Annotated in this window: 61 protein-coding genes, 1 tRNA gene, 1 pseudogene and 1 riboswitch (1 of these 64 cut by a window edge); of the genes and pseudogenes, 43 read left to right on the top strand and 20 right to left on the bottom strand. The window is 69.1% G+C overall.

All coding sequences use genetic code 11. The features are described 5' to 3' along the window. Together ABI385_RS10390 and mshD are read right to left on the bottom strand one after the other, a co-directional pair. Nucleotides 1-825: the 5' portion of an RNA degradosome polyphosphate kinase gene (locus ABI385_RS10390; protein ID WP_348103677.1), read on the bottom strand. Its footprint begins 1,482 nt before the window's first position; only the first 825 of its 2,307 coding nucleotides appear in the window; the start codon lies at nucleotides 823-825; the stop codon falls past the left edge of the window. After that, the gene (mshD, locus tag ABI385_RS10385; protein ID WP_348103676.1) at nucleotides 822-1,760 is read right to left on the bottom strand and encodes a mycothiol synthase; all 939 of its coding nucleotides are present in this window, start codon (nucleotides 1,758-1,760) and stop codon (nucleotides 822-824) included. The genes ABI385_RS10390 and mshD overlap by 4 nt, the downstream gene beginning before the upstream one ends. A 103-nt stretch (nucleotides 1,761-1,863) precedes the next feature. Between mshD and ABI385_RS10380 the strand changes: the two genes are divergently transcribed. After that, nucleotides 1,864-3,717 (top strand): bifunctional metallophosphatase/5'-nucleotidase, encoded by a 1,854-nt coding sequence (locus ABI385_RS10380; protein ID WP_348103675.1) that lies wholly within the window; start codon nucleotides 1,864-1,866, stop codon nucleotides 3,715-3,717. A 74-nt stretch (nucleotides 3,718-3,791) separates the two neighbouring features. Here ABI385_RS10380 and ABI385_RS10375 read toward each other — a convergent pair whose 3' ends face one another. After that, nucleotides 3,792-4,493 (bottom strand): response regulator transcription factor, encoded by a 702-nt coding sequence (locus ABI385_RS10375; RefSeq protein WP_348103674.1) that lies wholly within the window; start codon nucleotides 4,491-4,493, stop codon nucleotides 3,792-3,794. A 140-nt stretch (nucleotides 4,494-4,633) separates the two neighbouring features. On the opposite strand from ABI385_RS10375, the gene ABI385_RS10370 reads away from it, so the two are divergent. Both ABI385_RS10370 and ABI385_RS10365 read left to right on the top strand, forming a co-directional pair. Then, entirely contained in the window at nucleotides 4,634-4,894 is a 261-nt protein-coding gene (locus tag ABI385_RS10370) for a MoaD/ThiS family protein (protein WP_348103673.1), read from the top strand. A 16-nt stretch (nucleotides 4,895-4,910) separates the two neighbouring features. Next, the gene (locus ABI385_RS10365) at nucleotides 4,911-5,861 is read left to right on the top strand and encodes a hypothetical protein (RefSeq protein ID WP_348103672.1); all 951 of its coding nucleotides are present in this window, start codon (nucleotides 4,911-4,913) and stop codon (nucleotides 5,859-5,861) included. Between the two features lie 4 nt (nucleotides 5,862-5,865). Here ABI385_RS10365 and ABI385_RS10360 read toward each other — a convergent pair whose 3' ends face one another. Next, nucleotides 5,866-6,246, bottom strand: a complete 381-nt coding sequence (locus ABI385_RS10360; protein WP_348103703.1) for a DsrE family protein — start codon at nucleotides 6,244-6,246, stop codon at nucleotides 5,866-5,868. A gap of 86 nt (nucleotides 6,247-6,332) precedes the next feature. Between ABI385_RS10360 and ABI385_RS10355 the strand changes: the two genes are divergently transcribed. The 10 genes from ABI385_RS10355 to ABI385_RS10310 all read left to right on the top strand — a co-directional run bounded on the left by ABI385_RS10355 (nucleotide 6,333) and on the right by ABI385_RS10310 (nucleotide 12,955). After that, complete coding sequence (locus tag ABI385_RS10355; protein ID WP_348103671.1) at nucleotides 6,333-6,836, top strand: FABP family protein; 504 nt, start codon at nucleotides 6,333-6,335, stop codon at nucleotides 6,834-6,836. Then, nucleotides 6,833-7,288, top strand: a complete 456-nt coding sequence (locus ABI385_RS10350; protein WP_348103670.1) for a Fur family transcriptional regulator — start codon at nucleotides 6,833-6,835, stop codon at nucleotides 7,286-7,288. Before ABI385_RS10355 ends, ABI385_RS10350 begins: the two co-directional genes overlap by 4 nt. Then, nucleotides 7,267-8,307 carry a YgfZ/GcvT domain-containing protein gene (locus ABI385_RS10345; protein WP_407068256.1) on the top strand — a complete coding sequence of 347 codons (1,041 nt, stop codon included), beginning with the start codon at nucleotides 7,267-7,269 and terminating at the stop codon, nucleotides 8,305-8,307. Before ABI385_RS10350 ends, ABI385_RS10345 begins: the two co-directional genes overlap by 22 nt. 12 nt (nucleotides 8,308-8,319) lie before the next feature. After that, nucleotides 8,320-9,159, top strand: a complete 840-nt coding sequence (locus ABI385_RS10340; RefSeq protein WP_348103668.1) for a 3-keto-5-aminohexanoate cleavage protein — start codon at nucleotides 8,320-8,322, stop codon at nucleotides 9,157-9,159. A gap of 91 nt (nucleotides 9,160-9,250) precedes the next feature. Next, entirely contained in the window at nucleotides 9,251-9,673 is a 423-nt protein-coding gene (locus tag ABI385_RS10335; protein WP_348103667.1) for a helix-turn-helix transcriptional regulator, read from the top strand. Nucleotide 9,674: 1 nt separating this feature from the next. After that, on the top strand, nucleotides 9,675-10,370 hold the full coding sequence (locus tag ABI385_RS10330; RefSeq protein WP_348103666.1) for a hypothetical protein: 696 nt from the start codon (nucleotides 9,675-9,677) through the stop codon (nucleotides 10,368-10,370). A gap of 302 nt (nucleotides 10,371-10,672) precedes the next feature. Continuing rightward, nucleotides 10,673-11,686, top strand: coding sequence for an asparaginase (locus ABI385_RS10325; protein ID WP_348103665.1), 1,014 nt, complete (start codon nucleotides 10,673-10,675; stop codon nucleotides 11,684-11,686). Nucleotides 11,687-11,722: 36 nt separating this feature from the next. Then, entirely contained in the window at nucleotides 11,723-12,160 is a 438-nt protein-coding gene (gene dtd / locus ABI385_RS10320) for a D-aminoacyl-tRNA deacylase (RefSeq protein WP_348103664.1), read from the top strand. Between the two features lie 2 nt (nucleotides 12,161-12,162). After that, nucleotides 12,163-12,486 (top strand): DUF2516 family protein, encoded by a 324-nt coding sequence (locus tag ABI385_RS10315; RefSeq protein WP_348103663.1) that lies wholly within the window; start codon nucleotides 12,163-12,165, stop codon nucleotides 12,484-12,486. Nucleotides 12,487-12,526: 40 nt separating this feature from the next. After that, a complete protein-coding gene (locus ABI385_RS10310) occupies nucleotides 12,527-12,955 on the top strand; it encodes a phosphomannose isomerase type II C-terminal cupin domain (RefSeq protein ID WP_348103662.1) in 429 nt (142 codons plus the stop codon). A gap of 54 nt (nucleotides 12,956-13,009) precedes the next feature. Here ABI385_RS10310 and ABI385_RS10305 read toward each other — a convergent pair whose 3' ends face one another. Next, nucleotides 13,010-13,828, bottom strand: a complete 819-nt coding sequence (locus ABI385_RS10305) for a class I SAM-dependent methyltransferase (protein ID WP_348103661.1) — start codon at nucleotides 13,826-13,828, stop codon at nucleotides 13,010-13,012. Nucleotides 13,829-13,949: 121 nt separating this feature from the next. Here ABI385_RS10305 and mshA point away from each other — a divergent pair, with 121 nt between their 5' ends. Genes mshA through ABI385_RS10290 form a run of 3 tightly spaced genes read left to right on the top strand, consistent with a single transcriptional unit; the run spans nucleotide 13,950 to nucleotide 16,514 of the window. Next, entirely contained in the window at nucleotides 13,950-15,233 is a 1,284-nt protein-coding gene (mshA, locus tag ABI385_RS10300) for a D-inositol-3-phosphate glycosyltransferase (protein WP_348103702.1), read from the top strand. A 38-nt stretch (nucleotides 15,234-15,271) separates the two neighbouring features. Beyond that, nucleotides 15,272-15,760, top strand: a complete 489-nt coding sequence (locus tag ABI385_RS10295) for a YbjN domain-containing protein (protein WP_407068257.1) — start codon at nucleotides 15,272-15,274, stop codon at nucleotides 15,758-15,760. 10 nt (nucleotides 15,761-15,770) lie between these two features. Next, nucleotides 15,771-16,514 carry a phosphoglyceromutase gene (locus ABI385_RS10290; RefSeq protein WP_348103660.1) on the top strand — a complete coding sequence of 248 codons (744 nt, stop codon included), beginning with the start codon at nucleotides 15,771-15,773 and terminating at the stop codon, nucleotides 16,512-16,514. Nucleotides 16,515-16,546: 32 nt separating this feature from the next. Here the strand turns inward: ABI385_RS10290 and phoU are convergent, their stop codons facing one another. Next, the gene (gene phoU, locus ABI385_RS10285; protein ID WP_348103659.1) at nucleotides 16,547-17,266 is read right to left on the bottom strand and encodes a phosphate signaling complex protein PhoU; all 720 of its coding nucleotides are present in this window, start codon (nucleotides 17,264-17,266) and stop codon (nucleotides 16,547-16,549) included. A 197-nt stretch (nucleotides 17,267-17,463) separates the two neighbouring features. Here phoU and ABI385_RS10280 point away from each other — a divergent pair, with 197 nt between their 5' ends. Together ABI385_RS10280 and ABI385_RS10275 are read left to right on the top strand one after the other, a co-directional pair. Then, nucleotides 17,464-18,741, top strand: coding sequence for an ATP-binding protein (locus ABI385_RS10280; RefSeq protein ID WP_348103658.1), 1,278 nt, complete (start codon nucleotides 17,464-17,466; stop codon nucleotides 18,739-18,741). Between the two features lie 73 nt (nucleotides 18,742-18,814). After that, the gene (locus ABI385_RS10275; RefSeq protein ID WP_348103657.1) at nucleotides 18,815-19,498 is read left to right on the top strand and encodes a response regulator transcription factor; all 684 of its coding nucleotides are present in this window, start codon (nucleotides 18,815-18,817) and stop codon (nucleotides 19,496-19,498) included. Nucleotides 19,499-19,526: 28 nt separating this feature from the next. Here ABI385_RS10275 and ABI385_RS10270 read toward each other — a convergent pair whose 3' ends face one another. Continuing rightward, a complete protein-coding gene (locus ABI385_RS10270; RefSeq protein ID WP_348103656.1) occupies nucleotides 19,527-20,105 on the bottom strand; it encodes a hypothetical protein in 579 nt (192 codons plus the stop codon). Between the two features lie 219 nt (nucleotides 20,106-20,324). Between ABI385_RS10270 and ABI385_RS10265 the strand changes: the two genes are divergently transcribed. The 4 genes from ABI385_RS10265 to ispF are packed head-to-tail and all read left to right on the top strand — an operon-like array spanning nucleotide 20,325 to nucleotide 22,935. Beyond that, nucleotides 20,325-20,807, top strand: coding sequence for a CarD family transcriptional regulator (locus tag ABI385_RS10265; RefSeq protein WP_348103655.1), 483 nt, complete (start codon nucleotides 20,325-20,327; stop codon nucleotides 20,805-20,807). 5 nt (nucleotides 20,808-20,812) lie between these two features. Further along, nucleotides 20,813-21,595 (top strand): 2-C-methyl-D-erythritol 4-phosphate cytidylyltransferase, encoded by a 783-nt coding sequence (gene ispD, locus ABI385_RS10260; RefSeq protein WP_348103654.1) that lies wholly within the window; start codon nucleotides 20,813-20,815, stop codon nucleotides 21,593-21,595. Next, nucleotides 21,585-22,427 carry an SDR family NAD(P)-dependent oxidoreductase gene (locus ABI385_RS10255; RefSeq protein ID WP_348103653.1) on the top strand — a complete coding sequence of 281 codons (843 nt, stop codon included), beginning with the start codon at nucleotides 21,585-21,587 and terminating at the stop codon, nucleotides 22,425-22,427. Before ispD ends, ABI385_RS10255 begins: the two co-directional genes overlap by 11 nt. Then, the gene (gene ispF, locus ABI385_RS10250; protein ID WP_348103652.1) at nucleotides 22,420-22,935 is read left to right on the top strand and encodes a 2-C-methyl-D-erythritol 2,4-cyclodiphosphate synthase; all 516 of its coding nucleotides are present in this window, start codon (nucleotides 22,420-22,422) and stop codon (nucleotides 22,933-22,935) included. The genes ABI385_RS10255 and ispF overlap by 8 nt, the downstream gene beginning before the upstream one ends. Nucleotides 22,936-23,009: 74 nt before the next feature. Here ispF and ABI385_RS10245 read toward each other — a convergent pair whose 3' ends face one another. Continuing rightward, nucleotides 23,010-23,726: a type 1 glutamine amidotransferase gene (locus tag ABI385_RS10245; protein WP_348103651.1), complete on the bottom strand. Its 717-nt coding sequence runs from the start codon at nucleotides 23,724-23,726 to the stop codon at nucleotides 23,010-23,012. 44 nt (nucleotides 23,727-23,770) lie between these two features. On the opposite strand from ABI385_RS10245, the gene ABI385_RS10240 reads away from it, so the two are divergent. Next, the gene (locus ABI385_RS10240; RefSeq protein ID WP_348103650.1) at nucleotides 23,771-24,856 is read left to right on the top strand and encodes an S-(hydroxymethyl)mycothiol dehydrogenase; all 1,086 of its coding nucleotides are present in this window, start codon (nucleotides 23,771-23,773) and stop codon (nucleotides 24,854-24,856) included. Further along, entirely contained in the window at nucleotides 24,853-25,527 is a 675-nt protein-coding gene (locus tag ABI385_RS10235; protein ID WP_348103649.1) for an MBL fold metallo-hydrolase, read from the top strand. The genes ABI385_RS10240 and ABI385_RS10235 overlap by 4 nt, the downstream gene beginning before the upstream one ends. Nucleotides 25,528-25,611: 84 nt before the next feature. On the opposite strand, the gene ABI385_RS10230 is transcribed toward ABI385_RS10235, so the two are convergent. The 3 genes from ABI385_RS10230 to ABI385_RS10220 form a co-directional block, all read right to left on the bottom strand. Next, nucleotides 25,612-26,055, bottom strand: a complete 444-nt coding sequence (locus ABI385_RS10230; protein ID WP_348103648.1) for a hypothetical protein — start codon at nucleotides 26,053-26,055, stop codon at nucleotides 25,612-25,614. A 105-nt stretch (nucleotides 26,056-26,160) separates the two neighbouring features. Continuing rightward, the gene (locus tag ABI385_RS10225) at nucleotides 26,161-27,540 is read right to left on the bottom strand and encodes a DUF4331 domain-containing protein (RefSeq protein ID WP_348103647.1); all 1,380 of its coding nucleotides are present in this window, start codon (nucleotides 27,538-27,540) and stop codon (nucleotides 26,161-26,163) included. Nucleotides 27,541-27,691: 151 nt separating this feature from the next. Beyond that, nucleotides 27,692-27,958: a hypothetical protein gene (locus ABI385_RS10220; protein ID WP_348103646.1), complete on the bottom strand. Its 267-nt coding sequence runs from the start codon at nucleotides 27,956-27,958 to the stop codon at nucleotides 27,692-27,694. Nucleotides 27,959-28,076: 118 nt separating this feature from the next. Between ABI385_RS10220 and cysS the strand changes: the two genes are divergently transcribed. The 4 genes from cysS to ABI385_RS10200 all read left to right on the top strand — a co-directional run bounded on the left by cysS (nucleotide 28,077) and on the right by ABI385_RS10200 (nucleotide 31,994). Then, on the top strand, nucleotides 28,077-29,507 hold the full coding sequence (gene cysS / locus ABI385_RS10215; protein ID WP_348103645.1) for a cysteine--tRNA ligase: 1,431 nt from the start codon (nucleotides 28,077-28,079) through the stop codon (nucleotides 29,505-29,507). 10 nt (nucleotides 29,508-29,517) lie between these two features. Further along, a complete protein-coding gene (rlmB, locus tag ABI385_RS10210; protein ID WP_348103644.1) occupies nucleotides 29,518-30,549 on the top strand; it encodes a 23S rRNA (guanosine(2251)-2'-O)-methyltransferase RlmB in 1,032 nt (343 codons plus the stop codon). A gap of 129 nt (nucleotides 30,550-30,678) precedes the next feature. After that, nucleotides 30,679-31,491: a DUF929 family protein gene (locus tag ABI385_RS10205; protein WP_348103643.1), complete on the top strand. Its 813-nt coding sequence runs from the start codon at nucleotides 30,679-30,681 to the stop codon at nucleotides 31,489-31,491. Beyond that, a complete protein-coding gene (locus ABI385_RS10200; RefSeq protein ID WP_348103642.1) occupies nucleotides 31,488-31,994 on the top strand; it encodes a vitamin K epoxide reductase family protein in 507 nt (168 codons plus the stop codon). Before ABI385_RS10205 ends, ABI385_RS10200 begins: the two co-directional genes overlap by 4 nt. A gap of 17 nt (nucleotides 31,995-32,011) precedes the next feature. On the opposite strand, the gene ABI385_RS10195 is transcribed toward ABI385_RS10200, so the two are convergent. The 4 genes from ABI385_RS10195 to ABI385_RS10180 form a co-directional block, all read right to left on the bottom strand. Further along, nucleotides 32,012-33,259, bottom strand: a complete 1,248-nt coding sequence (locus tag ABI385_RS10195; RefSeq protein ID WP_348103641.1) for a DUF4032 domain-containing protein — start codon at nucleotides 33,257-33,259, stop codon at nucleotides 32,012-32,014. Between the two features lie 110 nt (nucleotides 33,260-33,369). Next, a complete protein-coding gene (locus tag ABI385_RS10190) occupies nucleotides 33,370-34,476 on the bottom strand; it encodes a sn-glycerol-3-phosphate ABC transporter ATP-binding protein UgpC (protein WP_348103640.1) in 1,107 nt (368 codons plus the stop codon). Between the two features lie 173 nt (nucleotides 34,477-34,649). After that, entirely contained in the window at nucleotides 34,650-35,480 is an 831-nt protein-coding gene (gene otsB / locus ABI385_RS10185) for a trehalose-phosphatase (protein WP_348103639.1), read from the bottom strand. Beyond that, on the bottom strand, nucleotides 35,477-36,952 hold the full coding sequence (locus tag ABI385_RS10180; protein WP_348103638.1) for a trehalose-6-phosphate synthase: 1,476 nt from the start codon (nucleotides 36,950-36,952) through the stop codon (nucleotides 35,477-35,479). The genes otsB and ABI385_RS10180 overlap by 4 nt, the downstream gene beginning before the upstream one ends. A gap of 119 nt (nucleotides 36,953-37,071) precedes the next feature. Between ABI385_RS10180 and ABI385_RS10175 the strand changes: the two genes are divergently transcribed. From ABI385_RS10175 to ABI385_RS10135, 10 genes and pseudogenes are all read left to right on the top strand, one after another. Continuing rightward, nucleotides 37,072-37,500, top strand: coding sequence for a CBS domain-containing protein (locus ABI385_RS10175; protein ID WP_348103637.1), 429 nt, complete (start codon nucleotides 37,072-37,074; stop codon nucleotides 37,498-37,500). A 41-nt stretch (nucleotides 37,501-37,541) separates the two neighbouring features. Continuing rightward, nucleotides 37,542-39,281, top strand: coding sequence for a serine/threonine-protein kinase (locus tag ABI385_RS10170; RefSeq protein WP_348103636.1), 1,740 nt, complete (start codon nucleotides 37,542-37,544; stop codon nucleotides 39,279-39,281). A gap of 236 nt (nucleotides 39,282-39,517) precedes the next feature. Further along, nucleotides 39,518-39,697, top strand: a riboswitch (cyclic di-AMP (ydaO/yuaA leader). Nucleotides 39,698-39,705: 8 nt separating this feature from the next. After that, nucleotides 39,706-40,371: a transglycosylase family protein gene (locus ABI385_RS10165; RefSeq protein ID WP_348103635.1), complete on the top strand. Its 666-nt coding sequence runs from the start codon at nucleotides 39,706-39,708 to the stop codon at nucleotides 40,369-40,371. 145 nt (nucleotides 40,372-40,516) lie between these two features. Beyond that, a tRNA-Thr gene (locus ABI385_RS10160) sits at nucleotides 40,517-40,592 on the top strand. A gap of 512 nt (nucleotides 40,593-41,104) precedes the next feature. Further along, on the top strand, nucleotides 41,105-41,473 hold the full coding sequence (locus ABI385_RS10155; protein WP_348103634.1) for a hypothetical protein: 369 nt from the start codon (nucleotides 41,105-41,107) through the stop codon (nucleotides 41,471-41,473). Nucleotides 41,474-41,479: 6 nt separating this feature from the next. After that, nucleotides 41,480-41,728: pseudogene (locus ABI385_RS18515) on the top strand (RES domain-containing protein); the annotation flags it as partial. Between the two features lie 25 nt (nucleotides 41,729-41,753). Further along, the gene (locus tag ABI385_RS10150) at nucleotides 41,754-42,158 is read left to right on the top strand and encodes a hypothetical protein (RefSeq protein WP_348103633.1); all 405 of its coding nucleotides are present in this window, start codon (nucleotides 41,754-41,756) and stop codon (nucleotides 42,156-42,158) included. A gap of 521 nt (nucleotides 42,159-42,679) precedes the next feature. Beyond that, a complete protein-coding gene (locus tag ABI385_RS10145) occupies nucleotides 42,680-43,222 on the top strand; it encodes a GNAT family N-acetyltransferase (RefSeq protein ID WP_348103632.1) in 543 nt (180 codons plus the stop codon). A 244-nt stretch (nucleotides 43,223-43,466) separates the two neighbouring features. Next, nucleotides 43,467-44,519, top strand: a complete 1,053-nt coding sequence (locus ABI385_RS10140; RefSeq protein ID WP_348103631.1) for an alpha/beta fold hydrolase — start codon at nucleotides 43,467-43,469, stop codon at nucleotides 44,517-44,519. 89 nt (nucleotides 44,520-44,608) lie between these two features. After that, on the top strand, nucleotides 44,609-45,277 hold the full coding sequence (locus ABI385_RS10135) for a class I SAM-dependent methyltransferase (protein WP_348103630.1): 669 nt from the start codon (nucleotides 44,609-44,611) through the stop codon (nucleotides 45,275-45,277). Nucleotides 45,278-45,559: 282 nt separating this feature from the next. On the opposite strand, the gene ABI385_RS10130 is transcribed toward ABI385_RS10135, so the two are convergent. Beyond that, a complete protein-coding gene (locus ABI385_RS10130) occupies nucleotides 45,560-46,186 on the bottom strand; it encodes a TetR/AcrR family transcriptional regulator (RefSeq protein ID WP_348103629.1) in 627 nt (208 codons plus the stop codon). 79 nt (nucleotides 46,187-46,265) lie between these two features. Between ABI385_RS10130 and ABI385_RS10125 the strand changes: the two genes are divergently transcribed. Both ABI385_RS10125 and ABI385_RS10120 read left to right on the top strand, forming a co-directional pair. After that, the gene (locus tag ABI385_RS10125; protein ID WP_348103628.1) at nucleotides 46,266-46,769 is read left to right on the top strand and encodes an SRPBCC family protein; all 504 of its coding nucleotides are present in this window, start codon (nucleotides 46,266-46,268) and stop codon (nucleotides 46,767-46,769) included. Between the two features lie 5 nt (nucleotides 46,770-46,774). Further along, nucleotides 46,775-47,512 (top strand): hypothetical protein, encoded by a 738-nt coding sequence (locus ABI385_RS10120; protein WP_348103627.1) that lies wholly within the window; start codon nucleotides 46,775-46,777, stop codon nucleotides 47,510-47,512. 466 nt (nucleotides 47,513-47,978) lie between these two features. Here the strand turns inward: ABI385_RS10120 and ABI385_RS10115 are convergent, their stop codons facing one another. Beyond that, nucleotides 47,979-49,112 (bottom strand): phosphotransferase, encoded by a 1,134-nt coding sequence (locus tag ABI385_RS10115; protein ID WP_348103626.1) that lies wholly within the window; start codon nucleotides 49,110-49,112, stop codon nucleotides 47,979-47,981. Between the two features lie 44 nt (nucleotides 49,113-49,156). On the opposite strand from ABI385_RS10115, the gene ABI385_RS10110 reads away from it, so the two are divergent. Both ABI385_RS10110 and ABI385_RS10105 read left to right on the top strand, forming a co-directional pair. Beyond that, nucleotides 49,157-49,576, top strand: coding sequence for a helix-turn-helix domain-containing protein (locus tag ABI385_RS10110; RefSeq protein WP_348103625.1), 420 nt, complete (start codon nucleotides 49,157-49,159; stop codon nucleotides 49,574-49,576). A gap of 191 nt (nucleotides 49,577-49,767) precedes the next feature. Then, entirely contained in the window at nucleotides 49,768-50,397 is a 630-nt protein-coding gene (locus ABI385_RS10105) for a class I SAM-dependent methyltransferase (protein WP_348103624.1), read from the top strand. A 415-nt stretch (nucleotides 50,398-50,812) separates the two neighbouring features. Here ABI385_RS10105 and ABI385_RS10100 read toward each other — a convergent pair whose 3' ends face one another. After that, nucleotides 50,813-51,754, bottom strand: coding sequence for a tripartite tricarboxylate transporter substrate-binding protein (locus ABI385_RS10100; RefSeq protein ID WP_348103623.1), 942 nt, complete (start codon nucleotides 51,752-51,754; stop codon nucleotides 50,813-50,815). 352 nt (nucleotides 51,755-52,106) lie between these two features. On the opposite strand from ABI385_RS10100, the gene ABI385_RS10095 reads away from it, so the two are divergent. Then, nucleotides 52,107-53,174, top strand: coding sequence for a trypsin-like peptidase domain-containing protein (locus tag ABI385_RS10095; protein ID WP_348103622.1), 1,068 nt, complete (start codon nucleotides 52,107-52,109; stop codon nucleotides 53,172-53,174). Nucleotides 53,175-53,387: 213 nt separating this feature from the next. Here ABI385_RS10095 and ABI385_RS10090 read toward each other — a convergent pair whose 3' ends face one another. Both ABI385_RS10090 and ABI385_RS10085 read right to left on the bottom strand, forming a co-directional pair. Beyond that, complete coding sequence (locus tag ABI385_RS10090; RefSeq protein ID WP_348103621.1) at nucleotides 53,388-53,882, bottom strand: DinB family protein; 495 nt, start codon at nucleotides 53,880-53,882, stop codon at nucleotides 53,388-53,390. A gap of 180 nt (nucleotides 53,883-54,062) precedes the next feature. Beyond that, a partial coding sequence (locus tag ABI385_RS10085) for a nuclear transport factor 2 family protein (RefSeq protein WP_348103620.1) occupies nucleotides 54,063-54,376 on the bottom strand: 314 nt, incomplete at its 5' end.

The following is a 54,376-nucleotide window of genomic DNA, read 5'->3' as shown; positions in this document are numbered from 1 at the left end:
CTCGAGCGGGACGAACCGGACCGCGTACTCTCCGTCGTGGGTCTCGGCCCCGACGCGCAGCAGCCGGGGGAGGAGCGGGGGCACCTTGACGCGAGCGAAATGCTCGTTGCCGGTCTTGGGGTTGACCAGCGTGACCGCGAGGTTGAGCGACAGCCCGGAGATGTAGGGGAACGGGTGCGCCGGGTCGACCGACAGCGGCGTGAGGACGGGGAAGATCTGCTCGGTGAACAGCTCGGACAGCGGGGCGCGCTCGGCCTCGGTCAGCTCTCCCCAATGGGTGAGCGTGATGCCCTCGGCGGCCAGCGCCGGCCGGATCTCGTCGAGGAACACCTTGGCCTGGAGCCCCATCAGCTGCTGCGACACCTCACCGATGGCCTCAAGGACCTCGCGCGCCTCCAGCCCGGAGGCCGAGCGGACCGCCAGGCCGGCGGCGATGCGCCGCTTCAGGCCGGCGACCCGGATCATGAAGAACTCGTCGAGGTTGTTGGAGAAGATCGCGAGGAACTTGACCCGTTCGAGCAGCGGCACTTCGTCGTCCATGGCCAGCTGGAGGACTCGCTCGTTGAGCTGCAGCCAGGAGATCTCGCGCTCGAGGAACCGGTCGGCGGGCAGGTCCTCGGTGCGGATGAACCGACCGTTGGCTCCGCGTGCCGGTACTGTCGCTGGCGAGCGCGTCGCCGGGATGGCGCTGGCCAGCGAACGGACTACGGGCAGCTGGTCAGACCCGTCGGCGGCCGCCGCGCTCGCCCTGGTCGACAGAGACTCGTCGGACGGTCCAGGGTCGTGCGTTGTTCCGGCCGCGCGCTCGGAGACGTCGGTGCTCATGAGGTCATCGTTCCACCCTCGGGCGAACTCTGAGCCCTGCGGGCTGTGGAGTTCGTCGCGCGCGCATACATCCGGTCGACGGAGCGCGGGGTGAACCCCAGACTGCGATAGACCCTGAGCGCGGCCGGGTTGTCCCCGTCGACGTAGAGGATCACGTCGCGCAGCCCGAGACCAACGAGGTGGTGGAGGCCGAGGAGGGTGACGGGACGTCCTAGGCCACGGCCCTGGTATGCCGGGTCGACCCCGACGACATAGACTTCGCCGACTCGGGCGGGACCCTTCTGACCCGCCTCGTGGACCTTGGTCCAGTGGAAAGCCGCGACCCGGTCCGGCTCGTCGGCGGGGACCACGAGAAACAGCCCGGCGGCCTCGAACCACGGTTCCGCCATCCTGGCTCCGAGGTCGGCGCGCGTCATCCGGCCCTGTTCCGGATGGTGCACAAAAGCCGCTGCGTTGACGCGTACCCATTCGTCCTCGTCTCGGCCGGTCTCGAACGACCGTGCCGTCAACCCCTGTGGCAGAACGACATCCGCCAGCGCCGGGGGTTCGTCCAACCGGCGACCGAGCACCCACAGCTCACGCACGACCACCAGATCTCGCGCTGCCGCAAAGGCTGCGGCGGCCGGCACGTCCCCGTGCGCCCAGACCCGCACGTCCTCAGGCAGGTCGGTGAGCAGCTCCGACCCGACGCCGGCGCGTCGGTGTTCCGGGTCGACGACCAGCTCGGCCGTCCCGTCGGCCAGCTGGGCGTACCCCGCGAGGTCGGCACCGACATACACCAGCCGGTGGCTCGCCCCCAACCCACGTAGGGCGAGGAGGGACCGCTCCGAGAGGGCTCCGGTCCCGTCGAGTGCGGCGGCGCTGTCGACGAGGGCCAGCACGGCATCGCGTTGGTCGTCGGTCAGCGAGGGCGAGGGCTTGCTGGGGGTCGGCACGTCAGGAGTTTACGAAGCCGACGCACAGGAGCCCTCGCGTACCAGCCGGTTCTGTGACTAGCCTGCCAGGGTTCGGGGAAACCGCTGCGAACCAGGGAGAGTCATGTCATCAGCAGTACCTCGGCGCCTCGTCGGCGCCGCCGCGGTGGGGGCCTGCGCTCTCGCCGGCGTCTTCGCGACGGGCGGGACGTCGCAGGCCGCGTCCCCGAAGACGGTGGACGTCCAGATCCTGTCGTTCAACGACTTCCACGGGAACCTCGAACCACCGGCGGGCAGTAGTGGCCGGCTGGTCACCGGGCATGCTCTCAACCCGGCCACCGGGCTGCCGGTCGACGTCAACACCGACTCACTGGTCCCTCCCGGTGTCGGCGGCGTCGAGTACCTCGCCACCCACCTCAAGCAGGCCCGTGAAGGGCACCCCAACACCTTGACGGTCGCGGCCGGAGACCTGATCGGCGCGTCCCCGCTCTTGTCGGCGGCCTTCCACGACGAGCCGACGATCGAGTCGATGAACAAGCTGGGACTCGACGTTTCGGCCGTGGGCAACCACGAGTTTGACGAGGGATACCTCGAGCTGCAGCGGATGCAGCGGGGCGGCTGCATCGACGACGGTGACGGCGCCAACAACCAGAACTCTTGTGCGGACCACACTTTCACCGGGGCCGACTTCCACTACCTGGCCGCCAATGTGGTGAAGGTCAGGTCCGGCAAGACGATCCTGCCGCCGTTCCGGGTGATCTCGGTCGGGGGAGCCAAGATCGGGTTCATCGGCATGACGCTGCACGACACGCCGAGCATCGTCACCGCCTCCGGCGTCCAGGGCCTGCGGTTCAACGACGAGGTCACCACCGCCAACGCCCTCGTGCCGGTGCTGCGCGCTCGTGGTGTCAACGCCATCGTCGTGCTGGTTCACCAGGGTGGCGTGCCTGGGCAGCAGACCTGGTATGACTCGAACAACCAGCCGTACCAAGTGAACCCGTCGTACGATGCGGCGTGCGCGAACGGTGCCCAGCTCGACCCGAGCTCGCCGATCCTGCCGATCGCACAGAAACTGGACCCCGCGATCGACATGATCGTCTCGGGCCACACCCACCAGCCGTACGTATGCAGCGTCCCCGACCCAGCAGGTCATGCACGGCTGTTGACATCGGCGTCGTCGTTCGGACGGTTGTTCACCGAGACCAACCTGACCTACGACAAGACCACGAACGACATCGTCCGCGCCTCCGTCACCGGCACCAACATGCTGGTGACCCGCGATGTCGCGAAGGACACGGACCAGACCAACCTGATCAACACGTACAAGACGCTGGTCGCACCGATCTCCAACAAGGTCCTCGGCAGCATCACCGCCAATGTCACCCGGACCCCGAACCCCGCAGGTGAGACGCCGCTCGGCGACCTCATCGCCGACGGGCAGCTGGCCGACCCCAGCGTGGTCACGGCCGGAAAGCAGCCGCAGATCGCGTTCATGAACCCCGGCGGCATCCGGGCCGACCTGATCTACGCGAAGGACCTCGCGAACCCGGTGGATGCCGACGGGACGGTGCTGTTCGGTGAGGCGTTCACAGTGCAGCCGTTCAGCAACTACATGGTCTCGATGGGCCTGACCGGCGCCGACATCTATGCGCTGCTCACCCAGCAGGTCACCGGCGGCAACACCGGCACCGGCAAGAAGACCCTGCAGATCTCGAAGGGCTTCGCCTACACGATGACGCCGTCGGGCCCCGTCGACGGAAGCGTGACGCTCGGCGGGGTGGCCATCGACAAGACGGCGACCTATCGGGTGGTCGCGAACAACTTCCTGTCCGACGGCGGCGACAGCTTCCTCGCCTTCAAGAACGGCACGGACAAGTACTTCGGGGGCAACGACCTCGACGCGTTCGCGTCCTACCTGCCGACCGTCTCCCCCTATACGCCGGCCCCTCCCATGCGGATCGGCGGCAGTGTCGGCTGACGGGCGCGCAGCAGAGAGAGGGGCTTCTGGGTCGGTCATCCGGCCCAGGGGCGCTTCGCTGCGTCGTCGGCTGGTCAGGCGGGTGCGCTGATTTCGACGTCGCGGGGACGGTCGACGACGAACCGGTAGCCCACGTTGCGGATCGTGCCGATGAGGGACTCGTGCTCGCTGCCGAGCTTGGCCCGCAGCCGTCGCACGTGCACGTCCACGGTCCGGGTGCCGCCGAAGTAGTCGTAGCCCCAGACCTCCTGCAACAGCTGGGCCCGGCTGAACACCCGGCCCGGGTGCTGCGCCAGGAACTTCAGCAGCTCGAACTCCTTGTAGGTGAGGTCCAGGACATGACCGTGGACGCGCGCCGAGTAGGCACCCTCGTCGATGGTGACCTCGCCGGCACGGATCGGGCCGACCTCCTCCTCGACCGTCGGATCGACCCGTGTCATCGCCAGCCGCAGCCGGGCGTCGACCTCGGCGGGACCGGCGCTGTCCAGAACCACGTCGTCGACGCCCCACTCGCTGGTCAGGCCGGCGAGCCCGCCCTCGGTCAGAACCGCGATGAGCGGGCTGGACAGCCCGGTGGCCCGCAGCACTCGGCAGAGCGACCGCGCCTGGGCAAGCTCGGAGCGCGCGTCGATGAGCACGACGTCGCAGGTCGGGGCGTCGACCAGGGCCGTGGCCTCGGCGGGAAGGATACGCACCTGGTGGCTCAGCAGGCCCAACGCCGGCAGGACCTCGGCGCTGGGTGCCAGCGCGTTGGTGAGCAGCAGCAGGTGGACCATGGCCCGAGGATAATCGGGTCACCACCCCTGGCGGCTATCCCTGTTCACCCACCAGATGTCGGATGGACATCCGGGTATTCCGCCAGCCCGAGTGCTCCCTGCACCATCGATCGACTCCCTGCGACGACAACGAGGCCACGATGACCACCACCCCGGACAGCTCCGGCCAGGTGACGGTCCGCTACTGGGCGGGGGCCAGGGCGGCCGCCGGGGTGGGTTCGGACCTCGTCGCGGCCTCGACGGTGGGCGAGGCGGTCGAGGCGGTCCGTGCGCTGCACCCCGCTCTGGAGCCGGTTCTTGCCGTCGCGAGCTTCCTCGTGGACGGCGTCGCCTCCGGTCCGCAAGCCTCCCTCGCGCCGGGCGGCACCGTCGAGGTTCTCCCTCCCTTCGCTGGGGGGTGATGCGAGGATGCCCTCCGTGAGTGCGCAGGACGAGGGGACGCCGCGCCCTGCCGAGTCGGCCGAGTCGGCGGAGCCGGCCGAGCCGTCGGAGCCGGCCGAGCCAGCCGAGCCGGCGGAGGGCGACGCCCCCACCGTGCGCCTCACCCGCGCCGCGATCCGTCAGGCCCGGACCGCATCCACCACCCCCGCCGCCGTCTCACCGGCCGCAGCTCCCGTCCCGCTCGTTCCCGCCCCTCTGGTCGTCGTCGTCATGGCGGGGCTCGCCACCCTGGTCGGTCTGTCCGCGCTCGCCGGCCCAGGAGCAGCCTGTCTGGCGGTCGGGTTCTGCGCGGTGGTGCTCGCCTGGGGCTGGGCGCTGCTCGTCGAGGCGCCCGTGCCGCGGACCGCGACAGCCGTCGTCGGAGCCGGAGTCGTCGCGATCACGGCCACGGCCGGACTCACGCAGACGGAGCCCTACCTCACCTGGGTACCTGTGGCGTTGGCCGTCAGCGTCATGGTCGCCTTCCTGCGTGAGGTGTTCCGCCCGCACGGGCGCCCGCACCTGACCCACGGCATGGCCGGGTCGGTCGGTGCGCTGGCGGTGACGACGTCCGGGGCGACGATGGTCGCCCTCCCGCACTACCCCCGAGGCGGGCCGTGGGTGCTGCTGGGCATGGTCGCTGTTGCCCTCGCCGCCCTGGCCCAGCTGCTGGCGAGGTTCGACGTCATGCGGCGGTGGCTGCTGCTCGTCGTCGTGGTCCTCGGGGTCGGGGGGGCGCTGGTCGTCGCCGCCGGAGCCGGAGGCATACCGCTGCTCGGCGCCGCAGCTGTGGGCGCGCTCGTCGCGGTGATCGCCCACTCGATGCTGCGCATCCTGCTCGTCCTGCCGACAGCTCGAGGGACCCAGGCGCTGGCGTCCGCGGCGTCGGCATCGGTCCTGGTCGTCGGGGTCCTCGTCTACGTCGTCGCCCGGTTCTACGCGGGTTAGCCGCTCAGTAGACCAGCGCCTGCACCCCCGCGCCGAGCGCCTCCTCGACGAAGGTGGCGGCGCCGGCGATCCGGGCGCCGGGGAGCAGGTCTGCCTCGGTGAGCTCGCGACGAGCCGCGCACTGCGTGCAGACCGTGACGGCCCGCTCGCTGAGCAGGGCGTCCCTCAAGTCGGCGAGCGGCGCCGCCTGCGGGAGCTCGAACTTCTCCGCCCGTCCGGGCACCGCGAGCCAGGTGGCCTCGCCGGTGAGCCACAGGCTGACATCGACGCCGCTGGCCAGCGCCGTGGCCGCAACGGTGACGCCTTGGGAGAACCGTTCGGGCGCCTCGGCTCCGCAGGTGATCTTGACAACCAGCCGGCGCCGAGCCGTGGGCTCGGGGGGCATCGACCGCGGCGTGGGGGAGGGCGTGGGAGACAGTGCGGAGGCGGGCTGCGGCGAGGGGATGGTCACAAGAGTCAGGCTACGATCGAGTGGTGTTCGAGCTGGATGTCGACCTGCCGGAGCGCCTGCGTCCGCTTGCCTGGATGATCGGCCGCTGGGAGGGCGTCGGTGTCGTCGGCTACCCCACGATCGAGTCGAAGAACTTCGGTCAGGAGGTCGTCTGCTCGCACGACGGGCGCGGCTTCCTCGAGTGGCAGAGCCACACCTGGCTGCTCGACGAGGACACCGGTGAGAAGGTGCGCCCCCTTGCGACCGAGCTCGGGTTCTGGCGCCCGGGTGAAGACGGCAAGGAGGTCGAGCTCGTGCTCGCCCACCCCACCGGGATCGTGGAGATGTACTACGGCACGATGGCCCCGGCCAAGGTCGAGATCCGTACGGACAGCGTCGTGCGAAGCCCGCACGCCAAGGAGTACAACGCCGGCGCCCGCCTCTACGGCCTGGTCGAGTCGCAGCTGTTCTGGGTGATGGACATGGCCGCCGTCGGACAGGAGCTGCAGAGTCACGTCTCCGCCCAGCTGAGACGGGTGACGTGACCGGTCCGGGGGGCGCGGCCGAGGAGCCTGGCGACACGCTCCGCGACGCGCTGCGCTCCCGCGGCATGCGGTTGACACCGCAGCGGCGAAGGATCGTCCAGGCCCTGACCACACTCGAGCACGGGACCCCCGACGTGGTCGCCACCACGGTGGCAGCCGACGGTGGCCCCGCCCTTGCGTTGTCCACGATCTACCGCGGTCTCGACGCCCTCGAGGAGCTCGGGATCGTCGCCCACTCGCACCTGGACCACCGCTCCCCGACCTACCACCTGGCCGAACATGCGACGCACGTGCATCTCGTATGCCTCGGCTGCCGAGAGGTGTTCGAGGCGCCGGTCGGGATGGCGCACGAGTTCGCCGGGAATGTCCGCGAGGCCACCGGCTTTGACCCTGACGTGACCCACATGGCCATCCACGGCTGGTGCGCACGATGTCGAGAGGCCCGCTCGTGACCACCGCTGTCGCCTCACCCCTGCTGGACCACCCTGGTGCGGTAGCCGGCGACGGAGCCGATGCCGGGGTCGCGGCCCACTATGGGGACCCCCTTCGTGAGCAGCGCTTGCTGGAGGAGGGTCTCGCGGTCGTCGACCTGTCCCACCGGCAGGTCCTGACCGTCACCGGCCCCGACCGGTTGTCCTGGCTGCACTCGATCACCACCCAGATGCTCACCGGCCTCGCGCCGCGCGTGTCGGCCGAGACGCTCGTCCTCAGCCCCAAGGGGCACATCGAGCACGACCTGCACCTCGTCGACGACGGGACGACCACCTGGGTGACCGTCGAGCACGGCACCGGCGACGCACTTCTGGCCTGGCTGGACTCGATGCGTTTCATGCTCCGGGTCGAGGTCGCGGACCGGAGCGCCGACTACGCCGTCCTCGGTGAGCCGCACGCGGCCGAGTCAGCTCCGGGTGAGCCGCTCGCCTGGCGCGACCCCTGGCCGGGGCTGGTCGGTGACACCGCGGCATACGGGCCGCTCGAGGGTCATCCCGGCGCAAGCCGGCGTTGGCGAGAGCTGATCGTGCCGCGCGGTGACATCGTTGCCGCAGCGGCAGACCGTCCGCTGGCGGGCACCTGGGCCAGCGAGGCCCTGCGCATCGCGGCCTGGCGTCCGCGGTTCGGTTTCGAGACCGACCACCGCACGATCGTGCACGAGGTCGACTGGATGCGCACGGCTGTGCACCTGCACAAGGGCTGTTACCGCGGGCAGGAAACCGTCGCGCGCGTCCACAACCTCGGCCGGCCGCCGCGGCGTCTGGTGTTCCTGCACCTCGACGGGTCGGGTCACACCCTTCCCGAACGCGGCAGCGACGTCGTCATGGGGGACCGCACGGTGGGTTTCCTCACCTCCGTGGGCCGCCACCACGAGCTCGGACCGATCGGCCTGGCGCTGGTCAAGCGCAACATCCCCGTTGACGTGGAGCTGACCGCCGCCGGCGTCCAAGGGGGGCAGGAAGTCGTCGTCGCGCCCTGACATCATGACCGCGTGAGCCCCTCCAGCGTCGGAACCCTCATCACGGTCGCCCCCACCGGGGCCGAGAGCCGGAAGGCCGATGTACCCCAGCTGCCGACGACGCTGGATGAGCTGGTCGACACTGCGGTGCGATGCGAGGCGGCGGGGGCCACGCTCATCCACCTCCACATCCGCAACGCCGAGCACCGGCCGACGCTCGACCACGGGCTGCTGCGGGCCAGCGTCACCGCGCTGCGCGAACAGACCGACCTCGTCGTCCAGCTGTCGACCGGGGGGAGCGTGCACGACCCCCTGGACCTGCGCCTCACCGTCCTCGACGCCGAACCCGACTCGTGCTCGCTCACCTGCGGCACCACCAACTTCGGCGCCGAGGTGTTCCTCAACCCGTGGCCGTTCATGGTCGAGCTCTACCGCCAGAGCATCGCGCGTGAGGTCGTGCCCGAGTTCGAGCTGTTCGACCTGGGACACGTGGCGTCGCTGCGCCGGCTGCTCGACCAGGAGGGGCTGCCCTACGGCGGCAAGGTGCACGTCGACCTCGTCACGGGGGTCCCCGGGGGGATGCCCGGGACGCCCGCCGCGCTGCTGGCGGCCGTCGCCATGCTCCCCGCGGAGGTGACCAGCTGGTCGGCGACCGGGATCGGGCGTACGCACCTGCCGATCGCCGCGACGGCCCTCGCGGCCGGCGGTCACCTGCGGGTGGGGATGGAGGACAACCTGGTCTTCGCGCGGGGGCGTGCGGTCGGGCACAACGACGAGCTGGTGGCCCGGGCCGCAGAGCTCGCGACCCTCATGCAGCGCCCGCCCCTGACGACCGGCGAGGCGCGCGAGCTGCTGGCGGTCAAACGCCGCTGACCGGCGTACATGCTGTTCCCGGTATGCGTGTGAGCAGGCTCACGCTGCCTCCAGTTTGCATTCTGCTAGCTAGAGCAAGCACAATAGAGGCATGAGCAGACTCCCCGGACCGGACCTCGGGGCCTTCCTTCGCGAACAGCGACAGACCGCCAAGCTGTCCCTGCGGCAGCTCTCGGAACTCGCCGGTGTCTCCAACCCCTACCTCTCGCAGATCGAGCGGGGACTGAAGCGTCCGAGCGCGGAGATCCTCCAACAGCTCGCCCACGGGCTGCAGGTCTCCGCCGAGACCCTTTACGTACGAGCGGGGATCCTCGAGGAGCCAGCGACGCCGCCCTCGGGTGCGTCGACCGTCCTCGACGCGATCGCGAAGGACCCCGGCCTCAGCGAACGGCAGCGCGCCGTCCTCGTCGATGTCTACGAGTCCTTCGTCGGCCCGCACCCGACCTCGACCCACACCGCCCCACTCAAGACCGCCACCCACAAGACCAGCACGACCCACCACAAGGAGAACTGACATGGCTTTCGTTTCCGAGCTCAGGAAGACCGTGGCCGACGCCACACCCGTCTACGCCGTCGTCGGCGTCACCGACCTCGCCGCCGAGAAGGTCCGCGAGGCCCGCACCCAGGCTGTCGCCGCGCGTGAGTCCCTCACGTCTGTCGACCCCCTCAAGTCGGCCGAGAAGGCCGTCAAGCAGGTCCAGGACGCGCCCGCAGTCGCCCTGAACAAGACGCTTGTCCTCGCCGGCAAGGCGCAGGAGACCTACGAGGCGCTCGCGGTCCGTGGCGCGGACCTCGTCAAGCGGATCCGCACCCAGAGGTCCACCCAGGACCTCGTGGCCCAGGTCGACCAGACCGTCGCCATCGGCAAGGGCGCCGTCACCACGGCTCGCAAGGCCGCCGCCGACACCCAAGCGTCCACGAAGGCCACCATCACGACGGGTCGCCACCAGGCCTCCAAGGTCGCAAAGGTCGCCTCTGACGCAGTTCGCCGCGAGGCCAAGGACGCCAAGGCTTCTGCCGAGGTCGTCGCCGACGCCGCAGCCGACGCTTCCAAGGCCACGACCATCGCCGCGAAGCGCACCCGCACGACAGCGACCAAGGGTGCCAAGGCCACCAACGCGCGCGCCAAGGCCACGACGACGACCGCCAAGAAGAGCGCGCCCCGCGCCCGCAAGGCCACCGCCGCCGCCGCCAACAAGGTCGGCAGCTGACCCACCCAGACGCCGGCGTGCGACGGGGTCCTGCAACCGACCAGCTGACGCCGCCGGCCGGCTACCACTGACCTTCCGCAGTGGCAGCGTTTCCCAGCGCGACAGCGCTGACGTGCCGGACCCCGTTCCGGCGCCTGGCAGGCCGGCCCGCACTCGCGGGCCGGCCTGTTCGCGTTCCATCTCGGCCGGTCCTGGCCGGTACTGGCCGGTACTGGCCGCCCTTTATCCCTGCTTGCCGGACTTGACGCGGCGTCAAGTCGGAAGCGCGCGCCCAAGGGGGATGGTCTGGCACACTTGCGGCCGTGCCAGGCCCCCGCTCCGCCCACGCGGCGCCCGACCCGCTCGCTGTCAGCCCCCTCTCCACGGCTCTGACCGAGGCTCCGATCCTGGCCCACGTCGTACGGTCGGGCATCGTCGAGAGCGTGCACCGCGGCACCGTCGTGGTCACCGCGCCGGACGGGAGCCTCGACTGGGCGCTGGGCGACCCCAGCGGCTCTGTCCTCGCGCGGTCGTCGAACAAGCCTCTGCAGGCCGCGGCCATGGTCCGGCTCGGGCTCGACCTGCCCCACGAGCAGCTGGCGCTGGCCTGTGCCAGCCACTCGGGCGAGCCGTTCCACCTCGAGGCGGCCAGGGGCATCCTTGCCGGCGCCGGCCTGAGCGAGGCCGATCTGCAGAACACGCCGGACTACCCCATCGACGAGGACGAGCGCGAGGCGTGGGTCCGCGCTTCGCGGCCCAAGGCCTCGATCGCCCAGAACTGCTCCGGCAAACACGCCGGGATGCTCGCGACCTGCGCCGTCACGGGTTGGGACACCGCGACCTACCGCGACCCCGAACACCCCCTTCAGCGCCACATCACCGAGACCGTCGCAGAGCTCAGCGGTGAGCCGGTGACCGGTCTGGCGGTCGACGGCTGCGGCGCGCCGCTGCACGCCTACGCGCTCATCGGTCTGGCCCGCGCCTTCGGACGCGTCGCCAGCGCCAGCACCGGGCCCGAGTCGCGCGTCGCCGACGCCATCCGGGCGCAGCCGCTCTACCTCGGCGGCACCCAGCGGCAGGTCACGATGCTCGTTCGAGAGGCACCCGGTCTGGTCGCCAAGGACGGGGCGGAGTCGGTGTATGCCGTTGGACTGGCCGACGGGCGCGGCGTCGCCGTGAAGGTCGCCGACGGGTTTCCCCGGGCCGCGCCCGTCGTCCTGGCCGCCGTGCTCTCCCGGCTGGGCGTGCAGGCACCCACGGCCTTGGCCGAGCTGGCGTACGCGCCGGTGCTCGGGCACGGGGACGAGATCGGTGCCGTCGTCGCTGTCGGCTTCTGACGCCCTGCCGGCTGGCAGTGGACAAGGAGGGGACGGATGCGTGCAGTGCTCCAACGGGTGACCTCCGCGAGCGTGGTCGTCGACGATGAGGTCGTGGGCGCGATCGACCGACCCGGGCTGGTCGCCCTCGTCGGCGTCACTCATGAGGACGGTCCGGCGCAGGCGCAGTGGCTGGCGCGCAAGATCGCGGAGCTGCGGCTGCTGCGAGGCGAACAGTCCGTCACCGAGGCCGGCGCACCCGTCCTCGTGGTCAGCCAGTTCACCCTCTACGGAGACGCGCGCGAGGGTCGCCGGCCCACCTGGAACGCGGCGGCGCCCGGTCCGGTGGCCGAACCGCTGGTCGACCTGGTCGTCAGCGCCCTGCGCGAACGGCGTGTCGAGGTGGCCACGGGAACCTTTGGGGCCGATATGGCGCTTTCCTTGGTGAACGACGGACCCGTGACGCTCGTCATCGACAGCTCACCCGAGAGGTGACCATGAACGCCTTTGCCAGTCTCCAGAGCACGATCGTCCTTGTTCTCGGCGTTCTCGCGCTCGGCTGTGAGGTATTCGCGATCGTCGACGCGTTACGCCATCGCCGCGACGCCTACGCCGCGGCGGGCAAGCGCACCAAGACCTTCTGGACGATCGTCCTGGCCGTGGCGCTGGCCGTGGGGATCGTGTCGTTGTTCAACGTCCTCAGCTTCATCGGGATCATCGCCTTCGTCGCCGCGGCGGTCTACCTCACCGACGTCCGACCGGCCCTGCGCCAGGTCACCGGGCGGGGCCATCCGAACCAAGGACCATACGGAGCTTGGTGAACGCCCGTCCGGCGGCCCGCGACTACGGCACACTGTCCGCATGAGCGACCATCTGAGCCTTGCCGAGGAGGCCGCCCACAGCCAGGCAGAGTACGACGCCGGCGACCGCAACCCGACCGACGACATCTTCGTGGTGGAACGGCCCTGGGGTGACTTCCGGCAGTTCGTCTCCAACGAGACGGTGACGGTCAAGATCATCACGGTCGCACCGGGACACCGGCTGTCGCTGCAGCGTCACCGACACCGTGGCGAGATGTGGCAGGTGCTCGACGTGCCGATCGACATCACGGTGGACGACCGGCGGTGGGTCGCGGCGGCGGGTGAGACGGTCTGGGTGCCGCACGGGTCGTTGCACCGGATGGGCAACTCGGGCAGCGAGCCGGGCCGGCTGCTGGAGGTCGGGTTCGGCCACTTCGACGAAGCCGACATCGAACGCATCGAGGACGACTACGCCCGTCAGGACGACTGACCCGGTTCACCCGGTCTACCCGCTCTAGGCCGCTCTAGGCCGCTCTAGGCCGCTCTATGGCAGGTCAGGGGCGACCGCCGACCACGCGACGGTGAGCTCGCCCAGACGCCAGCGCCGCGGCCCGTCGAGCACCGGCCAGCCCTGCTGGCGCACCTCCTCGCACGTGGCCAGCCACCGCTGGCGTACCCCGTAGCTGGCGTGGGGAGCGGCGCGTCGCCAGGCGAGGTCCAGCGCCGCGAGGAACGCATGGACGCCTTCACCAGGAACGTTGCGGTGGATCAGCGCCTTGGGGAGCCGTTCGGCGACGTCGGACGGGCGTTCGAGCTCTCGCAGCCGCAGCGAGAGCGTCAGGCTGACCGGCCCGGACGCGTCCACGGCGACCCAGGCGGCACGCCGGCCGAGCTCGTCGCAGGTGCCGTCCACGAGCAGCCCGCCTGACGCAAGGCGGTCCAGGACCTGCTCCCACGCAGGGGCGACCTCGTCCTCGGGGTACTGCCGCAGGACGTTCATCGCCCGGACCACGACCGGGCGGCCACCGCCTGGTAGCGGGATCTCGAAACCCCCGAGCACGAACCGCAGCCCCGGGCGCTGCAAGGAGATGCCAGCGGCCACGCGAACCGGGTCGATCTCGATGCCGACGACCTCGACGTCCGGATGCATGCGCACCAGTCGCTCCTGCAGCTCGACGGCGGTGACCGGCGAGGCGCCGTAGCCAAGATCGACCACGACCGCCGGCGGGGGGGCGACGCGCAGCCGCCAGCCCTGGGTGTCGGCGAGCCACCGGTCGACGCGGCGCAGCCGGTTCGGGCTGGTCGTCCCCCGAGTGACGGTTCCGACAGGGCGCGCCGGACGCCCGGACCGGTCTCGCACCACACCTCGAGGGTATGCCGGGACGTCTGCGCACCGGGCGACCCCGACCTGAGAAGCACGATCGCCGTGTGGCGCGGCATACGCTTTCGTCGTGGTGGACAACCTGGGTATCCGGCGGGTCGCCATGGTCAGCGTCCACACGTCGCCGTTGGAGCAACCGGGGACGGGCGACGCCGGGGGGATGAACGTCTACGTCGCGGAGGTCTCGAAGCAGCTCGCTGCTCGCGGCGTCGAGGTCGAGGTGTTCACCCGGGCCACCAGCGGCTCCCAACCGCCCGCTGTCACGATGGTTCCCGGCGTCACTGTCCGCCATGTCGTTGCGGGGCCGTTCGAAGGGCTCAGTAAGGACGAGCTGCCAGGCCAGCTATGCGCCTTTGCCGCGGGCGTCATGCGGACCGCAGCCGCTCACCCCGAGGGGTGGTACGACGTCCTGCACTCGCACTACTGGCTCTCCGGCCAGGTCGGTTGGCTCGCCGCCGACCGCTGGGGCGTCCCTCTGGTCCACACCATGCACACGATGGCCCGCGTCAAGAACAGCCACCTGCCCGGCGGTGACACCCCTGAGCCGCCCGGCCGCGAGATCGGCGAGGCGCAGGTGGTCGAAGCGGCGGACCGCCTCGTGGCGAACACCGACCTCGAGGCTCGCGAGCTCGTGGACCTGTATGCCGCCGACCCGGCCAAGGTGCGGGTCGTCAACCCCGGGGTCGACCTGGAGGTCTTCGCGCCGGTTGATGCCGCACGCACCGCCGAGATCCGCGCGGGGCTCGGGCTGGGCCTGCGCGACCGCGTGCTGCTGTTCGTCGGGCGGATCCAGCCGCTCAAGGCCCCCGATCTCCTGCTGCGGGTCGCTGCCGAGCTGTCGCGACGACACCCCGACTGGCGCGACCACCTGGTCGTTGCCGTGCTCGGAGGTCCCAGCGGGTCCGGACTCGCCCGCGCGGGACATCTCGCCTCACTCGCCGGAGAGCTGGGGATCGCCGACCGCGTGCGGTTCGTCCCACCGGTGGCTCGTCCCGAGCTCGCTGACTGGTACCGCGCCGCCGACCTCGTCCTGGTTCCTTCGCACAGCGAGTCGTTCGGGCTGGTCGCGCTCGAGGCAGAGGCGTGCGGTACACCGGTCGTCGCGGCAGCCGTCGGTGGGCTCCCGATCGCGCTGGGTGACTCGGGTGTCCTCGTCCGCGGTCATGAGACGGGGCCGTGGGCCGACGCCGTCGAGGATCTACTCCTCGACCCAGCGCGTCGGAAAACCCTGTCGGGGAAAGCGGTTCGGCACGCGGCCCGTTTCGGCTGGTCCGCGACGACCGACCGCCTGCTCGAGGTCTACGCCGAGGCCAGGCGGACGCGTACCCCCACTCCCATCGACGCGACACCGACGCTCGCGGACGTGTCTCAGGCGCTGGTGCCGTGAGCGAAGACGCAACCGAGCTGATCGAGCGCACCGGTCGGGTGATCCGCGACTACCTGGAGGACAACGCCGACTCCGGGGTGCAGTGGGACCTCGGAGCTCGCACCGGCGAGCTCGTCGTCACCCTGCCCGGCGAGAAGAAGCTGCGCACAGTCGTGTCGATGCTCGTGCGTGAGCACACGACATCCGTCTCCGCGTTCGTCATCCGCAACCCCGACGAGAACCACGAGGCGTTCTACCGACACCTGCTGCGCCGCAACCTGCGTATGCCTGGTCTCGCCTATGCGATCGACTCCTCCGGCGATGTCTACGTCCGCGGCGCGGTACCCACGGCGGCCGTGGACGAGGCATACCTCGACCGGCTCTTCGGTGTGGTCCTCGACGCCGCCGACACGCCCTTCGACGACCTGCTCGTCCTCGGGTTCCTCACCTCCATGCGCAAGGAGTGGGCGTGGCGCATCTCGCGGGGAGAGTCCACCCGCAACCTCGACGCGTTCCGCCACCTGCTGGAGGACACGGCCGCGCCATAAGGTGGGACGCATGAGCCACACCCTGGTCCTGTTGCGTCATGGCGAAAGCGTCTGGAACGCCAGGAACCTGTTCACCGGCTGGGTGGACGTCGACCTGTCGGACAAGGGCCGCACCGAAGCGGTGCGCGGCGGCGAGCTGTTGGTCGCCGAGAAGCTGCTCCCCGACGTCGTGCACACCTCCGTCCTGCGCCGGGCGATCACCACCGCGGCACTCGCGCTGGACAAGGCCGATCGGCACTGGATTCCGGTGCGGCGCAGCTGGCGCCTCAACGAGCGGCACTACGGCGACCTGCAGGGCAAGGACAAGAAGCAGACGATGGAGCAGTTCGGCGAGGAGCAGTTCATGCTCTGGCGACGGTCCTACGACACGCCACCGCCGCCCATCTCGGACACCAACGAGTTCAGCCAGGCCGGCGACGTGCGCTACGCCGGCCTCGGCGACGACATGCCCTCGACCGAGTGCCTGAAGGATGTCGTCGCCCGAATGATCCCCTACTGGGAGAACGAGATCCAAGCCGACCTGCACGACAGCAAGGTCGTTCTCGTTGCGGCACATGGCAACTCGCTGCGAGCCCTGATCAAGCATCTCGACGGCATCAGCGACGACGACATCGCGGGGCTCAACATCCCCACCGGTATGCCGCTGGTCTACGAGCTCGACGATGACTTCGCGCCGCTGACGCCGGGAGGTCGCTACCTCGACCCGGACGCGGCTGCCGCGGCTGCCGCTGCCGTCGCCAACCAGGGACGCTGAGCCAACCTGCTGTCAACCGGGACGCTGAGCGGTCAGGCGCTGGCGGGCCGGGCGTATGACGACTGGGTCTCTTCCTGCTCCTCGCGGTCCACGGCGGCCTCGTCCGCGTCAGAGAGGATCTGGCCGGTGACGAGGTAGACGACCCGGCGCGCCACCGAGACCGCGTGGTCGGCGAACCGCTCGTAGTAGCGGCCGAGCAGGGTGAGGTCGACGACGACCTCGGCCTTGTATTCGGCCTTCTCGGACAGCAGCGCCGCGAACAGCTGACGATGCAGCTCGTCCATCGCGTCGTCGTCCTGCTCCAGGCTGATGGCCTGGTCGGTGTCCTTGGAGGCGATGACCGAGCCTGCCTTGGCGACGATCCGCTCCGCGACCTGTCCCATCTGCAGGATGTGGGCGTTGAGAGCGGGCGGGACAGCGCTCTGCGGGTAACGCAGCCGGGCGACCTTGGCGATGTGGCGCGCGAGGTCGCCCATCCGCTCGAGGTCCGAGCTCATCCGCATCGACGTCACGACGATGCGCAGGTCGGTCGCCACGGGCTGCTGGCGCGCCAACAGGTCGATGGACAGCGCATCGAGCTCGGTGCGGATCGCGTCCAGCTCCTCATCCGCGGCGATGACGCTCTCCGCGAGATGGACGTCGGCGTCGAGCAGGGCGGTCGTCGCCCGCGAGACCGCGGATCCGGCCAGTCGCGTCATCTCGACGAGCTGGTCGGTGATCATGTCGAGGTCGTCGTGGAAGGCGTCACGCATACGAGTTCGAAGTCCTTGGATGTCGTGGAGGTGTCAGGGGTCCGGCAGGGGTGCGGCCAGACAACGCTGTCCGGCCAGCGTGAGAGTGGCACGGTCGGGTGAACGGTCGTCGCCCCCTCGGTGAACATTCTGCTTCGGCCTGCCCGGTGACGCCCGTGACGACCGAAGGACGGGCGCAACGCTCGTACCCTTGACGCGTGGACGTGACGACGGGGGCAACGCTCGGAGTGATGGGCGGGATCCTCCTGTCCGCGCTCGCGGTGTTCGCCGTACGCCTGTCCGAACGGCAGCAGCGGCAGCTCCCGGCCGCGACCGGGGACTCCACCGGCGTACCGGACGGGGTCGCTGACGTCCTCAGCGTGCTGCGGTCGAGCGGCATCGTCCTGGACTCGGCCGACGCCGTCGTCAACAACTCTCCGGCGGCGGTCGCCAACGGGCTGGTCCGTCGGGGCGAGCTGGTGCACCCCGAGCTGATCGCGCTGGCCCGCCAGGTGCGCCGCGACGGGGTGATCCGCGAGGTGGAGCTCGACCTTCCGAAAGGTCCGCTCAGCCGCACCGGCCTCGTGGTCGGCGCTCGCGTGGCGCCGCTCGGGGCCTCGCACGTCCTGCTGCTCGTCGACGACCGCAGTCAGGAGCGCCGTCTCGAGGAGATCCGCCGTGACTTCGTCGCCAACGTGTCGCACGAGCTGAAGACCCCGGTGGGCGGACTCGCGTTGCTGGCCGAGGCGGTCATCGACGCGCAGGACGACCCCGAGGCCGTGGTCCGGTTCGCCCACCGGATGCAGGTCGAGTCGGCCCGGCTGGCTCGCCTGGTCCAGGAGATCGTCGACCTGTCCCGGCTCGAGGTCGCCGCGAGCCTGACCGAGCCGGCCCCGGTCGACCTCGGCCTGGCCGCGCAGGAGGCCGTAGACCGGTCGCGACTGGTCGCGGAGGACAAGGACATCGAGGTGACGATCGCCGCGGGCGGCGACGCGCAGGTGTGGGGCGACCACGACCTGCTGGTCACCGCCGTGCGCAACCTGGTCGGCAACGCCGTCGCCTATTCCGAACCCCACACGCGGGTGACCGTGGTCGTGCGTCAGGTCGGCGACACCCTCGTCGAGGTCGCCGTCACCGACCAGGGCCAGGGCATCGCCGCGGACGAGCAGCAACGCATCTTCGAACGCTTCTACCGCGTCGACAGTGCGCGCTCGCGCTCCACGGGGGGCACCGGCCTCGGACTGGCCATCGTCAAGCACGTCTGCGCCAACCACGGCGGGGACGTCTCCGTCTGGTCCGAACCCGGTCGTGGGTCCACGTTCACGATGCGCCTGCCGGCCGTCGCCGTCGGGCGGCAGCAGGAACCGGATGGACTGGCCGGCGAGGACACCATCGTTCGACACTCCCGCCACGCCCGTCAGACCCCCACCGTCCCCCCGCCGCCGGTCTCGCCCTCGCTGACCGCCGGCTCTCCGACCAGCCGACAGGTGCGTTGACCAGAGTGCTCCCGAAGTCGCAGATGTCCGGCCTTCCCGCGTCGGTGTGGCCCCCCGCCAGGGTGGGTCAAGCATGAGTCGCATCCTCGTGGTCGAGGACGAAGAGTCCTACTCAGACCCGCTGTCCTACCTACTGCGCCGTGAGGGTTACGAGGTCGTGATCGCCGAGACCGGCCCCGACGCGCTCGCGCTGTTCGACAAGGGCGGCGCCGACCTCGTGCTGCTCGACCTGATGCTTCCCGGACTGTCAGGAGTCGACGTCTGCCGGGCCCTGCGCCAGCGCGGGAATGTCCCGGTCATCATGCTGACCGCAAAGGACAGCGAGATCGACAAGGTGGTGGGCCTGGAGATCGGGGCGGACGACTACGTCACCAAGCCCTACTCGTCGCGGGAGCTGCTCGCCCGCATCAAGGCGGTCCTGCGCCGGCTCGACGACTCCGAGGAGCTGCTGCCGGCGACGCTCGAGGCGGGCCCTGTCCGGATGGACGTCGACCGGCATACCGTCACTGTCGGCGGCGCCGTGACCTCGCTGCCGCTCAAGGAGTTCGAGCTCTTGGAGATGCTGCTGCGCAACGCCGGGCGGGTCCTCACCCGGATGCAGCTCATCGACCGGGTGTGGGGCAGTGACTACGTCGGCGACACCAAGACGCTCGACGTCCATGTGAAGCGGTTGCGCGCCAAGATCGAGTCCGACCCAGGCAACCCCCAGCACATCGTCACCGTGCGCGGCCTCGGCTACAAGTTCGAGGCCGCCTGACGCCCTGACGCATACCGGCCGGTATGCGTCAGGGTGAGGTGGTCGGGGCGGCGGTCGCAGCCGTGCCGGTGGTCTCCACAGCCGGTCCGACCGTTGTCGAGGTCGTGGGCGTTGCGGTGGACATCGGCGTCGCGGTGATCGTCGCGTAGTAGCCGTCTGGCAGCAGGACAGGAACGGTCACGTAGGTCTGGCCCGCCGACGACTTGAGCACGATCTCGGTCAGCGCTCCGGGTGCCACGGGCACCTCGGCGAACTGGACGCCCCGGATCCGGTCCTGCTGACGGGGACCCAGCTCGACGGTGGGGCCGTCGAGCTTGCCCGCCTCGGAGTCGGCCCGGGTCAAGAATGTGACGGACAAGGTGTCGTCGCCGGTGTTGACGATGAACCCGGAGAGCACCCCGGTGGCGCCCTTGGACTGGGCCACCACGACGAGGTTGCGCGCCTGCACGGCGCCGAGAGCGGCGGGGACCCCGTCGGCAGGCAGGTAGGGCGCGTCGGTCTGCACCGGCGACTGAGTCGAGCAGGCACCAAGGACGGCGAGAGCGAGCACCGCGGCTGCCGTCAGTGCGGGGCGGGAGCGCAAGGTCAGAGTCACGGGCCGGGGCACGCGCGCCAGCCTACCGGGCACCTGCGGCGATGCGCAGGAGTCGTCAGAGGTGGCACCCAGAACCGCGCGCGTTGCATGGCGAAGGTTGATTTGTCAAGAGGACGAAGGCCGCCAAATGAGCCCGTTGCAGGCCTCTGACCTGCGCAAACGGCGTAGGTCGCGGTGCGACACGCTGCCGCCGCGTGGTATTCTTGAGGTCGCGAAAGGGGAAAACAGCAGATGGTCTTCAAGGTCGGCGAAATGGTCGTGTACCCCCACCACGGGGCAGCACGAATCGAGGAAGTCCACACCCGCACCGTCAGGGGCGAGGAGAAGCTGTATTTCAGGCTCAAGGTCGAACAAGGCGACCTGACCATCGAGGTTCCCGCAGAGAACTGCGACCTCGTCGGCGTCCGTGACGTCGTCGGCCAGGAGGGTCTGGACCGGGTGTTCGAGGTCCTGCGCGCTCCGCACACCGAGGAGCCGACGAACTGGTCCCGCCGGTTCAAAGCCAATGGCGAGAAGCTCGCCTCGGGCGACGTCATGAAGGTGGCCGAGGTCGTGCGTGACCTGTGGCGCCGGGACCGCGACCGCGGGCTGTCCGCCGGTGAGAAGCGGATGCTCGCCAAGGCGCGGCAGATCCTCGTGTCCGAGCTCGCGCTCGCGGAGAAAACCAACGAGGACAAGGCCGAGGCCATCCTCGACGAGGTCCTCGCGTCCTGACCGACGTGCCGGAGCGCGACACGGCTCCGGCCACGCCGCAACTGGGCACGACGGGCGTCATCGTCGTGGCCGCTGGTTCCGGTGTGCGTCTCGGTTCGCAGCTGCCCAAGGCACTCGTCCAGGTTGCCGGCCGCCCGCTCGTCGGGTGGGCGGTGGCTCGCTCGGCCGCCTGTCCGGGCGTCTGCGACGTCGTCGTGGTCGCTCCGCCGACACACCTCGACGAGACGCGATCGGCGTATGCCGACGTCTCGGTCCCCGGGGTGACGGTCCATCTCGTGGCCGGGGGCAGCGCCCGCTGCGACTCGGTCGCGGCCGGGCTGGCCGCCCTGCCGGAGCGTGTCCAGGTCGTCCTCGTCCACGACGCCGCACGGGGGCTGACCCCGACGGAGCAGTTCGTGGCTGTGGACAGCGCGGTGCGCTCGGGTCACCCCGCCGTCGTCCCGGGGCTTCCGGTCGTCGACACCGTGAAGCAGGTCGACGTCGACGGGGTTGTCGTCGCCACCCCGGACCGGGCATCACTACGCGCGATCCAGACACCTCAGGGCTTCCGTCGTGACGTGCTCGTCCGGGCGCACGCGCGGGCTTCGTCCTCGGCCCGTTCGGTCACCGACGACGCGGCACTGGTCGAGCGTCTCGGACTGCGTGTGCTCGTCGTGCCCGGACACCCACTCGCCCACAAGATCACCACCGTGCAGGATCTGCACCTGGTCGAGGCGATGGTGACGGCCTCGGCTCACGACACCGCTGTCCCATCCGGTGCCGAAGAGGCGCACACCCATGTCGGCTGACTCCAGCACCGAGCCCACCGAGCCCACCGAGCCCACCGGTCACCCCGAAAGGCCCGCGCGGACCGGCAGACCCGTCGCGCTGATCACCGGCGGTGGCACCGGAATCGGCGCGGCGACGGCATACCGGCTCGTCGAGGACGGGTTCGACGTCGTCGTCACCGGCCGTCGCCTCGGTCCGCTCCAGGAGGTCGCCGCCCGACTCGGCCGACGGGCCAGGGCCGTGGTCATGGACGTCGCCGACGAGGCCGGCGTCAGCCAGGCGGTGGCGCAGCTGCGCCGGTGCGACGTCCTGGTCAACAACGCGGGAGGCGCGCTCGGGACGACAACCGTCGAGGCCGGGGTGAGCGACGAGTGGCGCACGATGTTCGACAGCAACGTCCTCGGGACCCTGCACGTCGTGCGAGCCCTGCTCCCTGCGCTCCGCCGCTCACCTCGCGCGACGATCGTCACAGTCACCTCGATCGCGTCCGAGCTGACCTACGAGGGCGGTGGGGGCTACACCGCGGCCAAACACGCCGAGCGGGCTCTCGTCGAGACTCTGCGGCTCGAGCTCAACGGCGAACGGGTACGCGTGGTGGAGGTCTCGCCGGGGATGGTGCACACCGAGGCGTTCGCCCTCACCCGCCTGCACGGAGACCAGGCCGGCGCGGACGCCGTCTACGCGGACGTCGACCGTCCGCTCGTCGCTGCGGACGTCGCGGAGTGCATTGCCTTCTGCGTTCGGCTTCCACAGCACGTCAACGTCGACCGGCTCGTGGTCCAACCCGTCGCCCAGGCTGCACCGCACCGTCTGCATCGCGGTCCCATCGACTGGGGTGACGGCGATGCCTGAGCTCCTGCCCGGGTCTGCTGCTGCCGGTATGCCTCGGGTCGGCATCGGCGTCGACGTGCACCCCCTGGCGCCCGAGGGAAGCGACCGCGAGCTGTGGGTCGCCGGGGTGCTTTGGCCGGGTGAACCTGGGCTCGTCGGCCACTCCGATGCCGACGTGGTGGCCCACGCCGCCTGCGACGCGTTGTTCTCAGCGGCTGGCCTGGGCGACCTCGGCACACACTTCGGGACCGACCGGCCCGAGCTGGCCGGGGCGTCCGGGGCCACGTTGCTCGCGGAGGCGGCCCGGATCGTCGGTGCGGCCGGGTTCAGCATCGGCAACGTGGCCGTGCAGGTGGTCGGCAACCACCCGCGGATCGGTCGCCGGCGGGCCGAGGTCGAGGCGGTGCTGTCGGCGGCGGTCGGCGCGCCGGTCTCGGTGGCGGGCACGACGACCGACGGGCTCGGGCTGACCGGTCGGGGCGAAGGTGTCGCGGCCATCGCGACGGCGCTGGTCGTGACCGCCGGCTGACGGCTGCGTGAAAGATCGGTCCCCCTCAGAGGGGTCATACTTTTCACGATCACCACTGACCCGGGGTCGGGGCGTCAGCCGAGGACCACCGCGGCGAAGTCCCGGGCCAGCGGCGACCAGGTCTTCGCGAGCGTGATCTCGTGGTCGCGCACCTGCCGGAGTGCCTCGTCGACGACCGCCACGTCGTCGTGGCTCGCCACCGCCGTCGCGCGGTCGCCGCGCGCCCACACGGCGACGATCCCGGCGTCGGCCTCTGGGTGGCACTGCACCCCCCACACCGTCGGGGCGAACCGGGCGGCCAGCAGCTCGCCCGTCGTCGCCCGGCCCAGCACTGTGGTGCCCGGTGGGTCCACGACGACGAGGTCGTGGTGCCACTGCACCGCCATCGGCCCGCACCCGGCCAGCACCGGGTCACTGCCGACCGCGGCTGTCCATCCCATGTCGAGCACGCCCCGCCGGTAACCGCGCGGGTTGAGCGCCACGACACCGCCGAGCGCGGCCGCTGCAAGCTGATGACCCAGGCAGATGCCCAGCGCCGGTATCCCGGCGGTGGCCGCCTCGCGAACCAGTGCCTTGGTCTGACTCAGCCAGGGGAAGTCGGCATCGTCGTCGGCGCCCATGTGTCCGCCGAGGACCAGCAGCGCAGCGTGACCGGCCAGGTCGCCGGGAAGGGGCTGCCCGACATACGGATGGCGCACGTCGAGCTCGAGCCCAGCACGGAGCAGACCCTCACCGACGTGCCCTGGTGGGCATTCGAGCTCGTGTTGCAGCACGAGGACGGGAGCAGGCATGTGCCGACGCTACGACGAGGGGGAGATGTGATGTGCTGTCGTCCATGCCACAGACGGTCACAGGAGTCATCGCCCGCAGCAAGGGTGCCCCGGTCGAGCTGGTCGAGGTGGTCGTGCCGGACCCGGGGCCGGGTGAGGCGGTGGTGGTGATCCAGGCGTGCGGTGTGTGTCACACCGACCTGCACTACCGCGAGGGCGGCATCAACGACGACTTCCCGTTCCTGCTCGGGCATGAGGCCGCTGGGGTCGTCGAGTCGGTCGGGGACGGCGTGAGGGAGGTGGCCGTCGGGGACTTCGTGGTCCTCAACTGGCGTGCGGTCTGCGGGACCTGCCGGGCCTGCGCCAGGGGCAAGCCGTGGTACTGCTTCGACACCGCGAACGCGACCCAGAAGATGACGCTCACCGACGGGACGGAGCTGAGCCCGGCTCTCGGGATCGGGGCGTTCGTCGAGAAGACCTTGGTCGCCGCCGGACAGTGCACGAAGGTCGACCCGAGTGCCGATGCTGCCGCGGTGGGGCTGCTGGGCTGCGGGATCATGGCGGGGTTCGGTGCAGCCGTGAACACCGGAAAGGTGGGACGAGGCGACTCCGTCGCGGTGATCGGGTGTGGCGGCGTCGGGTGCGCGGCCGTCGCGGGAGCCGCCGTGGCGGGTGCGACGACGATCGTCGCCGTCGATGTGGACGACCGAAAACTGGAGTGGGCCAAGGGTTTTGGCGCGACGCATACGGTCAACTCGGCTGACGAGGATGCGGTCGAGCGGATCAAGGAGTTGACCGGAGGCTTCGGTGCGGATGTTGTCATCGAGGCGGTCGGTCGGCCGGAGACCTATGAACAGGCTTTCTACGCAAGGGATCTGGCCGGAACTGTCGTCCTGGTCGGGGTCCCGACACCGGACCAGCAGGTGACCCTGCCGATGATCGAGATCTTCGGCCGGGGCGGGGCGTTGAAGTCGAGCTGGTACGGCGACTGCCTTCCCTCGCGCGACTTTCCGATGCTCGTCGATCTCTATCGTCAGGGGCGCTTCGACCTGGGTGCGTTCGTGACGGAGACGATCGGACTGGGTGACGTGGAGCGGGCGTTCGAGCGGATGCATTCCGGCGACGTGCTGCGCTCGGTGGTGCGGCTGTGACGGGGGCGGCGGCCGCCGGGGGTGGGTATGCGTCTCGCTCGCCGGGCGGGGTCCGTGTCGACCACGGCGTGACCTCCGGGACGTTCAGCCTCGACGGCGGCACGTGGGAGGTCGAGAACAACGTCTGGGTCTTGGGCGACGACGAGGAATGCATCGTCGTCGACGCCCCTCACGACGCCGCAGCGATCCTTCAGGTCGTCGACGGTCGACGGCTCGTCGCCGTCCTGTGCACCCATGCGCACGACGACCACATCACGGCGGTCGCCGACCTGGTGAGCGCGACCGGCGCACCTGCATACCTGCACCCAGACGACGAGATGCTTTGGGAGAGAGTCAGTCTCGAGCCTCCTAGTGCGCCGCTCGCTGACGGCCAGACGATGTCGGTCGGCGACGTGGAGCTCCACGTCCTCCACACCCCTGGCCACTCACCCGGGTCGTGCTGCTTCCTCGTCCCTGCTCTCGGGGTGGTCTTCACGGGTGACACGCTCTTCCAGGGAGGTCCCGGCGCGACCGGACGGTCGTTCAGCGACTTCGACACGATCGTCGAGTCGATCACCGACCGGCTGCTGACCCTGCCCGACGAGACCGTGGTCCTCACCGGACACGGGGACCCAACGAGCATCGGCGCGGAACGGCCGCACCGGCGGGAGTGGCTGGACCGGGGTCACTGACGGGACTGTACGAGCACAGGCTCCAGGACCTGGTCGACATCAAGGGGTGCACCCTCGGGAGACGACGGCCATGATCCGTCCTGGCTATGACGAATCGCGGGCCGTGTCGGGCCAGACCAGCTCGGTGACCTGCCCCCCGGTCACCTCGACCTCGACCGCTCGCAACCTTGCCGGCTGACCGGCTTGACCCAGGGCATAACGGCCCTGCGTGAGCTCGGGGAACACGGCAGAGTAGATGACGGCCTGGCCGGCCGGCCGGCCGACGACGGCGACGTGCGGCCGATGCGGGTGGCCGTGCTCGTGCTCGTGTGTGTGTGCGTGCTCGGGGAGTGCCGGCACGGTCGAGCCGTCGAGCGCCTCGATCTCGATCTCCGCCCCCTCCCAGGAGGCGTCGAGGTGGATGACGATCGCGCCGACGTCGCCGCCGATGTCGAGCATCACGGCTCCCTGACCGGCATGCGGGTTCTCGGCGAGGTTGGCTGCCCGCTCGGGTGAGAGGTCGGTGCGGGTCGGGTTGGGCTGGGTCATGTCGGGTCCCTCTGTCGAAGAGCAGGACGACCCGGTGGCGCGAGGTCGCACCACCGGGTCGTCCAGTGTTGGCGAGGTGGCGTCTAGCTGGCAGCTGGCCGTTGCTCAGGCTGCCGGCACGCCGGGCTTGGACTGGTACCCACCGGCAGGCGTCCCGAGGTACGGAAACACCGGCAGCAGCGGCAGGTTGGTGTTCGTCGTGCCGTCGGTGAGCTGGCTGGCCGCAGCGTCGGCGGTGTAGGACGGGTCAACGAGGCCGATAGTGGCCCCGGCGATGGCTCGCAGCTCGATGGCGACGACGTCGTCGCCGATCCGCCGGCCGTTGGGGAACCCGGCGAGGTCTCCGCCGAGGATCCCGTAGGGGCTCGGTTTGGAGGCGGGGGGGATGGCCACGTTGAGCCGGAGCATGTCGGACTGGATGGGCCCCGTGTAGTTCTGGAACCCGGGAATGATGCCGTTCGGGATCCCGGTCAGCAGGATCGCGAGAAGGTCGGCACGGTCCTTCTTGTACGCCGCCAGATTGGGGAACACGCCCGGGTACAGAACGGGGAGTAGGCCGGCGAGCTCGGGTTGGGCGACGTACTTGGCGAAGTCCTTGTCGAAGAACGGACCCTTCGCGTTCCACTTGTCCTTCTCGGCCATGGGGACGATGACCTCGTTGAACAACGGGTTGCCCAACCGCGACACCTGGACCCACGACCCGTGCCCGACCATCCTGGCCTGGGTGGCGTCCCAGACCTTCGACTTCTGCCGGTTCGCGCCGGCCCACACGCCGACGTTGGCGTTGCGGTCCGTCACACCCGTGGGGCGGACCCCACCCGTCGTCAGGTCGGTGATCGGCACCTGCAGCGCGATGGTGTGCACGTTGAAGCCCTGCACCCCGTTGACGCCCATGGCAGCCGCCGAGGGGATCAGGTGCAGGTTCTGGAACGGGCGCAGCGCACCGAGGTCGAAGATCGAACCCAGGTCGACGTGGAACGCGTCGGACCGCTGGCCAGCAAAGACCTTGCGGCTACCCGGAAGGCTGTAGACCGCCTGCCGTGCCAGCTGGGCATAGTTCGGGGTGCTACGTACTCCGACGTTGACCGGAGGCACCGAAAGACCGCTGCGCAGGACCGTGCTGCTACCGCCCTTGGCGGTGCGGGTGACGGTGTAGGTCTGCGGCCGGTTGTAGGCCGGGTCCGTGATGCTCGTGATCTGTCCCGTGTTGTAGAGGAAGGTGTTGGGGTTGCGGACCTTCGTGGTGAACCGGAACGAGTAGGTGATCTCGGGCTGGGCGTCGTTGTTGTTGTCGATGTAGATGTTGTAGATCACGTCGTCGCCGAACTCGAAGAAGTTCGGGCCACCCGAGGGCGACTGCAGCGGGATGAAGTTGGCGATCAGCGTGACGGTGTCGGGGGCGTCCGGGCTGACGAACGCGTAGACGTCGGTGTTGTCGGCGACGGGATCCTTGGAGATCTCCGGGGCTTCGCGGTGCGAAGACATGCATTTACCTCTCGGCTGTGCTGCCCATGCGTCATGGCTGGCATGGCAGGGCGGATACGTGACGGGCTTGCCTGATGGCAGCCCGGGAAGGCACCGACCCGAGGGCCGGAAAGGCAGACCGGCGCCGACGCTGCACAGGTCGAAAGGGCGGTCAGGCGTTCAAGTGCCGGGCGACCGCTCGGACGAGGGCGCGGTCGGTGACCACGACCTCGCGCTCACCCTGCATGACGGCGACCTGACCCGTCTGGGCGTCCACGACGTGCACGACCAGCGAGCCGATCGCGTCGATCTTCCCGCTGTCGGACACGGTGCTGGAGGCACCTGCCGCCATAGCGGACGGGGCGACCGCGGCGGCGGCGATCCCGGCCACTCCTGCCCCGGTGATGGCGAGGAAACCTCGTCGACTGGCGTTCTCCATGCTGTTCTCCTTTGAGAGCGATAGATCCCTGCCCAGGCGATTCGTAACACCCACTGCCGTGAGGGCCGGCGGGCTCCTGGTGGCCCGCCACGGGTCCGGGCGCCGGTAAACTTCACCGGTGACCCTGCGCCTGCACGACACTGCCGCGCGCGAGCTGCGTGACTTCGAGCCGCTGGAAGCGGGCAAGGTCGGCATCTACATCTGTGGGCTGACCACCCAAGGGGCGCCGCATATCGGGCACGTCCGGTTCGCCGTCGCGTTCGACGTGCTGCGGCGCTGGCTGGAGATCGGGCACGGCTACGACGTGACGTTGGTGCGCAACGTCACTGACATCGACGACAAGATCCTGCGCAAGGCCGCCGAGTCGCGCCTGCCGTGGTTCGCCCTGTCCTACCGGAACGAGCGCCTCACGGCGGCCGCCCTCGACCTGCTCGGGGTGCTGCCCGCCACCTACGAGCCCCGTGCGACCGGACACATACCGGAGATGGTGGAGCTGATGGGCGAGCTCGTCGAGCGCGGACACGCCTACGCGGCGCCGGACGCCTCGGGCGACGTCTACTTCGACGTGATGTCGTGGCCGGACTACGGCTCGCTCAGCCACCAGTCCCCTGATGACATGGCCGCGGCCGAGGACGCGGACCCGCGCGGCAAGAAGGACGTGCGCGACTTCGCGCTGTGGAAGGGCCGCAAGGAGGACGAGCCGGCCAGCGCCGCGTGGGCGACCCCGTTCGGTCAGGGCCGTCCCGGTTGGCACCTCGAGTGCTCCGCGATGGCCCGCAGATACCTGGGTGACACGTTCGACATCCACGGTGGCGGCATCGACCTGCGGTTCCCCCACCACGAGAACGAGCAGGCCCAGTCGCATGCGGCCGGTCTCGGTTTCGCGCGCTACTGGATGCACAACGCGTGGGTGACGGTGCGCGGCGAGAAAATGGGCAAGTCGCTCGGTAACGGCCTCGAGGTCACCCGCGTCGTACAGCTCGCCACTCCGCTGGCCGTGCGCTACTACCTGACGGCAGCCCACTACCGGTCCACGATCGAGTATCACGAGGGCTCTCTGGTGGAGGCACTTGCCGCTGTCGAGCGGATCTCCGGCTTCCTCGAGCGGGTTGAGCGGATGAGGAGCCTCGACGAGGTGCCAGGGGCGCTCCCGATGGCTTTCCGGGAGGCCATGGACGAGGACCTCAACGTGTCCGGGGCGCTCGCGGTCGTCCACGACACGGTTCGGGCGGGCAACATCGCGCTGGACGACGGTGACGACGAGGCGGCGCACGAGGCGGGAGCCGCGGTCGTGGCAATGACCGAGGTGCTCGGGGTGAACCCGCTCTCCCCGACCTGGCGCTCCGGCGAGGCCGGTGGGTCCGAGGACGCGCTCGCGGCCCTCGACCTCTTGGTCACGGCACATCTCACCGCACGTCAGTCGGCCCGCGCGGCAAGGGATTTCGAGGCGGCTGACACCATTCGCGACCAGCTGGCGGCCGCAGGCATCACGATCGAGGACACCCCTTCGGGGGCGCGCTGGTCGTTGACCAGACGCACGGACGGCTGAGGAGGCACGGATGGCAGGCAACTCCCAGCGTCGCGGAGCGGTGCGCAAGGGCGCCAATAGCACCAATGGCACCAAGGGGGCGACCACCGGTTCGGGTGGACAGCGCCGCAAGGGTCTCGAGGGCAGAGGCCCGACACCCAAGGCCGCCGAGCGCGAGTACCACCCGGTTGCCAAGCGGGCCCGCTCCGACGCCAAACGGGGCGGTGCACCAGCGAACGACCGCAGCGGGTATGCCGGCGGGCCCCGGACCAGCGCGCGGCCCGGATCGCGCCCGCCCGGCAAGGGCCGCGGGGCCAAGGCCTCGTCCGAGGTCGTGGCCGGGCGCAACTCGGTCGTCGAGGCGCTGCGAGCCGTCGTGCCCGCCACCACGATGTACGTCGCCGGCCGGATCGACGCCGACGACCGGGTTCGTGAGTCGCTCAAGATCGCGACCGAGCGGGGCATACCCATCCTCGAAACCCCGCGCGGCGAGCTCGACCGGCTCACCGACGGGGCCGTCCACCAGGGGCTCGCGCTGCAGGTGCCGCCCTACGAGTACGCGTCGGTGTCCGATCTCGTCGACCCGCAGGCGCCCGGCATCCCGCTGGTCGTCGCGCTCGACGGGATCACCGACCCCCGCAACCTCGGCGCCGTCGTGCGGTCCGTGGCGGCGTTCGGAGGACACGGGGTCGTCGTGCCCGAGCGTCGCTCGGCGGGGATGACCGCCAGCGCCTGGAAGACGTCTGCGGGAGCCGCGGCGCGCATACCGGTGGCCAAGGCCGCCAACCTCACCCGCGCGCTCGAGGAGCTGAAGAAGGCGGGTTTCTTCGCCATCGGGCTCGACATGGACGGCGACGTCGAGCTGCCCGGTCTGGCGCTCGCGACGGAGCCAGTCGTCATCGTCATCGGCGGGGAGGGCAAGGGGTTGTCCCGGCTGGTCCGCGAGACCTGTGACCAGGTGGTGTCGATCCCGATGTCGTCCGCGGTGGAGTCGCTGAACGCCGGCGTGGCCGCGGGCGTGGCTCTCTACGAGGTGGCACGTCAGCGGACTCTGCGACGTTGAGCCATCGGCACAGGACGGTTCTGTACCGTGACGAATGACAACACGACGCCGATCGCGGCGTCGGCGATGGTTGAGGGGTAAGGCGTGGCAACCAAGAGTGCACGGCCGAAGAACGTCAGTCTGAACAAGATGAGGGCGCAACAGCAGGCCGCCGAGAAGCGGCGGCGCCTCATCATCGCCGGCTCAGCCGTCGTCGGGGTGATCGTCGTGGTGGCGGCCCTCGTGATCGCCTCGATCTTCGCTCCGAAGTCCGGTCCCAAGACCTCCAGCCCGCTCGATCCCGCGGTGGCCACCACGCTGAGCAGCATCCCGGCCAGCACGTTCGACACGGTTGCGCGCGGCGAGGGAGTGGACAACCCCCCCAAGGCAATCACCTCGGACGCACGCACCAAGGACGGCAAGCCCAACCTGCTGTTCGTCGGCGCCGAGTACTGCCCCTACTGCGCAGCCGAACGGTGGCCGTTGACGGTCGCCATGATGCGGTTCGGCCAGTTCTCCAGCCTGCAGCAAGCCTTCAGCGGCCCCGCGCCCGAGAACAGCCCGAACACGGCCACCCTGGGCTATCACGGGGCGACCTTCACCAGCCAGTACCTCAGCTTCACCGGCTACGAGACGCAGGACAACGCACACCAGCCACTCGACACCCTCTCGGCGGAGGACCAGGCGGTGTTCAGCAAGTTCGACACAAACGGCTCGATCCCGTTCCTCGACTTCGGGGGTAAGGCTGCCTCCTCCGGGGCGTCGGTGGACGTCGGCATCTTCGCCGGCAAGTCGCAGCAGGACATCGCCAGCGCCATCGCCGACCCGTCGACCCCCATCTCCAAGGCCGTGCTCGGCAGCGCCAACGTCGTGAGTGCGCAGATCTGCCAGATGACCAACCAGCAGCCCGCAGCCGTATGCAGCTCGTCCGGCGTCACGGCGGCGGCTGCCTCACTGAAATGACCATCGGCCGCTCCGCCACCGCGGTAAAAGGTCCAGCGCGCCGGGAGACCCCGTCGTGGCTGGCTCCGACCGCGCTGCTGTGGTGCGTCCTGGGGCTCGGCGTCGCGGCATACCTCACCTATGAGCACTACACCGGTGGCACCACGCTGGCCTGTCCCGAGAGCGACACGGTCAACTGTGCGAAGGTGACCTCGAGCCAGTGGTCCAGCCTGCTGGGTATCCCGGTGGCACTGTTGGGGATGGTGTTCTTCGCGGTGATGCTGGTGCTGTGTCTGCCGTCGATGCTGAGCCGGGCGTCCCGTCGTCTGGACGCGGCCCGGCTGGCCTCCTGCCTCGTCGGGCTGGTGATGGCGGTCTACCTGATCTGGGCCGAGCTGTTCCAGATTCACGCAATCTGCCTGTGGTGCACCGCGGTTCACCTGCTGACGTTTCTGTTGTTCGTCACGCTCCTGTTCGGGTATGTCCTCGCCGACGTGTCGACCGACCACCAGCCGTCCGGCTAGCCACGCGGCCCGCGCGCTCAGTCGTCGAACATCGCAACGACGGGCATCTCGACCGTGTCGACGCCCACCACTGATTTCTCGTCGGGTTTGGCCGGTAGCACGGAACGGACATAGTCGGCGGCCGCCCGCTCGACCGGGATGTCGGTGCCCGCTCGCTCCGACATGTACCACCGGTGCTCCAACACCTCGTGGAACACCTCGGCCGGTTCCAGCTTGCCCGCCAGGCTGCGCGGCACGGCGCGCACCGTCGGTTCGTAGACCGACACCAGCCAGTCATGCGCGACCAGCTCGTCGTCCTCGTTCTGCTGGTCGGTGACCGCGCGGAACGTCTCCAGGTCGTTCAGCAACCGCCGCGCCTGGTTCTCCTCGACGTCGAGCCCCGTCAACCGCAGCAGCCGCCGCGAGTGGTGGCCCGCGTCGACTACCTTCGGCTGGATCTGGATCGTGGTCCCGTCGAAGTCGGTCGACATGGACAGCTCGTCGATGTCGAAGCCGAGGTCGTTGAGGTGCCGGATCCGCTCTTCCACCCGCCAGCGGTCACCCCTCTCGAACCGTTCGGCCTCGGTCAGCGCGGCCCACAGCGAGCGGTAGCGCTCCATGATCGTGTTGGACACCTCGACGGGGTCGGCGAGCTCTTCGAGGAAGCCGCCCGCGTCGAGGTCCATGAGCTCACCGGCGATGTTGACCCGGGCGATGTCGAGGTCGTGCTCGCGTTGCCCGGCAGTCAGGCTCGAGTGCAGCTCTCCGGTCTCGGCGTCGACCAGGTATGCCGCGAACGCGCCCGCGTCGCGGCGGAACAAGGTATTGGACAAGGACACGTCCCCCCACCAGAAACCGGCCAGGTGCAAGCGGACGAGCAGCACCGCAAGCGCATCGGTCAGGCGTTGGGCGGTGTCGGGTCGCAGCGCCTGGCTGTAGAGGGCGCGGTACGGCAGGGAATACTGCAGGTGGCGGGTGATCAAGCAGGCGTCGAGCGGGGTCCCGTCGGCCGCGACCCGGCCGCTGACCACGCCGAACGGCTCGACGCAGGGCAGGTCGATGCGCTCGAGGCTGCGCAGCATCCCATACTCACGCCAGGCGAGGTCGAGCTTGATCTCCTTGAGGGCGAGCACCCGTCCCGAGACGCGAACGAACCGGACCACGTGCCGGGAGATTCCTCGAGGCAGGGCGGCCAGGCGTTCGGCGGGCCAGTCCTCCAGGGGCACCGCCCACGGCAGGTCGAGCAGTGCCGGGTCCGGGCGTGCGGTCGTCAGCTCGAGTGGCACGGCCTCATCGTTTCATCACGCGCGACGGTCGGTGAAAGGACATCGGGTGGGTGGGGACAACGCGAAGGGCGGCACCGTCACGCGAGTGGGGTGCCGCCCTCCGGGTGGTGTCAGGCGCCGATCCGCTCTCCGGTCTCGGTGTTGAACATGTGGATGTGGCCCTCCTGGGGGACCAGGTTGATCACCGAGCCCTTCTCGGGGGGACGACGACCGTCGACGCGGGCGATGAACGGCTTGGCCAGCGCGAGGTCTGCGTCGCCCTCGGAGTCGACCAGCTGGGCCTGGGTCGAACCATAGATGTATGCGTCGGCGCCCAGCTCTTCGACGACGTCGACGGTGACGGGCAGACCCGGACCGTCGGCGATCCGCAGATCCTCGGGACGCACGCCGACCGTGATCGACTTCCCCGCGTTGGACAGGTCGTCGCGGGGCACCGCGATGACCGCGTCGCCGAACTTCACCCCGCCGTCGGTGACGGCCAGCTGGAGGAGGTTCATTGCGGGGGAGCCGATGAACCCGGCCACGAACACGTTCTTCGGGCGGTCGTACATGCTGCGCGGGCTGTCGCACTGCTGCAGCAGGCCGTCCTTGAGGACGGCCACCCGGTCGCCCATCGTCATGGCCTCGACCTGGTCGTGGGTGACGTAGACGGTCGTGACGCCAAGACGCCGCTGGAGCGAGGCGATCTGGGTGCGCGTCTGGACGCGGAGCTTGGCGTCGAGGTTTGACAGCGGCTCGTCCATGAGGAACACCTGGGGGCTGCGGACGATGGCCCGACCCATGGCGACGCGCTGACGCTGGCCACCGGAGAGCGCCTTGGGCTTGCGCTCGAGGTAGGGCTCGAGGTCGAGGATCTTGGCGGCTTCCTTGACGCGCTTCTGGATCTCGTCCTTGGACACGCTGGCGATCTTGAGCGCGAAGCCCATGTTGTCAGCGACGGTCATGTGCGGGTAGAGCGCGTAGTTCTGGAAGACCATCGCGACGTCGCGGTCCTTGGGGGACAGGTTCGTCACGTCGCGGTCGCCGATGAGGATGCGGCCGCCGTTGACCTCCTCGAGCCCGGCGAGCATGCGCAGGGAGGTGGATTTGCCACATCCGGAGGGGCCGACGAGGACGAGGAACTCGCCGTCGGCGATGTCGATGTTCAGCTTGTCGACGCTGGGGACGGGGTTCCCGGGATAGATCCGGGTGGCCTCGTCGAAGGTGACTGTTGCCATGGTGGGTCTGCTCCTTCACCGGCAGGTACGTGCCGGACGATCCGTTGTAAAGGCTGGTGTCTCACACCTGGTCGCCGACCACGTCGGCGGCGACGATCGAATCATGTCCCACAAATGCCTCGTGCGCCAGCGTGGGTCACGCTGTGGTGACGCTTGCCGGGCAACTTCTTGGGTCAGGGTCGCAGCGGGTCACCCGCGTCGACGTCCCGTCGACGCCCGGTCGCCTGCTGGCGCAGCTCGCGGAGCAGCTTCAACGTCTGCACGACGTCGCTCACCGTGTCGACCCGGAAGCTGGCGTGGGTGTCGCCGCGACCCACCTTCACCGGCACGTCCCCGGCGTCGACGTCCAGCACCCGGAAGGCGTCCTCGTCGGTGACGTCATCACCGGAGTAGAAGATCGCGTCGGAGCCGACCGCCTCCCCGAGCGCGGTCAGGGCCGTGCCCTTGTCGGCGTGCGACACGGACAGCTCGACGACCGACTTGCCGCGCAGCACGCGTACGTCGGACCGGTTCCGGCCCAGCTCGACTGACTCGGCGAGGGCGGCGGCGGCGTCGTCGGTGGGCAGTCCCCGGGTGTGCACGGCGACGGCGGCTCGCTTGCGCTCGAGACGGGCGCCGGGGTGGCTTTCGATCAGCTCGGCGACATCGGCGGTGAGCTCGTCGAGGAGGGTGCGTTGCGGCCCGTCCAGCGGACCCTGAGTCGCGACATCGGCCCGGGTGGCCTCGGCGCCGTGGCTGCCGATCAGGGTGATGGGTTCTGCCGACGCCAGTCCGGTGACCCCACGCAGGGTGCGGACGTCGCGACCCGAGGCGACGGCGACGTGGGTGTCCGGAAGCGCCGCCAACGCCCTCAGGGTGTCGATGGCGCCGGGTGCGGGCACCGAGTCGTCGGGGTCGACGGTGAACTCCGACAGGGCCCCGTCGAAGTCCGACACGATGAGCAGCGTCTCGACCTTTGCGGCGCGTTCGAGTGCGTCCCGCAGAGCCAGCTGTTCGTCGCTCACCTCAACACCCCCCGGCGCCCGGGTCGTTCGGCTCGCTGGGGATGGTCCGGTGCCGAAGCGAGCGCCTCGAGGAACCGCGAGGCCCACCGGTGCACGTCGTGGTCGGCGATCCGCCGTCGCATGGAGCGCATGATCCGCGCCTTCTCGTGGGCAGGGGTGTTGATCGCCTTGAGGATGGTCTCCTTGAGACCCTCGATATCGTGCGGGTTGCAGATGAACGCCTGGCTCAGCTCGTGATAGGCGCCGGTGAACTCCGAGAGGACGAGCGCTCCGCCGAGGTCGTGTCGACAGGTGACGTACTCCTTGGCTACGAGGTTCATCCCATCGCGTAGCGGCGTGACGAGCATGACGTCGGCCGCGAGATAGAGGGCGGCCATCTCGTCCTGCGGGTAGGAGTGGTGCAGGTAGTGCACCGCGGGCGACCCGATCGGCGAGTAGTCGCCGTTGATCCGACCGACGGTCGTCTCGACCTGCTGACGCAGCTCCCGGTATGCCTCGACGCGCTCGCGGCTCGGCGTCGCTACCTGCACCAGGGTGACATCCGGCGGCCCGATCGCCTTGTCTTGCAGGAGTTCCTCGTAGGCCTTCAGTCGGTGCCGGATGCCCTTGGTGTAGTCGAGCCGGTCGACGCCGAGCATCAGCACCCTGGGGTCGCCGAGCTGGTGGCGCAGCTCGCGCGCGCGGTCCATGACGGCTGGCGACATGGACAGCTGGTTGAGGGCCTGGAAGTCGATCGAGATCGGGATGGCGGCCGCCCGGGTCGTGCGCGAAGACCCGTCTCGCGAGGTCAAGGTGACCAGGTCCCCCCTCGTCGTCACCTGAAGCAGACGCCGACAGGCCCGAACGAAGTTCTGCGCATCGGCGACCCGCTGGAACCCAAGGAAGTCTGCGCCGAGCAGCCCCTCGAGGATCGAGCGCCGCCAGGGGATCTGCGCGAACAGCTCCACCGCCGGGAACGGGATGTGGTTGAACCAACCGATCCGCAGGTCCGGGCGCTGGTCGCGCAGCATCCGTGGGACCAGCTGCAGCTGGTAGTCCTGGACCCACACCGTGGCGCCGTCGGCCGCTACCTCGGCGATCGCGTCGGCGAACCGCTGGTTGACCGCGATGTAGGACCGCCACCACTCACGGTGGAAGGACGGCTGGACGATGACGTCGTGGTAGATCGGCCAGAGGGTGTCGTTGCTGAAGCCCTCGTAGTAGTCCTCGACCTCCGCCGCGGACAGCGCCACGGGCCGCAGGTACATCGACTCGTGCACGAGCGGCGCGATGTCGACGTCCGGCTCTCCGCCCCACCCGACCCAGGCTCCGTCCCGGTTTCGCATCACCGAGTCCATAGCGGTCACGAGCCCACCCGGCGAGCGTGTCCAGCTCACCGAGCCGTCGGCGGCCGTGACCTGGTCGACGGGCAGACGGTTCGCCGCGATCACCAGCTCGAAATGGCGGCGCGGGGCGGACACGTGCGTGGTCATCTCCTGGGACATCTGGTGCTGTCAGCCTAGGCCGTCTGCCGAGGGTCGGCCGACGGGGCGCATCCATGCGCTGTCTGTGAGTCTGGCGCCCGACCCACGCCGACCACTACCGTCTCACTATGAAGATCGCCGACGTCTTGAGAAGCAAAGGAGCAGGCGTTGTGTCGATCCGGCCGGACGACACTGTCGCCACGCTGCTCGCCATGCTCGACGAGAAGAGCATCGGCGCCGTGGTCGTCAGCACGGACGGACGTGACGTCGTCGGCATCGTCAGCGAACGGGACGTCGTGCGACACCTGCATCGCACGGGCGCCTCGGTCGTGCATGGCCCGGTGAGCGCCATCATGACCACTGAGGTCACCACGGCGGGCCTCGACGACGACCTGGAGTCGCTGGCCCGCACGATGACCGACCGCAGGATCCGGCACATGCCGGTCGTCGTCGACGGGGGGCTGCACTCCATCGTCAGCATCGGGGACGTGGTCAAGCTGCGGATCGACACCCTCCAGTCAGAACGTGACCAACTCGTTGGCTATATCCAGCAGTGACTGATACCCGGTCGGCGAGATCTCGGCATACCGTGTGAGGTATGTCGGGGCAGGGTGCCCACCCGGGGGAGCAGACCCGCGCGCGTGAGGTGGCGACGCCCGGGACGCACGAGCGCCTCGGGCGATATCGGCTTGTCGCCTTGCTGGGCGAGGGTGGGATGGGTGTCGTGCACCTCGCCCTCGACCCGAGCGGTCGCGCCGTCGCCATCAAGGTGCTGCGCCCACACATCGCCTACGACCCCGAGGCGCGCTCGCGGCTCGAGCGCGAGGTCGACACGCTCGCCCGGATCAGCAGCAGCCGGGTTGCGGCCGTCATCGACTCGGACATCTCCGGAGAACGCCCCTATCTCGTGACCCGCTACGTCGCCGGGCCATCCCTCGACGACGTCGTGACCGACGAGGGTCCGCTCGACCCGCAGCAGCTCGTCGTCCTCGGCCGGGGTCTGGTCGAGGCGCTCAACGCGATTCACGGCGTCGGTGTGGTCCACCGCGACCTCAAACCCGGCAACGTGCTGCTCGAGGACGGCGACCCGGTCGTCATCGACTTCGGCATCGCGCATATCGCCGATGACGTCCGGCTGACCAGCAGTGGCCTGGTCATGGGCACCCCCGGCTACCTCTCGCCTGAGGTCATCGGTGGGTCTCCCGTCACCCGCGCCACCGACTGGTGGGGCTGGGCCGCGACCCTGGCGTTCGCCGCGTCGGGCCGGCCGCCGTTCGGCCGCGGGCCGATGGACGTCGTGCTCGGTCGGGTCAGCCGCGGGGAGAGCGACCTCACCGGCGTCGATCCGCGACTCACGCCGTTGCTGGCGGCTGCCCTGTCTGCCGATCCGTCGAGACGGCCTCCCGCGCTCGAGGTGATCGCGGCGCTCGAGCGGTACGCCTCGGGGTCGCCGTCAACGGTCGACTACGGCGGAGTATTTGGGACTCAGCCGGTAAGCGGCGCCCTGCTCGCGGAGCCTCCCGCCCGGTCGGGCTTCACCTCGGCGCTGCCCGCCGAGGCGCAGTTGCCCTTCGAGCGTGGGTACAACGGTCATCTGCGCGGCTACGACCCCGCCGCCGGTTCCGAGCCGGCGTACGACCCGCAGCCGGCGTACGACCCGGAGGAGGCGTACGACGCGCAGGAGGCGTACGACCCGGAGGAGTCGGACCGGCAGGCTGCCTGGGAGGGCAGGGGAGACGACCCGGACCCCCGGCTTGTCCGCCCGGCGCGGACCGGGACCGTCCTCGCGCTGGCTGCTGTCCTCGTGGCGCTCGCGGCGAGCCGACCCGGCGTCGCCGTGCTCGGTGGGGTCCTGTGGTGCTGGGCGGCTCGGTTCAGCGACCGGTCCGTGACCGCGCTCGTGCTGAGTCGCTACCGCAACGGGCGCCGCCGCGCCGACCTGCCGATGGCCGTGGCACTCAGTCCCTGGCACATCCTCGTCTCGGCCGTGGTCAGCGTCGCCGGGCTCATCCTCCCCGTCCTGGTCATGGCGTCCGCGACGTTCTGCACGACGCTGGCGACCGCGGCCGTGAGCTCCGCCCCGGTCGGGCCTGTCGTCGCACCGGCGACGGCCGTCGGCGCCCTGTTGGGCGCGCTGATCGCCTGGTGGGGCCCGGGCGGTGCGTCGCTGCAACGCGGGACGAGCTCCCTGGTCAGAGGCGGCATACCGGCTGGCGCCGTCACCTCGTTCGTCGTCGGGATGCTCCTGCTGGTGGCCGCTGCGCTCGTCGTCCTGGCGGTCACCCGGCAGGGGAGCCTGGACTGGTGGCCGGTGCACTGGGGGTCCTCGGCCCGCTGACGGCCGCGGACTGTTGCGGGCTGTTGCGGGCTGTTGAGGGCTGTTGAGGGCTGTTGAGGGCACAGACTCCTCTCAGATAACGAAATAGTCACGACCGGGCTTGGTTTTTTACCAACTCATGACTTACCGTCATCCCGTCGTCATAAAACGCCGCAACCCGTCGTTGGTGGCGACATCAATGTGAATACCCACATCAGGTGCGTGCTCGCTGCGCTGAGCCTCGTCAGGCGAGCACCTTTCCGGGACCGTCCCGGCGTATGACGAGGATGGGGGACCCAAGTTGAGGCCGAGCTCCTGAGAGCGCCGTCGCGAGACGTCGACCAGTCGGTCCTGGGGGTGAAAGTCGGACTCGTCCGGCAGGGCACCTGACAGCCCGATCCCGACAGCTAACCCCGTATGCGCACGTCAGGAGAGGACTGAAACCATGCATTACACCTCCAAGCACGCTGCCCCAGTGCGGCGTCACCTCAAGGCCCGCCTCGCCGGGATCGGCATCGCCGGAGCGGCCACGGTCGTCGCCGGAATGGCTACCGCTACCGAGGCCAAGGCGTCGTCCGTCTGGGACGCCGTCGCCCAGTGTGAGAGCGGTGGCAACTGGGGCATCAACACCGGCAACGGCTTCTCTGGCGGGCTGCAGTTCACGTCCGGCACGTGGCGGGCCTACGGCGGCAGCGGTGCGCCGAACCAGGCGTCCCGTGAGCAGCAGATCGCGGTCGCTGAGCGCGTCCTCGCGGGACAGGGTCCGGGGGCCTGGCCAGTCTGCTCGGTCAAGGCCGGCCTGACCAGGGCCGGCGGGTCCGGTGGCGTCGCGGTCACCACACCGGCTCCGACCACGTCGCGCTCCACGACGCGGTCGGCCCCGACCACCACCAAGGCCCCGGCCAAATCCTCCGCCACCACCAAGAAGGTCAACGCGGCCCCTCAGGTGAGCGGCTCGACCTACACGGTGAAGGCCGGTGACACCCTCTCCGCCATCGCGGCCAAGCTCGGCGTCAAGGGCGGCTGGCAGGCCCTCTTCGCATCGAACACCTCGATCGTGAAGAACGCCAACCTCATCTTCATCGGCCAGACGCTGCGCCTCCCGGCCTGACGTGTGACACCGTGAACTGAGCTGCTCAACCTGGACGGCCCCGCGGTCAGTGACCGCGGGGCCGTTCACGTGCGTGGGTGCGGGTGCTGTTTGGGTACGCTTGCCCGCGGCTTTGCCGGCCCGGTTTCGGGACGCGCGGGCCGACGCCGGCGTGGCGCAACTGGCAGCGCACCTGTCTTGTAAACAGGGGGTTGGGGGTTCGAGTCCCCCCGCCGGCTCCAACTCCAGTGTGTAGCAACGGGATTCGTATATGGGGCGTGAAGCATGTGCCCCTGTCCGCTTAACTGATGCGTTGATTGGCCATATCAGCGGGCTGACCTGCGGAAACGCGGCCCGGCGTGTCTGAGGCGACGGGCATTCCTGGCCGCTCATGTCCACAGCGATGCGGCTCGCTATCGCACGTGGATCGCACGTGCCAGCAGCCGGGCTCCGGCACGAATGCGGCCGTTGACAACGGGTCGCGTGCAGTCGGAGTGACGGAGCCGGCGCCCCGCCCGCCGGTGGTCGGCATCAAGTCCTGCGTTGCAGGATCGGGCGCCTGACGGTCGACCTGCTCAAATCTGGGGGTCATCCGTAGCGCGATTCCGGCGTCCGGATCGACGAGCTACGAAGTAGACCCAGGGATCGCGACGCCGTTCTCCAACGTTTGTGATAGTACGTGTGCAACGCTTACGCACATCCAGTGCAACCAGCACGGGTGAGTCGGTAGTGAGGGAGGAACATCTTGGGCAGCGTGCCAGCTCGATCGACAGCGGTAGTCGCGCACCGCGACTCGGTGCAGGTGGGGGACAGCGATCTGGTCAGCGCCGTGGTCACCAAGTTGGGAACACGCCTGGTCTGCTTCGTCGTGGCTAAGGACAAGTCGACCATTACCAGGTGGCGGAACGGGCAAAGCGCGGTCCCGGACGAGTCGTCGAAACGGCTACGGCTGGTGTACCAGATCTTCCGGCTCCTAGAGGGCAGCGAGTCCGATCACACGATCCGGGCCTGGTTCATCGGGATGAACCCCCAGTTGGACGACGACTCACCGCTGGAAACCATCGAGGCGGGACGGTACAAGGACGCGCTAATAGCCGCACGCGCGTTCTTGGCTGGTGGCTGACCGCGGGTGCCTATCGAGACGGTCTCACCGCCGCCGGCCGTGTTTCGAGTAGCGCGCGCAGACGGGGCGGCTCGATTCTCGCAGATCTCACCCGCCGACAACCGATCCGCCAAGGCCGGCAATCGCTATGACGTCGTCGGCGGGGGAGTGCTGTATGCGGCTGACGAGGTGCAGACTTGTTTCCGGGAGACGCTCGCCCGGTTCCGGGCCGACCCCCAAGATGCGACAACTCCTGCAAGACGCCGATTCCGACGAGTCGGGCTTCATGATCGTTGGTGGGGTGCCTCAGGACTGGCGACTGCAGCGCCGCGTCTTCATCCTCTCCTCAGAGAACGCCCTCCCGTTTGTGGACGTGGAGAACCCGGCCACCTTGCAAGCGTTGGAAGAGGAGCTCAGCTCAGAACTCGTCAGCCTCGGCTACACCGTCAACCTCGACCTCAGCGACGTCCGCAACCGCGACCGGCGACTCAGCCGCGCGATCGCCGCTTGGGCCTACACCGCCCAGGACGACACCGGAGAACCGCTGTACTCCGGTATCCGCTACCACTCCCGCGTCGATGACTCCAAGGTCTGCTGGGCCATCTTCGACGGCACCGGCATCCGCGTGGAACGAGTGCACAGCATCGAGTTGGACGACGGAGACCTAGAATATGTCTGCCACGACTGGCGCCTCCGCCCCTACTGATACCGCTCCGCCTGCCGAGGTGGTCAGCCGAACCGGATCAAGCCCCAACGCGCAAGGTGCGCCCACAGGCGGCGGTGTGACGCGGAGGGGAGCGGTGCACTAGGCGGTAGGTGTGTGGACCGCGTCGCGCCTACTGACCTTCTTCCCGCACCAGCCTCAGGCCGGTGAAGCTGACGCGGCCGATTTCCTGATCAGAGCCGCAGGCCGGGCTCTGATATTGACCCGTAAGGCGATTCGCCGACGATTCACCTGGTTCCTGTCCGCGCTTCGTCGGTCACCTAAGCTTGTTTGGCTCCCCTGATTGTCGCCGGGGCTTCCGCTTGGCCCCCCGCCCTGCAGGCGACAGGGCCCGACGTCAGTTCGAATGCTGAGAAATTGTCGACGAACGGGATAGCCCGGGGGTTCGTCAGTCGTTGACGTGACGACGGCACCGAACGTGTTGCGGTGGCCTGAACGGGTCATCGGGGGGATGGCTGCTGCGTGCGATGCGCCGGGTGGCGGCCTCGGGTGCACTGGTCGGTATGAGCTGTAAGGCCACAACCGAATCCGTTCCAGGCCACGCCGCCTGCGGCACCGTCATCGAGGCGCTGCGTCCGGGGCAGGCGTGGCCGGTCCTCGCGGTGCACGAGGGGCTATCACCGGCCTCGCGCCGGCTGCGGTACTGCGCTGCGACACCACGGCTGAGCCCGCGGATGATCCGCGTCCTGACCGACCTGCGTCCTAGGCACCACGAGGCGTATGCCGCGTGGCGCGACGGGCGCCCGATCGGGATAGTCCGCTGGATCCGCACCCCAGCCCTTCCCGACGAGGCGGAGCTCGCCCTCGAGGTCGTGGACGTCGAACAGGGCCGCGGCGTGGGACGCGCGCTGGCAGCCTTCGCGGCGGTCCGCGCGCGGCGGGCCGGAGTACGGACCATGATCGTGTCGGTAGACCCCGAGAATTTCCGGGTACACGGCTGGTTGACCAAATTGGCCGCGAGGGCCCTTCCTGACGACGCGGACCGGTTCGCGGTACCGGCTCGGGCCTTGTATACGGCTTTGCAGGCGGCGCACCCCCGACCATGACATAGGACCGGATGCGGCGGCGACCCGGCAGACGCCGAGCGGCGCCCCGGCGTCCCCCTTCAGGGCGCACATCGACAGACCCCGGCGACACCGGTGCCCGTCAGCGCAACGACGCTCGTACTGGTCGTGGCGGCTGAGGGTTGGCCTCGACAGTGCAAAACGTCGAAGGTCGAGTCACCCTTTCTCGCTTTGAGGTGATCTCAGCGACGACACCGGCCTGCGAGGTCGGCGGTATCCTCCGACTGTGGCCGAGCAGGAGATCCGGTTCACGACGGCCCGCGGCCGCCGCGTCGCCTGGTCGGCCGTGGGCTCGGGACCGACCCTCGTCGTCGGCGGCTGGTGGTGTAGCCACCTCGAGCTCGACTGGGAGGACGCTGCCTTCCGGTGGTTCATCGGCCAGCTCGGCACCCGCTTCCGGGTCGTTCGCTACGACCGTCCGGGCACAGGGCTGTCGGACCGGGACGGTCCGCCGCTGAGCACCCTCGACGACGACGTCGAGGTCTTGGACGCCGTGATCCAGGCAACCGGCGAGGACAGCGTCTTGGTCCTCGGCGCCTCATCGGGTGGGTGCGTGGCGGCCCGGTATGTGGCGTCGCACCCCGGACGGGTTCGCCGGCTGGTCCTCTACGGCACCTACGCCGACGGCCGCCGGCTGGCGCCCGAGGCTGCCCAAAGGTCGCTGGAGTCGGTGGTCGGGTCACACTGGGGGATCGGGTCGCGGGTTCTGGCGGACGTGTTCCTTCCCGGCGCCGGTACGGCCGAGCGGGAGGCTTTCGCCCGCTTCCAGCGGCTTAGCGCCACGGCGGAGAACGCCGCTGCGTCGCTGGCCGCCGTTTACGGGATGGACGTCCGCGACGACCTGTCCCGAGTTTCTGTCCCGACCCAGGTGCTGCATCGTCGGGACGACCACGCCATCGCGGCGTCACTCGGGCGTGACGTGGCCGCCCGGATCCCGGGTGCCACCTTCGTGCTCCTCGACGGCGTGGACCACTTCCCCTGGCGCGGTGACGCCGGGTCCCTCGTCGTCGCGGTCTCCCGGTTCCTCGGCGAGTCGGGAGGGCCGGTGGCGCCGGGCACCGAGCAGGCGACTCTTCCGGCGGACCTCGCGTCGTTGACCGGGCGGGAGCTGGAGGTGCTTCGGCTGGTCGCCACGGGTCTGACCGACGACGACATCGCCGAAGGCCTGGTGCTGAGCCCCCACACCGTGCATCGTCACGTTGCCAACATCCGGACCAAGCTCGGCCTCGCCTCCCGAGCAGCGGCCGCGGCCGCCGCGGCACGGGCCGGACTGGTCTGACCCAGGCGCGGTGGCCCAACCCGGCCACCCGTCGAGATGGCCGTTCCGTGCGATGCGCCGGGTGGCGGCACTGCAGTGCACTGGACGGTATGAGCAACGGAACCACAATCATGTCCGTCCCCGGCCACGTCGAAAGCCGGTGGGACGTCGTCGCCTCCCACGCCTACGACGCCTTTCTCGCCTGGGGGGAGCACCGCGGGATGGCTCAGCGACGGGCCGCCCTACTCGCCGGCGCCCGCGGCACGGTACTCGAGATCGGGGCCGGGACCGGTTTGAACCTCGCCGCGTACCCTCCCGTCGACCGCCTTCTCCTCTCGGAACCGGCGCTGACGATGCGCGGCCACCTGGTTCGCCGGGTCGCCGACCAGACAGCCGCGGCCGTCGTGCTCGACGCCCACGCCGAGTCGTTGCCCGTGCCCACCGGCAGCGTCGACACCGTCGTCTCGACGATGGTGCTCTGCACCGTGCCCGATCTAGACGCCGCACTTGCCGAGGTGGTTCGCGTCCTGCGGGTCGGTGGCCGCTTTCTGTTCGTCGAACACGTCGCCGCCCCCGAGGGGACCGCGCTGCGGCGCTGGCAGGAGCGGTTGGTCGAGCCGTGGGCGGTCTTTGCGATGGGCTGCCGCTGCGACCGGGACGTGCTCGGGGCGATCTCCCACCATCTGATCGTGGACCGGGGAGAGCTCGACGCCTGGCGCGGGATGCCACCCGTCGTCCGCCCCCTGGTCGTGGGACAGGCCACCCGTCCCGCAGACTAACCGTGGTCCACACGGCCACAACGGCTTGTTTGGCGGTCACCGACACCGATACCGCGGTCCATGGCCACATTGACTCGCTGGGAGAAGATTCGAGCGAACGCAGACAGTTATGACAGGGAAGAGCAGTGATCAGTCTGACGACCGGTTTGAAGGGACACAGAGAAGGTCACGGTGGTGTCGCTTGTGGCGGACGGGTGCGCGGTGTTGTAGTCGAAGGTCGGCCCTCGTCGGCCAGCGACTCTGGCGCGAGCTCTTGGGAGCCGGCGCGAGTGAGGTTCGCGTCTAACGTGGTTCGTTCTTCCTTGCGCGGTAGCGGTGCTGGTACATCTCAAGCACGACAGGCAGCAGCCTCGCCTCCCCGCCGTCGGCGTGGTTGGCGGACTGCTGGCTCATGACGCCGGCGGCCAGGGTGACGAGGAGCTCGATGCCCTCGGGGCTTGCCGCTTCCGGAGCAAGGTCGCCCACAGCGACGGCGTCGACGAGGGCCTGTCGAATGATCTGCATCGCCTCCACGCTTGGTGCGTATGCCTTCGCGGAGGGGGTGAACCCCGGTACGGTGCGCCGGAACATCAGGTCGGCCAGGGTGGGGTACTGGCCGACAAAGGCCACGGTGGCCTTGACGGCCGCCTCGACAGCCGCCCAGCCCGGCGGCGTCGAGGCGACGACGGCGTACACCAGGTCGCGGTGGGCGGTCATGCCGCGGGCGAAGAGGGCGTCATAGACGGCTGTCTTGGACGGGAAGTACCGGTACACCGACGGCTGCGCCAAACCGACCCGGGCAGCCACCTCGGACAGGTTCAACCCCGCGACCCCGTCTTGGGTCATCTGTTCCAACGCCGCGTCGAGAAGTTCGACGGTGGTCCGCGCCCGCTGCCGCGCCCGAGGCGTCGCTGCATCTGGTGATCTCATCAGCAATAGTGTATTGCATTCTCTGTCCCGGTGCGGGACCCTGGTGTCACCAAGGTCAGATCGTTGGGGGTTGATGACGATGAACAGGTTGACGTCCGACCGGGCCACGCGCCGAATGAACGCGGATCCCGAAACGGTCTATGGGTTGGTTTCGGATGTGACCCGGACACCATCGTGGAGCCGCGAGGTCATAGCGTGCCGGTGGCTCGATGGCGCCACCGGGCCAGCGGTCGGCGCCCGGTTCGCGGCGACGAACCGGCGACGGTGGCTGACCTGGACCAACCAGCCGATGGTGGTGGCGGTCGAGCCGGGACGCGAGTTCGCGGTGGACCGCACGGAACGAGGCGGTGGGACGATGCGCTGGACCTACACCTTGACGCCCGCTGAGGCGGGCACCGACGTGGCCTTGTCCTACGAGGTGCTCAAGCCTGTGCCGGTGCTGCTGCACGTGATCCTGCGACTGTTCTTGGGCTGTCCCGACCTGGAAGCCGACCTCCATCGCAACCTCGAAGCCAGCCTGGCCCGCATCGACGCGCTGACCGACGCCGGAACCGTCCTCGCCGACCGGGAGCGTAACCAGTGACGACCTTGACCGAAATCGCCCCGGACACCTACCGCATCTCCACCTACGTCGACCCCCCCGGACTGGTCTTCAACCAGTTCTTGGTCACCGGCGAGGAACCACTGCTCTTCCACACAGGGCCACGCGCCATGTTCCCCACCATCGCTGAGACGCTCCGCACAGTCCTGCCGGTCGAACAGCTGAGGTGGATCACCTTCGGGCACCTGGAAGCCGACGAATGCGGCTCGATGAACCAGTGGCTCGCGGCCGCCCCTGACGCGCAGGTCGCCCACGGGCTGCTGGGCTGCTCCCTCTCCGTCAACGACATGTCCGACCGGCCGCCGCGCCCACTGGCCGACGGGGAGGTCATCGACATCGGTGGGCACCGGCTGCGGCGGATCGAAACCCCGCACGTCCCGCACGGCTGGGACGCCGGCCTGTACTTCGACGACACCACCAGCACCCTGCTCTGCGGTGATTTGTTCACCGCACTCGGGACCGGGCCAGCGATCACTGAGGTCGAACTCGTTGGTCCCGCCCTCGCCGCCGAGGACCTGTTCCACGCCACCTGCCTAACCCCCACCACCGCAGCGACCATCCGATCCTTGGCCGACCTGGCCCCGACAACCCTCGCACTGATGCACGGCCCCAGCTACCACGGCGACTGCGTCAGCGCACTGACCGATCTAGCCACCGCCTACGACGAACGCCGCCAGGCCGCGGCCCACGGCAGAACGGTCGGCCACCAGGGCTCGCCACAGTAAGGAGGATGCGAAGGAAACCCGGCAGCGCAGTTTGCAACTGTTGCAGGATCCTGCCGTTCAGCGGCCGCACTCCAGGGCCGCACTCGGCCTGCTATATCTGAAGCATCATCGGCACGCCGTAGCCTCGCGGGAGCGGTCCACCCGACAAACGGCCCCCGGTAAAAGCGGCGCTTCAATAGCGGCGATAGAACGCGCGTCCGGACCGCGCACCCTGCAGTGGAATCCCGGCGGCCTCGGCCTCAGAATTGAGGGCTGTTCCGCTCACTTCTGAGGTGAGAACCACGCTTGAGCGGACCGGGCGACCGCCTGCGCGTACTCTGAAGCTGCGCCAGGAGGTCGATGGCCACGGAGAGCCGCCCAACTCAGAAGGGCGGCAAGCGCCGCTGGTTCACTGTGAACTTGTCCGTGTGTTCCTACCTACCTACCACCGGCGGAGCTGTCCGTGGGGAACCGCCCCTGACTTGTGTCATCCGGTGCTCTCTACCAAGTCAAGGCAGTAGGTCGCTAGCGTGGCGCGGTCCGAAGCAAGCCTTTCCATCTGAGGCGACGGAGGACTTTGTAGGTGCTCGAACGGCATGCTCGACAATCCGGAGAAGATCAGCATCTGGAGAGCGTGCAGTCGGTTGACCAGCGCTGGGTCCACGACCATCCCCTCGGCGGCCAGTCCCTGAACATACTCCGGCACGACGGCCGCGTCCGTCTCCGCCAGAGTGGCCGCGGGCCTGCGGCCGAGCTGAACCTCGCCCAGCACTAACTGGCCGAGGTCGAAGCCGAGCGGAAGCGGTTTCCAGAAGCCGAAGTCGATGAGGACGAAGTTGTCCCGATGTGGCGCGCCCATGAGGTTGTTGGGGCAGGCGTCGCCGTGCCCGGTGACCAGCGGCGCCCCATCGAGCTCGGCAACCCAACGCGGCGCCTGTACGGCGGCATTGCGCATTCGGTGCCGCAGCTCAGGGCCGAAGGAGTGAGCCAGCAGCGGGTGTGACCAGAGGCGGTCGTCGTCAAGCATGGGCACTACTTGGTGGCGGAACCGTCCCTCCAGGTAGTCGCGCACGGTCCATGCGTGCGCACCCAGGTCTGCCAGCGGTGCGACGGTGGGGCTGCCAGCCAGGCGTCCCAGTAGGTAGGCCGCCCGGCGGTAACGGTCAACGTCCCACGGCCAGTCGGTGGCCGGGACCTCGGCTAGCCACATCGACGCAGAGAGTTCGTCGAGGTCGTAAACACCGAGCACCGTTGGCATGGAGAGCCCGGTGGGAAGTCGTTCGGCGAGTTCGGAGCGGTAGACCAGCGGTTCGGTGCGCCAAGGGACGCCTGCGGCCGCCATCTCGCGGATCTCGGGTGGGACGGACGCGAAGAGCGGGGAACGTGACCAGCACTGAACGTGTTTGACAAAGATCCGGAACGGCTTCGGACCGTTCGCAGTCGCCGCGTGACCGCTGACCCAGTACCGACCGGCTGTGGTGATGGAGGGCAGGTCGTAGTCGACGACGGACACCGCGAGGTCCAGGATTTCGACCCGTTCCTCGCCCAGGAGCGAGGCAACCATGGTGTCCAGCTCCTCATCGCCGACGTCGGCTACGCCCAGCAGTGCCCGCGTATTCATAGCGAGAAAGCTACTTTACGACCGCGTGAATGTAAAGTCACTTTATGACCACTCAGGAGCGGCACGTCATGCTCGTCCTAGGATTGTTGTTCGCGCAGGCGCGCGAGCTGGTGATCAATGACTCGGCTATCGTTCTGCGTCCCTCCCAGCTCCGAGTTATCGGCATGGTGCCGGGTGAGGGAATCACTGTCACCGACCTCGCCGACCGGGTTGGGATGACCAAGCAAGGGATAGGTCAGTTCGTAGGTCACCTCGTAGACAAGGGGTACCTGACTGCCGAGGTCCACCCTGACGACCGCCGCGTTCGAGTGGTACGTCGGACCTCACTGGGTCAGCAAGCGTCCCGCCAACTTGAGCTCGTCTTGGCCGATCTCGAGAGCCAATGGGCCGAGCGGATCGGCACTCGCGTCTATGGCGAGTTTCGCGCGGCCCTCGACCAACTAGCCGGCCTCCCCCCTGGTTGAGGGCTCGGCTCTTGGCCACACAGCTACCCTCGCGAAATCTGCCGCGGCATATGCCCTGCAGCTCGCACCGTCGAGACGGTACTACGCCCATGCCTTCCTCGCTCGTCGCTGCCGCGCGCCCGAGCGGTGGTGTAGGAGTGCGTTCTAGTGCAGAGTGGACGCCGGAAAGGGCGCAGTGCCACCATCACGAGGTGGACAGGTACGTCATCTATGGCGGGCGGCCGGGTTATGACCGGCTCAAGGTGCTGGCCCGGCGCTGGCAGCCCACGACCGACGCACTGCTCGGCAGGGTTGCGGTGGGCGCCGGAATGCGATGTCTGGATCTTGGTTGTGGTGCCGGGGACGTCACCTTCGAACTTGCCCGGCGGGTGGGCGCCAGTGGTCGCGTCGTCGGCCTTGACCTTGATCAGGCCCAGCTCGAACTGGCGCGCGCCGAGGCCGAGCGGCTTGGGCTCGCCAACGTCGACCTGCGTGTCGGTGATGTGACGGCCCTCGGCGACGACGCGGTCTACGACATCGTGTATAGCCGGAACGTGATTCAGCATCTGGCTCGGCCTGTTGCCGCCATCCGCGGGATGTGGGTCGTCGTCAAGCCGGGCGGTGCGCTCGTGGCGGAGGATGTCGACTTTGAGGCGGCGTTTTGCGAACCGCCGTGCGCTGGGCACGACTTTTGGCAGCGGACCTACCAAGCGACGCTGCGGGCCAACGGTGGGGATCCGCTTAGCGGGCGCCGGTTACTCGCCAGGTTCCTGGCTGCGGACGTTCCGACGCCACATGTGACGGTGGTGCAGTGCCTCGACTTACTGGCGAGGGCAAGCTGATTCCCTATCTGACAGTCGAGGGCACAGCTGCGACCACGATTGAGTGCGGGGCGGCAACAGTCCAGGAGATCGACCATGCGCTGGTTAGCCTGCGCGCCATGGCCGAAGACGAGACCAGCCTGTGCGGCTCGCCCCGCATGTTCCAGGCGTGGTCCCGCTGTGTGGCGTGACCGCGTACCTCGTCCTCCTCCCAAGCAAAGAACAGCGCCCTCGCGGTGGCTGCCGCCGCTGCTACGCGAGTTGCGTGCGGATCACGTTGCTACGCGAAAAAATACCGAAAATGTCGGCGACCTGGGCTTAGGCGAGGCTTAGCCGCGGCTTAACCGAGCCCTGTCCGCGGCGACCGGCGACGGCATAAGGCCTGCCGGTTAGGGGGTGACCGTGCGGACGGCAGCGGGGGCAAGCGTGCTCGGGGTTACTCGAGTGTGGTGGGGGTGTCGTTGATGATGTGTGCGGCGCGTTCGCTTTCGGCATGCACGAACCTGGCGAATTCGGCGTGGTCCATGCCCATGTGGTGGGCGCCGTGCGAGGTCAGCCAGCCCTGGAAGTCCGGTGCGGTCAGCGCGCGGGAGACGTCGCGGGCGAGCGTGTGGACGACCGGGTCTGGGGTGCCGGCTGGCGCCCATAGTCCGTACCAGATCGGGAAGTCGAAGCCGGGGACGCCCGCCTCGGCGATGGTGGGCACCTGCGGGAGCAGCGCCGAACGCCGGGCGGTGCTGACGCCGAGCGCGACGAGGTCGTCGCTGCGCAGCAATGGCTCGGCGGTCGCGATCGGGAACATCGCGTAGTCGGTATCCCCGGCCGCCGTTTTTGCGATGGTGTCGCTGATCGCGTCGGCGGCGCTGGCTGGCCGGTGCACCGCGGTGATCCCGGCCGCGCGGCTGAGCGCCTCGACAGCGACGTGCGTACCGGTGCCTACCCCGGCCGAGGCGAAGGTCAGCTCACCCGACCTGGCGTGCCCGGCCGCGATCAGCTCGGCCACGGTCCCGATGCCGGCCGTCCTGCCGGCCACCAACACGTAGGCCTGGCCGGTCAGCGCTGCGACTGGGATGAAGTCGTGCAACGGGTCATACGGCAGGTCGGTCACCAACGTCGCGCTGTAGGCGTGCGCGCTCGTGTTGACCAGCAGCGTGTACCCGTCCGGAGGCGACTGGGCCACCATCCCCGGGGCCGCTGTGCTGCCCCCACCGGGGTGGTTCTCGACCGTCACCGGCTGACCCCACAGCCCCGACAGCTTCTCGGCGACGACCCGGGCCAGCACGTCAACCCCGCCGCCGGCGCCGAACGGCTCGATCAAACGAACCGGCCCCGTCGGATAGTCCGCCTTGATCCACAGAGCAGACGCGTCATCCCGCATTGCGCCCTCCCAGGGACCGACCTCGAACCTGTCGCATCCTCCCACCCGCCGCGCATCGCCACGACGTCACCTGCATCTGGTCCAGGGAGAGCCAAAACCGCGGCCCGGCTGACAGATGCCGACCCCCGCAGAAGCGGACTCATGGGGCGGCGAATCAGACCCACGCAACAGCCCGCATTTTTCGCTGCGGAAAGACGTACAGCGCGGATCGTGGCAGAGTCGGGCGATCGCGGGAGGCCTGCTCCTGATCGGCGTGCGACGGGGGCGTCAGTGTCGATCGGGTATCAGAGAGAGGCGGCGCGCCTCCTAAGGAGAACAAACGTGGCCTGCCGGCCACCTGAAGTGAGGAGCCATGATGGCTGCACACCTTCGTCACCGTCCGTTAGACGAAGCAGACCTCGAGGTCCGCGCCGACGAGCTGTCCCGCACCGGGCCCACGATCCACACCCGACTTGTGACGCGGGTGGCCGGTTCGGTCGAACCGTCGCCCCGAGTTGAGGTCAAGCGCGACGGGGATGGCTGGAAGGTCGATGTCGAGGTGCCCGGAGCGGTTGCTGTTCCTCGTCCAGGCCTGACAGTCGGCACGATCGAACGGGTCGCCGCTCCGACCGCACGCCAGCTGGACGCGTCCATCCCGACGAGGGTTGCGGTGTCGACGGATCCAGAAATGACGCCTCTTGGTTCCGGTCCCGTGAAGCTCTCTGGCCGGCCTGGTCGCGAATACACTCCGCTGCTTGTCACACCGAGTGACGGACGGCATCTGCTCGGGTCCCACGCGTGGCCCTGGAACCTCACCGGCTTGGTCACCACGAGCGACGGCAAAGCCGGCTCAGGAGTCTTGATCGGCGATCGCCTCATGCTGACGGCTCACCACATGCGGCCCAGCGCAACCATCGCCCGCGGGAGTTGGTGGATGACCTTCACTCCCAACTTCGACTCGGGTAATGCGCCGTTCGGATCCTCCAACGTCAGCGATCTACGCCACTACGATAGTGAGAGCGACACCCAGTACATCGTCGGTCACGACTTCATGCTCTGCCGCCTGTTCGAACCCATGGGGCAGCACCTCGGTTTCATCGGGGCGAGCACGTTCGACGACGACTGGCGCGGGATGAACGTGTGGAGCAATGTCGGCTACCCGATCGACGTCGGTGGCGGCCAACGACCGGCCGTCCAGACGGGTCAGAGTATGGAAGACGACTACGAGGACGACTCAGGCCAGTACATCGAGACCGAGGCGAGCCTTAACCACGGCAACTCCGGCGGGCCGTTCTTCTCCTGGTTCACCGACGGGCACGTCCGTCTGTGCTCGGTGGTTTCCGGCGAGACCAGCTTCAACGGGGACGTCGACAACGTTCTGGCCGGCGGCGACGACATGATCAACCTGATCTCGTGGGGACGCGCCAACTGGCCAGCCTGACGGCGCGGGCCGCCTCAGAATCTGCTCTTGATGACAGCGGATCCCCACCCGAACGTCCACAGATCGGTAGACGGCGCACCGTAGCGGCACCAGCGGGCGAACGCTCATCGGATCCGGCGGGGCGAGTTCGCCGACTGGCGGCGACGAGACACACCTTTGAAGCGGCTGTCCAAAGGGTCGATGGTCAATGGGGGTGCAGGTGGCGTTGCCCCGTTACCGCCCTGTGGTGCCGTCGATCAGTTCACGCAAAATGTCGGCATGACCGGCGTGCCGGGCGGTCTCGGAGGTCATGTGAGCCGTGGTCCAGCGCAACGTGCGTCGCGCACCAGTCAGGGACAGCGCGGACGTCGCCTCGGGGTCGCCGATGTGGCGGATCGTCAAGTCGCTGGCGGCGATGGCCCGCACGTAGTCAGCAATGACCTCCTTCTCAACGGTACCTGGAGCGGCGCTCATACCTTCCCCCCAGTTCGGCTCGGAGCCGATCCCGGTCAGGTGGTAGCCGAACCAAAAACGTTCACCGTCCGTGGAGTGCCGCACCAGCCCCAACAGTGACGTTCCCTTTGGGACGAGGACCTTGCGCACCTGATCTTCGTTCAGATCGTCGAGCTTCTTGACCAAACTCTGGCGAGCGAAGTTCAAGAAGGCCAAAGCGGTGTCCAACTCGTCGTCGTCATTGCCAGGCACCGACTGTCGTTGCGTCTCGGTCACCGAACGAGCCTAGTCGCGGGCTCAGGATCCCGGTCTCGCCAACGCCTTCAAGCTCGACGCGGGCGGCTATGACGCGACTGGCCGGCCGCGCCGGTGCCTACGCCCGGAAGCGGACGAGGTGGCCGCCAGTGACGAGGGCTCGGTCCATGTTGAAGGACCGGTCGACAACCTGCTTCCCTGCTAGAAACCCGCGAAGAAGTCGTCGAAGGCGCGCAGGTCGTGGATGTGGAACCAGCGCTCCTTCTGGCGCCCGTCGTTGAAGTGCATGACCGAGCTGACGTCGAAGAACCGCTCCTCGCGGTTGACCGTTGCGCCGAAGCGCTGGACGGCCAGGACATGGTCGTCGGAGCCTGAAGCGCACACGTCCTGCAGCGTGAAGGTGCCGTTGGTGCGCTGGATGATCTCGCGCAGGTATGCCACCAGCGTGCTCCTACCTTCGACGTCCCTGGCCATCCACGTGGTCCCGGGCAGATGCCAGATCACGTCCTCGTGGA

Source organism: Lapillicoccus sp., from assembly GCF_039935575.1.
In the GTDB taxonomy this organism is placed as follows: Bacteria; Actinomycetota; Actinomycetes; order Actinomycetales; family Dermatophilaceae; genus Lapillicoccus.
The sequence above is the reverse complement of the archived record's forward strand: the minus strand, read 5'-3'. Positions and strand labels throughout refer to the sequence as shown.

Excerpts from the sequence above, each read along its gene's own strand:
- ABI385_RS10380 (WP_348103675.1), top strand. The coding sequence starts at position 1,864 with ATGTCATCAGCAGTACCTCGGCGCCTCGTCGGCGCCGCCGCGGTGGGG.
- ABI385_RS10375 (WP_348103674.1), bottom strand. The coding sequence starts at position 4,493 with ATGGTCCACCTGCTGCTGCTCACCAACGCGCTGGCACCCAGCGCCGAG.
- ABI385_RS10370 (WP_348103673.1), top strand. The coding sequence starts at position 4,634 with ATGACCACCACCCCGGACAGCTCCGGCCAGGTGACGGTCCGCTACTGG.
- ABI385_RS10360 (WP_348103703.1), bottom strand. The coding sequence starts at position 6,246 with ATGCCCCCCGAGCCCACGGCTCGGCGCCGGCTGGTTGTCAAGATCACC.
- ABI385_RS10345 (WP_407068256.1), top strand. The coding sequence starts at position 7,267 with ATGTCGAGAGGCCCGCTCGTGACCACCGCTGTCGCCTCACCCCTGCTG.
- ABI385_RS10335 (WP_348103667.1), top strand. The coding sequence starts at position 9,251 with ATGAGCAGACTCCCCGGACCGGACCTCGGGGCCTTCCTTCGCGAACAG.
- ABI385_RS10330 (WP_348103666.1), top strand. The coding sequence starts at position 9,675 with ATGGCTTTCGTTTCCGAGCTCAGGAAGACCGTGGCCGACGCCACACCC.
- dtd (WP_348103664.1), top strand. The coding sequence starts at position 11,723 with ATGCGTGCAGTGCTCCAACGGGTGACCTCCGCGAGCGTGGTCGTCGAC.
- ABI385_RS10315 (WP_348103663.1), top strand. The coding sequence starts at position 12,163 with ATGAACGCCTTTGCCAGTCTCCAGAGCACGATCGTCCTTGTTCTCGGC.
- ABI385_RS10310 (WP_348103662.1), top strand. The coding sequence starts at position 12,527 with ATGAGCGACCATCTGAGCCTTGCCGAGGAGGCCGCCCACAGCCAGGCA.
- mshA (WP_348103702.1), top strand. The coding sequence starts at position 13,950 with ATGGTCAGCGTCCACACGTCGCCGTTGGAGCAACCGGGGACGGGCGAC.
- ABI385_RS10290 (WP_348103660.1), top strand. The coding sequence starts at position 15,771 with ATGAGCCACACCCTGGTCCTGTTGCGTCATGGCGAAAGCGTCTGGAAC.
- phoU (WP_348103659.1), bottom strand. The coding sequence starts at position 17,266 with ATGCGTGACGCCTTCCACGACGACCTCGACATGATCACCGACCAGCTC.
- ABI385_RS10275 (WP_348103657.1), top strand. The coding sequence starts at position 18,815 with ATGAGTCGCATCCTCGTGGTCGAGGACGAAGAGTCCTACTCAGACCCG.
- ABI385_RS10265 (WP_348103655.1), top strand. The coding sequence starts at position 20,325 with ATGGTCTTCAAGGTCGGCGAAATGGTCGTGTACCCCCACCACGGGGCA.
- ABI385_RS10255 (WP_348103653.1), top strand. The coding sequence starts at position 21,585 with ATGTCGGCTGACTCCAGCACCGAGCCCACCGAGCCCACCGAGCCCACC.
- ispF (WP_348103652.1), top strand. The coding sequence starts at position 22,420 with ATGCCTGAGCTCCTGCCCGGGTCTGCTGCTGCCGGTATGCCTCGGGTC.
- ABI385_RS10245 (WP_348103651.1), bottom strand. The coding sequence starts at position 23,726 with ATGCCTGCTCCCGTCCTCGTGCTGCAACACGAGCTCGAATGCCCACCA.
- ABI385_RS10240 (WP_348103650.1), top strand. The coding sequence starts at position 23,771 with ATGCCACAGACGGTCACAGGAGTCATCGCCCGCAGCAAGGGTGCCCCG.
- ABI385_RS10230 (WP_348103648.1), bottom strand. The coding sequence starts at position 26,055 with ATGACCCAGCCCAACCCGACCCGCACCGACCTCTCACCCGAGCGGGCA.
- ABI385_RS10225 (WP_348103647.1), bottom strand. The coding sequence starts at position 27,540 with ATGTCTTCGCACCGCGAAGCCCCGGAGATCTCCAAGGATCCCGTCGCC.
- ABI385_RS10220 (WP_348103646.1), bottom strand. The coding sequence starts at position 27,958 with ATGGAGAACGCCAGTCGACGAGGTTTCCTCGCCATCACCGGGGCAGGA.
- rlmB (WP_348103644.1), top strand. The coding sequence starts at position 29,518 with ATGGCAGGCAACTCCCAGCGTCGCGGAGCGGTGCGCAAGGGCGCCAAT.
- ABI385_RS10205 (WP_348103643.1), top strand. The coding sequence starts at position 30,679 with ATGAGGGCGCAACAGCAGGCCGCCGAGAAGCGGCGGCGCCTCATCATC.
- ABI385_RS10200 (WP_348103642.1), top strand. The coding sequence starts at position 31,488 with ATGACCATCGGCCGCTCCGCCACCGCGGTAAAAGGTCCAGCGCGCCGG.
- ABI385_RS10190 (WP_348103640.1), bottom strand. The coding sequence starts at position 34,476 with ATGGCAACAGTCACCTTCGACGAGGCCACCCGGATCTATCCCGGGAAC.
- ABI385_RS10180 (WP_348103638.1), bottom strand. The coding sequence starts at position 36,952 with ATGACCACGCACGTGTCCGCCCCGCGCCGCCATTTCGAGCTGGTGATC.
- ABI385_RS10175 (WP_348103637.1), top strand. The coding sequence starts at position 37,072 with ATGAAGATCGCCGACGTCTTGAGAAGCAAAGGAGCAGGCGTTGTGTCG.
- ABI385_RS10170 (WP_348103636.1), top strand. The coding sequence starts at position 37,542 with ATGTCGGGGCAGGGTGCCCACCCGGGGGAGCAGACCCGCGCGCGTGAG.
- ABI385_RS10165 (WP_348103635.1), top strand. The coding sequence starts at position 39,706 with ATGCATTACACCTCCAAGCACGCTGCCCCAGTGCGGCGTCACCTCAAG.
- ABI385_RS10145 (WP_348103632.1), top strand. The coding sequence starts at position 42,680 with ATGAGCTGTAAGGCCACAACCGAATCCGTTCCAGGCCACGCCGCCTGC.
- ABI385_RS10135 (WP_348103630.1), top strand. The coding sequence starts at position 44,609 with ATGAGCAACGGAACCACAATCATGTCCGTCCCCGGCCACGTCGAAAGC.
- ABI385_RS10130 (WP_348103629.1), bottom strand. The coding sequence starts at position 46,186 with ATGAGATCACCAGATGCAGCGACGCCTCGGGCGCGGCAGCGGGCGCGG.
- ABI385_RS10125 (WP_348103628.1), top strand. The coding sequence starts at position 46,266 with ATGAACAGGTTGACGTCCGACCGGGCCACGCGCCGAATGAACGCGGAT.
- ABI385_RS10115 (WP_348103626.1), bottom strand. The coding sequence starts at position 49,112 with ATGAATACGCGGGCACTGCTGGGCGTAGCCGACGTCGGCGATGAGGAG.
- ABI385_RS10110 (WP_348103625.1), top strand. The coding sequence starts at position 49,157 with ATGACCACTCAGGAGCGGCACGTCATGCTCGTCCTAGGATTGTTGTTC.
- ABI385_RS10100 (WP_348103623.1), bottom strand. The coding sequence starts at position 51,754 with ATGCGGGATGACGCGTCTGCTCTGTGGATCAAGGCGGACTATCCGACG.
- ABI385_RS10095 (WP_348103622.1), top strand. The coding sequence starts at position 52,107 with ATGATGGCTGCACACCTTCGTCACCGTCCGTTAGACGAAGCAGACCTC.